At 32.5% G+C, this 55,660-nt stretch carries 44 protein-coding genes and 1 riboswitch; of the genes, 30 read left to right on the top strand and 14 right to left on the bottom strand.

Annotated features, from left to right (window positions below; genetic code table 11):
• A partial coding sequence (locus tag ACWOA3_RS07775) for a DUF1542 domain-containing protein (protein ID WP_456885151.1) occupies positions 1-2,315 on the top strand: 2,315 nt, incomplete at its 5' end.
• 307 nt (positions 2,316-2,622) lie between these two features.
• Positions 2,623-3,087 (top strand): IS200/IS605 family transposase, encoded by a 465-nt coding sequence (tnpA, locus tag ACWOA3_RS07770; protein WP_456885149.1) that lies wholly within the window; start codon positions 2,623-2,625, stop codon positions 3,085-3,087.
• Between the two features lie 145 nt (positions 3,088-3,232).
• On the opposite strand, the gene ACWOA3_RS07765 is transcribed toward tnpA, so the two are convergent.
• A complete protein-coding gene (locus tag ACWOA3_RS07765; protein WP_456885147.1) occupies positions 3,233-7,699 on the bottom strand; it encodes a YhgE/Pip family protein in 4,467 nt (1,488 codons plus the stop codon).
• 467 nt (positions 7,700-8,166) lie between these two features.
• Positions 8,167-8,721, bottom strand: coding sequence for a flavodoxin family protein (locus ACWOA3_RS07760; protein WP_003147478.1), 555 nt, complete (start codon positions 8,719-8,721; stop codon positions 8,167-8,169).
• Positions 8,722-8,994: 273 nt separating this feature from the next.
• Between ACWOA3_RS07760 and ACWOA3_RS07755 the strand changes: the two genes are divergently transcribed.
• The 5 genes from ACWOA3_RS07755 to yycI all read left to right on the top strand — a co-directional run bounded on the left by ACWOA3_RS07755 (position 8,995) and on the right by yycI (position 14,989).
• Positions 8,995-9,993, top strand: a complete 999-nt coding sequence (locus ACWOA3_RS07755) for a hypothetical protein (RefSeq protein ID WP_456885145.1) — start codon at positions 8,995-8,997, stop codon at positions 9,991-9,993.
• A 244-nt stretch (positions 9,994-10,237) separates the two neighbouring features.
• A complete protein-coding gene (gene yycF / locus ACWOA3_RS07750; protein WP_003147481.1) occupies positions 10,238-10,942 on the top strand; it encodes a response regulator YycF in 705 nt (234 codons plus the stop codon).
• A complete protein-coding gene (locus tag ACWOA3_RS07745; RefSeq protein WP_456885143.1) occupies positions 10,942-12,867 on the top strand; it encodes an ATP-binding protein in 1,926 nt (641 codons plus the stop codon). Before yycF ends, ACWOA3_RS07745 begins: the two co-directional genes overlap by 1 nt.
• An 11-nt stretch (positions 12,868-12,878) precedes the next feature.
• The gene (gene yycH, locus ACWOA3_RS07740) at positions 12,879-14,192 is read left to right on the top strand and encodes a two-component system activity regulator YycH (RefSeq protein ID WP_003147484.1); all 1,314 of its coding nucleotides are present in this window, start codon (positions 12,879-12,881) and stop codon (positions 14,190-14,192) included.
• Complete coding sequence (yycI, locus tag ACWOA3_RS07735) at positions 14,189-14,989, top strand: two-component system regulatory protein YycI (RefSeq protein ID WP_003147485.1); 801 nt, start codon at positions 14,189-14,191, stop codon at positions 14,987-14,989. Before yycH ends, yycI begins: the two co-directional genes overlap by 4 nt.
• Before the next feature lie 57 nt (positions 14,990-15,046).
• Here the strand turns inward: yycI and ACWOA3_RS07730 are convergent, their stop codons facing one another.
• Positions 15,047-15,481: a Dps family protein gene (locus ACWOA3_RS07730; protein WP_003147486.1), complete on the bottom strand. Its 435-nt coding sequence runs from the start codon at positions 15,479-15,481 to the stop codon at positions 15,047-15,049.
• A 249-nt stretch (positions 15,482-15,730) separates the two neighbouring features.
• Here ACWOA3_RS07730 and yidD point away from each other — a divergent pair, with 249 nt between their 5' ends.
• Positions 15,731-15,982, top strand: a complete 252-nt coding sequence (gene yidD / locus ACWOA3_RS07725) for a membrane protein insertion efficiency factor YidD (RefSeq protein ID WP_003147487.1) — start codon at positions 15,731-15,733, stop codon at positions 15,980-15,982.
• 244 nt (positions 15,983-16,226) lie between these two features.
• Here yidD and ACWOA3_RS07720 read toward each other — a convergent pair whose 3' ends face one another.
• Both ACWOA3_RS07720 and hemH read right to left on the bottom strand, forming a co-directional pair.
• On the bottom strand, positions 16,227-16,742 hold the full coding sequence (locus tag ACWOA3_RS07720) for a rhodanese-like domain-containing protein (RefSeq protein WP_003147488.1): 516 nt from the start codon (positions 16,740-16,742) through the stop codon (positions 16,227-16,229).
• A 303-nt stretch (positions 16,743-17,045) separates the two neighbouring features.
• Positions 17,046-18,206, bottom strand: a complete 1,161-nt coding sequence (gene hemH / locus ACWOA3_RS07715) for a ferrochelatase (protein ID WP_456885141.1) — start codon at positions 18,204-18,206, stop codon at positions 17,046-17,048.
• 324 nt (positions 18,207-18,530) lie between these two features.
• Here hemH and ACWOA3_RS07710 point away from each other — a divergent pair, with 324 nt between their 5' ends.
• A complete protein-coding gene (locus tag ACWOA3_RS07710) occupies positions 18,531-18,887 on the top strand; it encodes a DUF1310 family protein (RefSeq protein ID WP_456885140.1) in 357 nt (118 codons plus the stop codon).
• Positions 18,888-19,023: 136 nt separating this feature from the next.
• Here ACWOA3_RS07710 and ACWOA3_RS07705 read toward each other — a convergent pair whose 3' ends face one another.
• The 3 genes from ACWOA3_RS07705 to ACWOA3_RS07695 form a co-directional block, all read right to left on the bottom strand.
• Positions 19,024-19,584: an ECF transporter S component gene (locus tag ACWOA3_RS07705; RefSeq protein ID WP_456885138.1), complete on the bottom strand. Its 561-nt coding sequence runs from the start codon at positions 19,582-19,584 to the stop codon at positions 19,024-19,026.
• A 207-nt stretch (positions 19,585-19,791) separates the two neighbouring features.
• Positions 19,792-19,904, bottom strand: a riboswitch (FMN riboswitch).
• Positions 19,905-20,027: 123 nt separating this feature from the next.
• A complete protein-coding gene (gene glmS, locus ACWOA3_RS07700; RefSeq protein ID WP_456885136.1) occupies positions 20,028-21,830 on the bottom strand; it encodes a glutamine--fructose-6-phosphate transaminase (isomerizing) in 1,803 nt (600 codons plus the stop codon).
• Positions 21,831-22,697: 867 nt separating this feature from the next.
• Positions 22,698-23,498 (bottom strand): DUF6612 family protein, encoded by an 801-nt coding sequence (locus ACWOA3_RS07695; protein ID WP_003147495.1) that lies wholly within the window; start codon positions 23,496-23,498, stop codon positions 22,698-22,700.
• A gap of 306 nt (positions 23,499-23,804) precedes the next feature.
• Between ACWOA3_RS07695 and ACWOA3_RS07690 the strand changes: the two genes are divergently transcribed.
• The 7 genes from ACWOA3_RS07690 (at position 23,805) to ACWOA3_RS07660 (ending at position 29,182) form a co-directional block, all read left to right on the top strand.
• Positions 23,805-24,137, top strand: a complete 333-nt coding sequence (locus tag ACWOA3_RS07690) for a PadR family transcriptional regulator (RefSeq protein WP_003144244.1) — start codon at positions 23,805-23,807, stop codon at positions 24,135-24,137.
• Positions 24,130-24,645, top strand: a complete 516-nt coding sequence (locus ACWOA3_RS07685) for a DUF2812 domain-containing protein (protein ID WP_442566377.1) — start codon at positions 24,130-24,132, stop codon at positions 24,643-24,645. The genes ACWOA3_RS07690 and ACWOA3_RS07685 overlap by 8 nt, the downstream gene beginning before the upstream one ends.
• A gap of 4 nt (positions 24,646-24,649) precedes the next feature.
• Entirely contained in the window at positions 24,650-25,192 is a 543-nt protein-coding gene (locus ACWOA3_RS07680) for a DUF2812 domain-containing protein (protein ID WP_003147497.1), read from the top strand.
• 45 nt (positions 25,193-25,237) lie between these two features.
• A complete protein-coding gene (locus ACWOA3_RS07675; protein ID WP_003147498.1) occupies positions 25,238-26,140 on the top strand; it encodes an ABC transporter ATP-binding protein in 903 nt (300 codons plus the stop codon).
• Between the two features lie 2 nt (positions 26,141-26,142).
• Positions 26,143-27,342: an ABC transporter permease gene (locus ACWOA3_RS07670; RefSeq protein ID WP_442566378.1), complete on the top strand. Its 1,200-nt coding sequence runs from the start codon at positions 26,143-26,145 to the stop codon at positions 27,340-27,342.
• Positions 27,343-27,453: 111 nt separating this feature from the next.
• A complete protein-coding gene (locus ACWOA3_RS07665) occupies positions 27,454-28,767 on the top strand; it encodes an amino acid permease (protein WP_442566379.1) in 1,314 nt (437 codons plus the stop codon).
• A gap of 310 nt (positions 28,768-29,077) precedes the next feature.
• Complete coding sequence (locus ACWOA3_RS07660) at positions 29,078-29,182, top strand: putative holin-like toxin (protein WP_331271069.1); 105 nt, start codon at positions 29,078-29,080, stop codon at positions 29,180-29,182.
• A 232-nt stretch (positions 29,183-29,414) separates the two neighbouring features.
• On the opposite strand, the gene trpB is transcribed toward ACWOA3_RS07660, so the two are convergent.
• Entirely contained in the window at positions 29,415-30,623 is a 1,209-nt protein-coding gene (trpB, locus tag ACWOA3_RS07655) for a tryptophan synthase subunit beta (RefSeq protein ID WP_456885131.1), read from the bottom strand.
• 636 nt (positions 30,624-31,259) lie between these two features.
• On the opposite strand from trpB, the gene nox reads away from it, so the two are divergent.
• From nox to ACWOA3_RS07600, 11 genes are all read left to right on the top strand, one after another.
• The gene (nox, locus tag ACWOA3_RS07650; RefSeq protein WP_003147504.1) at positions 31,260-32,642 is read left to right on the top strand and encodes a H2O-forming NADH oxidase; all 1,383 of its coding nucleotides are present in this window, start codon (positions 31,260-31,262) and stop codon (positions 32,640-32,642) included.
• 367 nt (positions 32,643-33,009) lie between these two features.
• Positions 33,010-33,825, top strand: coding sequence for an MBL fold metallo-hydrolase (locus ACWOA3_RS07645; RefSeq protein ID WP_456885129.1), 816 nt, complete (start codon positions 33,010-33,012; stop codon positions 33,823-33,825).
• A 337-nt stretch (positions 33,826-34,162) separates the two neighbouring features.
• Complete coding sequence (locus tag ACWOA3_RS07640) at positions 34,163-35,167, top strand: oligopeptide/dipeptide ABC transporter ATP-binding protein (RefSeq protein ID WP_442566382.1); 1,005 nt, start codon at positions 34,163-34,165, stop codon at positions 35,165-35,167.
• Entirely contained in the window at positions 35,160-36,092 is a 933-nt protein-coding gene (locus ACWOA3_RS07635) for an ATP-binding cassette domain-containing protein (RefSeq protein WP_442566383.1), read from the top strand. Before ACWOA3_RS07640 ends, ACWOA3_RS07635 begins: the two co-directional genes overlap by 8 nt.
• On the top strand, positions 36,092-37,057 hold the full coding sequence (gene opp4B, locus ACWOA3_RS07630; RefSeq protein WP_442566384.1) for an oligopeptide ABC transporter permease: 966 nt from the start codon (positions 36,092-36,094) through the stop codon (positions 37,055-37,057). The genes ACWOA3_RS07635 and opp4B overlap by 1 nt, the downstream gene beginning before the upstream one ends.
• 14 nt (positions 37,058-37,071) lie before the next feature.
• Entirely contained in the window at positions 37,072-37,977 is a 906-nt protein-coding gene (locus ACWOA3_RS07625) for an ABC transporter permease (RefSeq protein ID WP_316452071.1), read from the top strand.
• A gap of 278 nt (positions 37,978-38,255) precedes the next feature.
• Positions 38,256-40,058, top strand: a complete 1,803-nt coding sequence (locus tag ACWOA3_RS07620) for an ABC transporter substrate-binding protein (RefSeq protein WP_456885126.1) — start codon at positions 38,256-38,258, stop codon at positions 40,056-40,058.
• Between the two features lie 394 nt (positions 40,059-40,452).
• Positions 40,453-42,255, top strand: coding sequence for an ABC transporter substrate-binding protein (locus ACWOA3_RS07615; RefSeq protein ID WP_456885125.1), 1,803 nt, complete (start codon positions 40,453-40,455; stop codon positions 42,253-42,255).
• Between the two features lie 403 nt (positions 42,256-42,658).
• Positions 42,659-44,464, top strand: a complete 1,806-nt coding sequence (locus ACWOA3_RS07610; RefSeq protein ID WP_456885123.1) for an ABC transporter substrate-binding protein — start codon at positions 42,659-42,661, stop codon at positions 44,462-44,464.
• Positions 44,465-44,700: 236 nt separating this feature from the next.
• Positions 44,701-45,597, top strand: coding sequence for a DMT family transporter (locus ACWOA3_RS07605; RefSeq protein ID WP_456885121.1), 897 nt, complete (start codon positions 44,701-44,703; stop codon positions 45,595-45,597).
• Positions 45,598-45,671: 74 nt separating this feature from the next.
• Entirely contained in the window at positions 45,672-46,736 is a 1,065-nt protein-coding gene (locus ACWOA3_RS07600; RefSeq protein WP_456885120.1) for an endonuclease, read from the top strand.
• Positions 46,737-47,127: 391 nt separating this feature from the next.
• Here ACWOA3_RS07600 and ACWOA3_RS07595 read toward each other — a convergent pair whose 3' ends face one another.
• Together ACWOA3_RS07595 and ACWOA3_RS07590 are read right to left on the bottom strand one after the other, a co-directional pair.
• Entirely contained in the window at positions 47,128-48,327 is a 1,200-nt protein-coding gene (locus tag ACWOA3_RS07595; RefSeq protein WP_003147530.1) for a dicarboxylate/amino acid:cation symporter, read from the bottom strand.
• A gap of 209 nt (positions 48,328-48,536) precedes the next feature.
• Entirely contained in the window at positions 48,537-49,862 is a 1,326-nt protein-coding gene (locus ACWOA3_RS07590; protein WP_456885118.1) for an FAD-containing oxidoreductase, read from the bottom strand.
• Between the two features lie 295 nt (positions 49,863-50,157).
• Here ACWOA3_RS07590 and ACWOA3_RS07585 point away from each other — a divergent pair, with 295 nt between their 5' ends.
• The gene (locus tag ACWOA3_RS07585) at positions 50,158-50,493 is read left to right on the top strand and encodes a zinc ribbon domain-containing protein YjdM (RefSeq protein ID WP_003147532.1); all 336 of its coding nucleotides are present in this window, start codon (positions 50,158-50,160) and stop codon (positions 50,491-50,493) included.
• Positions 50,494-50,951: 458 nt separating this feature from the next.
• Here the strand turns inward: ACWOA3_RS07585 and ACWOA3_RS07580 are convergent, their stop codons facing one another.
• Positions 50,952-52,166 carry a lipid II:glycine glycyltransferase FemX gene (locus ACWOA3_RS07580; RefSeq protein WP_456885116.1) on the bottom strand — a complete coding sequence of 405 codons (1,215 nt, stop codon included), beginning with the start codon at positions 52,164-52,166 and terminating at the stop codon, positions 50,952-50,954.
• Positions 52,167-52,383: 217 nt separating this feature from the next.
• Between ACWOA3_RS07580 and ACWOA3_RS07575 the strand changes: the two genes are divergently transcribed.
• Positions 52,384-52,656, top strand: a complete 273-nt coding sequence (locus ACWOA3_RS07575) for a hypothetical protein (RefSeq protein WP_003147534.1) — start codon at positions 52,384-52,386, stop codon at positions 52,654-52,656.
• 2 nt (positions 52,657-52,658) lie between these two features.
• A complete protein-coding gene (locus ACWOA3_RS07570) occupies positions 52,659-53,114 on the top strand; it encodes a hypothetical protein (protein ID WP_003147535.1) in 456 nt (151 codons plus the stop codon).
• 71 nt (positions 53,115-53,185) lie between these two features.
• Here the strand turns inward: ACWOA3_RS07570 and ACWOA3_RS07565 are convergent, their stop codons facing one another.
• Positions 53,186-54,283 carry a metallophosphoesterase gene (locus ACWOA3_RS07565; RefSeq protein WP_003147536.1) on the bottom strand — a complete coding sequence of 366 codons (1,098 nt, stop codon included), beginning with the start codon at positions 54,281-54,283 and terminating at the stop codon, positions 53,186-53,188.
• A 334-nt stretch (positions 54,284-54,617) separates the two neighbouring features.
• On the bottom strand, positions 54,618-55,244 hold the full coding sequence (locus tag ACWOA3_RS07560; protein WP_456885113.1) for a superoxide dismutase: 627 nt from the start codon (positions 55,242-55,244) through the stop codon (positions 54,618-54,620).
• Positions 55,245-55,660 lie beyond the last annotated feature (416 nt).

The following is a 55,660-nucleotide window of genomic DNA, read 5'->3' as shown; positions in this document are numbered from 1 at the left end:
CGCAAGCTAAGACAGATGGAACAACAGAAGTAAACAATGTAAATCCACAACCAGAAGCGAAGACAGCGGCTAAGAAAGCAGTAGAAGATGCATTAGCTGAGAAGATCAAAGCAATCGAAGCAAATAACGATCTAACTGATGAAGAAAAAGCTAAAGCTAAACAAGACGCACAAGCAAAAGCAACAGAAGCTAAGAATAACATCGATGCAGCAAGAACAAACGATGCAGTTACTCAAGCTAAGACAGATGGAACAACAGAAGTAAACAATGTAAATCCAGAAGCAGTAGCAAAAACAGAAGCTAAGAAAGTAATCGATGAAGCTCTGAAGGCTAAGAACGACGAGATAGATGCCCGTACAGACTTGACAGACGAAGAGAAAACAGCGGCGAAAGAAGAAGCTAAAGCTAAAGCCGATGCAGCAAAAGAAGCAATCGATAAAGCGACAACAAACGTAGAAGTAGGACAAGCTAAGACTAACGGAACAACGGAAGTAGCTTCAGTAGAGCCAAAAGCGTTAGTAAAATCTGCAGCTAAGAAGGCTATAGATGATAAGTTAGCAGAACAACTTAAAGCTATCGCAAATACTCCAGATGCCACTGATGAAGAGAAAAAAGCAGCAGCTGACCTAGCTAAACAATTAGCAGAAATAGCTAAGAAAGCTATTGATGAAGCTAGGGAAAATGCAGATGTGAAAAAATTACAAGATGACTCTAAAGTGGGAATTGAAGAAGCAGTGCCATTTGTAGAAGATAAACCTAATGCAAGAAAAGCGATAGATGAAGAAGCGAAAGTTAAGAAAGCAGCTATTGATGCCAGAACAGATATTTCTGATAAAGTGAAAGAACTTCTTAAGGCTGACGTTGATAAAATTGCAACACAAGCTAAAAAAGAAATCGATGCATCTTCAAGTGTTAATGAACTTAACAAGATAGAAGAAGCTAAGAAATCAGAAATCAAAGCTGTCGAAGAAGTTAGAGTTCCTGCTGAAAAAGTAATCGTAGTAGATCCGACTAACTTAAGGGATGAAGAAAAAGCTAAAGTATTAGCGGCTATTAAATCGGTAAATCCAGATGCGAAAGAAATAACACAAGATGCAAAAGGAAATGTTATAGTAATAACTGCAAATGGTCATAAACAAGTTATTTCAGCTGCACAAGTAACAAAAACAGAAGCAGATCTTGCTAAAGAAAATGCTGGAAATGCGGTTAATACACCTGTAGCTAAGACGGCTGTAACGGATCTAACTAAACTAATAGAAGCAGAGAAACAAGAGATTATAGCCAAAGTTAAGGCGGTAAATCCTGGAGCAACAGTAGCTATCGATGCAAAAGGTAATGTTATTGTAACTAATGGAGAAGGTTTAGTATTCGTACTTCCAGTTCTAGATTTAGTTATTCCGATGGATAAATTGACTGATATTACTGCGAATAGTAAGGTTAATACACCTGCAATAAGAACGTTAGTAGCGAATAAAGGAAGTTTAACGCCAGAAGAAATAGCTAAAATAAAAGCGGCTATTGAAGAAATTAATCCTGGAGCAATAGTTGTGGTAGATACAAAAGGAAATGCCACTGTTACTACAAAAGATGGCAAGTCTACGACGATTTCTTCAGATGTACTAGTGAAAGATGCTGCAGATGTAGCTGTTAAGAATAACGGTGAGAATATTAATCTTGACTTTGATAAAGAGGTAGTTGCGGATATTAACAATCTAACTGAATCTGATAAAGAAAAAGTTAAGTTCAAGGTGTTAGGCGCTATAAGAGAAGCGATAGAACTAGTCGTTGATGAAAAAGGAAATGTGACTGTAATTCTTAAAGATGGAAGAACATTTACTATTCTAGCTAAAGATATCTTTGAACAACGTAAAGAAGTAACTGTAAACTTACCGGAAAAAGTTAAGGTAAAAGATGCTTCAAACCTTACAGAGGTAGAAAAAGAAGCTGTTAAACAAGCTTTAATAACTGCAAATCCAAACTTAAAAGATGCTAAAATTACAATTTCAAACACAGGTGAAGCGACAATTGTTTACCCTGATGGTCAAGTGGTAGTAATTTCAGCTGAAAACTTAGTAGTTGCTGAGAAAGTAACAAGTGTTATCGTTGAGGATAATGTAGTAACTTATACAAAAGAAGATAAGAAACCTACGATAGATTATTCAAATGACAACAGACCTAAGTTCAATGCTAAGAAAGGTCAACGCCTAGTGAATACAGGAGAAGCTGAGACTAATACTGGATTAGCAGGACTAGGAATGGCGCTTTTAGGAGGATTACTTGCGGTAGCGAAACGTCGTAAGGAAAAAGAAGAATAAATATCTGAAAATCGATATCTAATAGTTTCGGTTATATACTAAATCCGGGGCATGGAAAAAATTCCAATCCCGGATTTTAATTTTATATACCAAAAGACAAAGAGCAAAAAAATTCTAAGTAACAAATATTGATGTTACTTAGAATTTTTTATTAATGGCTTTAGCCAGTTGAGGAGGCAAAGTCTCCGAAACAAAAAACCACCCGCTATGCGGGTGCGAGATAAAAGTTAAACAATTGAAAAATCATCCTTTCTTGATAAAATAAGAGTAGTTCAAGCTCTAAAATAAAGAAAGGATGATTTTAATTATGGCAAATAAACATAATAGTTTATCGCATACAAAGTGGTTATGTAAATACCATATTGTATTTACCCCTAAGTATAGACGAAAAATAGAATTTAATCAATACAAACGAGATATAGTAGATATAATAAAAAGGTTATGTAAGTATAAAGGAGTGGAAATAATAGAAGGACATATAATGCCAGATCATATACATTTGCAGTTATCAATACTACCGAAATATAGTGTATCAAGTTTTATGGGGTATTTGAAAGGAAAAAGTTCACTGATGATATTTGATATGCATGCAAACTTGAAATATAAGTATGGGAATAGAAAATTTTGGGCAGAAGGATACTATGTAAGTACTGTAGGTTTGAATGAAAGTACAATAAGAAAATATATCAGAGAACAAGAAACGCATGACATTACAATAGATAAATTGACAACAAAAGAATATACAAATCCATTTGGAAATAAGAAAAAGTAGATAAATCCGTTTAACGGGTAGCGGGCGTCAAAATACAATAGGGCTTGAACGAATGTGAAAGCCAGCGCCTTGAGGTGCGTGTTAGTAACAAAGGGTTATACCCGAAGAGAAAACCACCCCTTTTCAGGGGTGGTCATTATTTTTGTTATTTTGCTAAATTCACAACAGCTTTATTATTCTTGTTGTAAGAGATGTAAGTAAGAGTTAAGAATATTATTCCTAAAACAACTAAGATTAATATAGAATTGTTGTAAATTCCATCAGTTAAACCACCAAGAACAGCGTGGCGAACTGCCATGTCACCGTAGTAAACAGGTGTGAACGGAATTAATCCAGTGTATAGAGAAGGTAACATTTCTTTAGGGAATAGTGGTGTAGTTAGAACGAATTGTAAAGCTACAAATCCGATACTAATAGCATTACCAACTTTTCCGAACGTGTATGATAAGAAGTGTGTTATTATCATAAACACGATACCTGAAAGTATTAATCCGAAGAAATACATTCCGAAGTTTTGTATTCTAAAGTCGAATAATAATTTCATCGCTACAACTTCGATAAGTGTAGCTAATGCTGCAAATATAGACATTGACGCAAGTCTTGAAGTGAATAGACTATTTGTTGATTCCCCGTATTCTGCTTTACGAGCTGGGAATAGGATGTTAAATGCCGCAGCTGCGATTAGTAGTCCGAATACTAAGAAGAATGGAGCCATTGCGTTACCGTAGCTTGTTTCTTCTGAGATGTCGCTAATATTAGTTTTGATTGGGTTAGACATCATGTCTACGTTTTTGTCTCCAGTTTTAGCTGCTGATAGTTTATCAGCTCCGCTAGAAAGTTTATCTGCTAATAAACCAGACCCATCTTTAGCTTTATCTAATCCTGCGATTAACTCAGGAGCTTTAGCTTGCATGATTGTAAGAGCACTGTAAAGTTTATCAGATCCAGCTTTTGCAGTGTTAAGTCCGTTAAGTAGTTCCGGAGCTTTAGCCTGCATAGCAGTAAGTCCGCCGTGAAGTTTGTTAGCTCCATCTTTAGCGCTATTAACTCCATTAATTAATTCTGGGGCTTTGGCTTGCATAGCAGCAAGTCCGTTAGAAAGTTTTTCAGAACCGTCTTTAGCAGTGTTAACTCCGCCTATTAATTCCGGAGCTTTAGCTTGCATGATTGTAAGAGCGCCAGAAAGTTTTTCAGAACCAACTTTAGCGTTGATAAGTCCGTTAAGTAGTTCCGGAGCTTTAGCTTGCATAGCAGCTAAACCGTTAGAAAGTTTTTCAGAACCATCTTTAGCAGTGTTAACCCCGTTGATTAATTCTGGAGCTTTAGCTTGCATAGCAGCAAGTCCATTAGAAAGTTTTTCAGATCCTTCTTTCGCGGCGTTAACCCCGTTGATTAATTCCGGAGCTTTAGCTTGCATAGCAGCTAAACCATTAGAAAGTTTTTCAGAACCCGCTTTCGCAGCATTAACTCCATTGATTAATTCCGGAGCTTTAGCTTGCATAGCAGCTAAACCGTTAGAAAGTTTTTCAGACCCTTCTTTTGCAGCGTTAACTCCATTGATTAATTCCGGAGCTTTAGCTTGCATAGCAGCTAAACCATTAGAAAGTTTTTCAGACCCTTCTTTAGCACTGTTAAGTCCGTTAAGTAGTTCTGGAGCTTTAGCTTTCATATCTGTTAGTCCTTGATATAATTTTTTACCACCGTTATCAAGTTCTTTAATACCGATACTTAATTCTGGAAGTTTAGCTTGAAGTTTGTTAAGTCCTGCATTGATTCTTGCATTTCCGTTAACTAAAGCATCGATTCCACCAGCTAATTCTGGAAGTTTTTCATGCATTATGCTGATACCACCACCTAGTTTATCGAATCCGGCTTGTAGTTCAGATCCTTTAGCTGCAAGTGTTCCAACACCTTGTGCTAGCTCACCTGTAGTCATTGATGTAGTAAGAGCACTTACACCGTTAGTGTAATTTGTTACACCATCTTTAAGTTTTGGAGTAGCATTAGCAAGTTGGTTTAGACCGTTTGCTAAGTCCCCTGTTGTTAGAGAAGATACTGTAGCATCTACTCCACCTTTATATTGATTGAATCCTGCCATAAGGGTAGGAGTTTTTTCATTCATTATTGTTAGTCCAGCTTTTAATTGACCACTACCAGCAGAAAGTTTACCAACAGCGTCTTTGATGCTAGAAAAACCACTAATTGTTCCCTCAAGTTCAGAAGAAAGTGTATTTACATCGAATTTATCAAGTTGAGTTTGGATGTAGTTTAATCTTCCTACACGATATTTCATGCTTGAATATTTTGAGTTTGCGCTAGATACTGCTGAAGAAAGTTCAGCTTTAATCTGGCTATTGTTGTTACTGCTATTGTTTTGAACAGTAGTAGTTGGTTGAGCAGCAGGTGCTGGTGTAGCAGCAACATCGTTACGAGCGGCAGCAAGGATACTTGCTTTTTGCTCAGGTGTTAATTGCATTGATGATAATGTTTGCTCCAAGTTTGCAAAATTAGTGGCTGCAGGAGCTGGAGCAGGTGCTGCTGTAGTTGTAGTAGTCGTGGTAGATTGTGTTTCTATACGATCTACAAGAGCTTTTATAGATTCCAGTTGAGAACCTAATTCTGCAAAAGCACTGTTAAGTGGATTAAAATGTGTTCTATAAGTAAGTTTTAATCCTTTTAGTTTATCTAATGTAGAGTTTAGACTAGATTTCTTAGCTGCTAAATCACTATCACTAGGTAAGTTAGTGTTTAATGCGTTTAATCCTGTGTTTAGTTTGTCAGCTCCATCGACAAGTTTTGGAGTATTTTCAGAAAGTTTAGCTACTCCATCACCTAATGCAGCTCCACCTGCAGTAAGTCTATTAAGATCATCTTTTTTAGCTGCAAGTCCAGAATTGATTTGTGAAATACCGTCTGATAATCTATCAATTCCATTGTTTAATGTAGCACTTCCAGCATTCAGTTTTTCTAAATCTTCTTTTTTAGCTAGTAATTTTTCATTAAGTGTAAGAACACCGTTAGTATATTTTAAAAGTCCAGCTTGGAATTCTTTGCTTCCGTTATATAGAGAATTGAAACCAGAAGTAAGCATAATACTTTTAGCTTTAAATGTATCGAAACCGATAGTAAGTTTATTAGATCCTTCAGTAAGTTCATTTACACCGGAGATTAACGCGTCTTTTTTATCGTTTAATGAACTTAGTCCATCTGATAATCTTCCAGCTCCACTTTGTAATTGAGATACTCCATCACCAAGTTTAGCGCCACCTTCACTAAGACGAGAAAGTCCGTCAGTTAGGCGTTTAGAACCATTGGAAAGTTCGTTGACTCCATTGTTAAGTCTTTGCCCACCTTCACTAAGACGAGAAAGTCCGTCAGTTAGACGTTTAGAGCCATCAGAAAGTTCATTAACTCCATTGTTAAGTCTTTGTCCACCTTCACTAAGACGAGAAAGTCCGTCAGTTAGACGTTTAGAGCCATCAGAAAGTTCGTTAACTCCGTTGTTAAGTCTTTGTCCACCTTCACTAAGGCGAGAAAGTCCATCAGTTAGACGTTTAGAACCATTAGAAAGTTCATTAATTCCATTGCCAAGTTTAGCTCCTCCATCGCTAAGGCGAGAAAGTCCGTCGGTTAGACGTTTAGAACCATTAGAAAGCTCGTTAATCCCGTTACCAAGTTTAGCACCACCATCGTTAAGACGAGTTAGTCCGTTAGATAGACGTTTAGAACCGTCAGCAAGTTCATTAATTCCGTTACCAAGTTTTATTCCACCATCGCTAAGACGATAAAGTCCAGCAGTCAGTCTCCATGATCCTTCGGATAGTTGGTTAATACCGCTGCTAAGTCTTATTCCACCATCGCTAAGACGAGTTAGTCCATTAGAAAGTCGACCAGAACCGTCAGCAAGTTGGTTAATACCACTGCTAAGTCTTTGCCCACCATCGCTAAGGCGACCAAGTCCATTTGAAAGTCGACCAGAACCATCGGCAAGTTGGTTGATACCACTACCAAGTTTTTGGCCACCTTCACTAAGACGACCAAGTCCGTTGTTCAGTGTATTTGAAGCATCGGCTGCTTTGTGAAGAGACTCTCCAATCTCAGAAAACTTACTGTATAAAGTAGCTGTATAAGTTTTTACAACTTGATCCTTAACTGTGTTTGTTAAGTTACTTGCTACAGTTTCCATAATTTTTTCACCATTTTTACTTTTTGTAAAATTGGTAGTAAAGTCGATGTTCATTTTTTCTGGGTTATCGTTTGATAAAGATGTAGCATTTTTAGAAAAGTTCTCTGGAATTGTAACTACCATGTAGTAGTCTCCTTCACGAAGTTCTTTATCGGCTGTATCTTTATCGACGAATTGCCAATTTACTTTTTTGTTTTCTTTTAGTTTATCGACCATTGAATTCCCGACTTCTAGAGTTTTTCCATTAAAATCTACTTTTTGGTCTAGATTAACAACCCCGACTTTCATGTTTCCAGTGTTGTCATATGGATTCCAAACGGATTTTAGGAAGGTTCCTGAATATAAAACAGGAACTAGAAGAACGGTAGCCATGGTAGCTTTTAAACCTTTGCTTTTTAAAAGGCTACTAAATTCTTTTTTTATCATAATTCCTCCTAAGAAATTTCGTCGGCGAAATTCCATTATATTGAATTTGGATGATATGAGTTCATATCACTTAAAATATTTTACAACCTTATAAACTAAAAGTCAAAATATTTTAAAGCAATAGTGAATTAATAATAATTAATATTGAAGTATATTATGTATAATGGGGATAGAAATTATAACTATTAAACAGGTGTTTCATCTAATAAAACCTTTTATTGTTGAGTTTATAGTGAATAATTTAATTATTATGTAACCTTATGAAAAAATATATATTAATTAAAATAATTTTGTTAATACATATTGTAAAAATCCTAATTAATGAAAAAATAAATTCACTAATAAAGAGAAAAATATTGGAGGATATTAAATTTAAAATGTGAAATTTATAGAAAAAATAGCTATAAATATTAAAAAAACAGCTATCTCTATTTGGTGGATAACTGTCTTTAAATTTAAATTACTGTTTATACTGTTGCGTGAGCTAGTTTATGCTCTAATAGATTACTAAAACAAATTTGTGCATCTTTTAAGTCTTTTGGATCTGGATGTTTTTTAGATTCTTTAACCATATCTACAAGATCTGGTGTAACCTTGTGAATGAAGTTAGGATCATGCCAAGTAAGAATTTTGAAAACTATCATAACCTTTGGATCAACTTTACCTTGACAAACAAATGTTTCGTGGATTCTATTGTTTCTTTCTTTCATAAATGCGATGTAATTATTAATAGAATCATCAGCGTGATAATGTTCACGAGGGACACCGCAAGTTAAGAATAGAGCGACATCTTTTCCGTGTATCTCTTGTTGATCTACAAAACGTTGCATATTTTTATTAGCATTTGTTTTATCTGTCCATGCTCCTAAAATATAAAAGTCGTATTCTTTCTCTAGTTTTTTTCGTTGTTTTTTTATGTCGAGTAGATCAACTTCCCCTTGATCTTTTATCTGTTCATAGATAGCCTCGGCTACTTTTTTAGTGTTTTTTGTTTTGCTAGAATAAGCAAGTAAAATTTTCATAATTTAGCCTCCTACTTAGGATGTGGAAATTATTATCCTATAAGTTGATTCCGTATTTATTAAATCTATACAATTATTATATCAAAAATAATTATTGATTTAAATAGCTAATTGAAAATCATAATCAATTATGATTCTGTCTTTAAAAAAAATCAAAAAAAATTGAAAACTTAACTTGAGAAAGTACTGTTCATAACGAAAAAATAAGAAAAAATTAATTGTTTGTGATAAAATACTTATTAAGAAATATTACGAGGATGGATAGAAATAGTAATGGATAGATTGTTTGAAGTGACAAGTTACGCATCGTTTATAGTGTATCATATAGAAGCGATGGATAAAATCAAAGTTCCCAAAAGAGTGATACGTGAATATGTAAATCTTCAAAAAACAGTAAATAACTTTCCGCAAGAGTTAGATTATATATGTAGTTTTTACGATGAAAAAACAGGGAGTAGCGGAACTTTGTTTGAAAATGTTGTAGAAGGGAATTATATTTTATCTTACACAGGCACGAATTTTTACTTTGATAGACAAAAAGATATGTATGCTGATGTTGTAGGGGTTTGTTTAGGTCAAGGGGAACATTTAACTCCGTGTTATAGATTTTATACAAGAATGAAGAAAAAATATGGTGATGATATCATACTAACTGGGCATTCTTTAGGTGGAAGTATTGTGCAGCGAGTTGCTATTGAGTATGATGTGAAGGAAAGTGTAGTTTTCAATGCTGCTCCTGTATATTTAATAAGTGGTATAGATATTTTTATGGATAAAGAAGTTGATGAAGAGTTGTACACTACGCGTATGAAGAAATATCTTAGAAATATGAAAAAAATTGCTATTAAGAAAGCTTTTTTTACAGGTTCTGTTAAAAGGGTTGTTTCGGAGTATGATATATTTACGCGTATAGCTGAGTTGCTTTCTATTGGTTATTATGTTGGTGATGAAATTATAGTTAAAGAAGCCGGAATGCACGGGATTAAGAGTTTTTTAGATATATATAAGAAGTCATTCGGAAGTTCTTTTGAGGGTGGAGAAAGTCAAGATGAGTATTTATCTTCAGAATATAAAGATTTTGGTTTGGCAGAGATAGGGATATTAAGTAATTTTTCTGAGGAACGAATAGTAGAGTTAGAAAAGCAATTGAATATTCTTCTTACTAGCGATACTGTAATCTCTAATTTGAATAAGAATCCATACAATGTTAACTTTGAATTTTTTATAAAAGCTATATTAAGAAATATTGAGAAAGCTAAAGAAAAACAATAATAGATTCCTTGTCTGACGTTTTTGTCAGATGAGGAGTTTTTTTGTATGTGTATAATGGCAGGTTTATGTGTTTTATAGGTTGTTATAAAAACTTTGTGTTTTCTCGTAAGTGATAGAGTGTTAATCGCTTGCTTAAAGTTGTAACTTATTGGAGAAAAATGATATAATGTAGATAGCTATATGCATTCTTGTGAACAAGTAAGAATATATAAAAATACTTAGTATTAATCTAAGGAGGAAGATGATGGCAGAATATAAAATACTAGTAGTCGATGATGAAGAACCGATTGCTAACATACTAGATTTTAATTTAAAAAAAGAAGGTTATGATGTAATAGTTGCTAATGATGGAGAAAAAGCGGTGGAACTTGCTTTTAGTGAAAATCCTGATTTGATTCTATTAGATTTGATGTTGCCGAAAAAAGATGGAATGGAAGTATGTAGAGAAGTACGTGCTAAAAAGAATATTCCAATTATTATGCTAACAGCAAAAAATAGTGAGATAGACAAGGTTTTAGGATTAGAATTCGGTGCTGATGATTATGTGACTAAACCTTTCTCAACACGTGAGCTTATGGCTAGGGTTAAGGTAAACCTACGTCGTGTTACTAAGCAACAAGAAGAAGTTGTAGAAGAGAAGAGTGGTAGTGACCTTGTAATCAAGGATATTGTAATTTATCCAGAAGCTTATGTTATTAAGAAAAATGGTGAAGAAATTGATCTAACACGTAGAGAATTTGACTTGTTCTACTATCTTGCTCAACACCGTGGCCAAGTTTTAACACGTGAGAACTTACTGCAAACAGTATGGGGGTATGATTATTTCGGAGATGTTAGAACAGTTGACGTGACTGTAAGAAGATTACGTGAAAAAGTAGAAGATGATTCATCACAACCAGAATATATAATGACACGTCGTGGTGTTGGTTACTTTATAGGTGAAGAGTAATGAGTTTTTTCGGTAAGAAATTAAAGAAAAGATTCTTTTCATCAATCCGAACTAAGTTCGTAATAGTATATGTATTAGTTAACATAATATCGTTACAATTAATCGGATTGTTCTTTACAACACAATTAAGAAACAGTAATATAAATACATTTGAACAAAATATTATCGAACAAGAAAAAATATTAAATTACCACATTCGTGAGGAGCTTGATAAGGCTAGTACGAAGAGTGGAGAAGAGTCGACGGATGCGGAGAATAATCCTAGCCAAGATTCTACAAGCAATAATCGAGATTCGAAAAGTGGAATAGTAAAACTAGTTAGTGAATTTAATATCCAGAAATTATTACTTGTAAATGTTATTGATAATAACTCGAAAATTTTAGCAAGTTCATCAAAAAATGGAAATGATGATTATCTTGCTAAAAGATCTTTTGATCCGCTTGTTAGTCAAGTTATAAAAACGGGTGAGAGCACTAAACAAATTCAGAACAATGCTGATAGTAATAAGCGTGTCTGGATTTATGTAAGTCCTGTGAAAAAAGATAACGAAGTTGTTGGTGTAATATCACTTATGGCAGATATAGAAAGTGTCTATCAAGAGGTAAGTAGTATTTCAAGATTGTTTATTGTAGGAACTATACTATCAATATTAATAACTACTGTGATAGGATTTGTCGCTTCTAAAACCGTAACGAGTTCTATTGAAAAAATGAGTTCTCAGGTTAAGAAGATGGCTTTAGGAAATTATGGTACTGTAGTTGGTATAGATACAGATGACGAGATAGGTGATCTTGCTAAAGTATTTAATCAGATTTCTAAGAGAATCGAAGAAGAGCAGGCTGTAACGGAGACGGAACGTAGGAAGCTTGCAACTATTATCGAGAGTATGATGGATGGGATTATTACCACTGATAATAATGGAAAAATAATCTTAATTAATACTAGTGCTGAAGATATGCTAGGCGGACGTGATGATGAAATTTTCATTGGAAAAGACGTTCTAAAGATTCTTAATATTACAGAATATGAAAGTATTGAGGAAATACTAGAAGCGGAAGACAGTCTTCTTGTTAATGCATCTAATGATAGTGATGAATTACTTTTACGAGCAGAAATCTCTAAGATAGAAAAAGAGGACAAAGAAGATCTAACTCAGATGTCAACTGAGCTAGAAGGATACATTATCGTTCTTTATGACGTAACAGATCAAGAGCGCCAAGAAAAAGAACGTCGTGAATTCGTATCGACCGTATCTCACGAACTTCGTACACCTCTAACGACTATGAATAGCTATATCGAAGCATTAGAAGAAGGTGTATTAGAAGATAAGGAACTGGCTCCTCAGTTTATTGACACTATTCATAAAGAAACTACTCGTATGATAAGAATGGTAAATGAACTTATGCAACTTGGGAAAATGGATATTAAAGAAGAGCATTATGAAAAAGAGTTCATCGATATAAATAAAATGCTTGAGCAGATTACAGATAGATTTGCACTAACGCATCCAGAGAAGAACTTTATAAAACATATTTCTAAAACGCCGATATTTGTCGAAGGAGATCAAGATAAACTTACACAGGTGTTTGACAATATTGTTAATAATGCTATAAAATATTCTCCAAACGGTAAGAATATTACTATAAGAGTTAGACAGAATTACCATCATAATAGGGTTAGTATTTCTATAAAAGATGAAGGGGTAGGGATACCTTTAGTTCACATTGATAAAATTTTTAATAGATTTTATAGAGTTGATAAAAGTAGACAAAGAAGTATGGGTGGAACTGGTTTAGGGTTAGCTCTAGCTAAGACTATAGTAGAAGCTCATAAAGGGCGTATTTGGGCACAAAGTAGAGAAGGTTATGGAAGTATAATTTTTGTAACACTACCTTGTGAACAAATAGATGATGAATGGTTATAGAGGTGAGTAATATGAGAAATAGAAAAAAGGAAACTGTAAAATCAGTTATTTTAGGTATACTTGTTTTACTAAGTTTAACTTTATCTTATCTTATTATTACTTACCAACCAGATTACGAAATTTTTACGAAAAGATCTACTCAGAAAACAGTTGATTCAAATAAAAATGATCTTCTGAACTTCCTTATTCCAGATAGTGTGGTGAAAAACCAAGAAGGAACAAGGGAAGAAGCTATAATTCAAAATACAATAACAAAAGTAGCTAGCGTAGAAGGAGTCAAAGATAAAAAAGTATTAAAAGAGTTATTGTCTCTTCTTTCAGATAGTGAGAGTACGGAATCAAGGGTTAGAAACCGTAACATAGAAGATATTACGACTAATAACGTTGAAAAAATATTGATAAATTATCAGGTTACTTTGGACTCGGCACTACTTAAACCGTTATTCTTTTCTGAAGACAATTCAAACGTAAGTTTAGAATTTGATACTATAGTTTTATTGAAAGATAGACCTAATATGATTTATCTATATAAAAAAGATGATAAAAACTATCTTCAAATTACTTTAAAACAAAATATATATGAAAAGATAAATAGTAAATTTAATGAGAAAAAGCAAAATTATGCCAAATATAGTTTAAATAATAAATTTATATACCTAAAAGAAGGTGATGAAGATAATGTTATTGATGAATATAGTGCTGAAGACGTTAGTTTAAATAAATTGGCGAGAGATATTTTTGAGAAAAAAGATAATCTTAGAATCAGTAATGAAGATGAAGTGACTGATGGTTATGGAATATTAAGATCTATAAATAACAGATTAGTATATACAAATCCATCTAATGAAGGTGGACGTGAAGTAGGAGCTACTATTGCTATAAATAATACTATTAGTTTCTTAGAGTTAGGTTATGTAGGAGATACTAATTATCAACTAACAACAGCTTTAGACGGGATTAGCATTTTCCAAGAAGCGTATAAGGACTCTATAGCCTTTAGTAAAGATGGTTTTGCTGATATAATATCAGAAGATAACAGTAGTGGAATATATAAACTGACATCACCGAAGAAATTGACTAAGACTTACCTTTCATCGAAAGAAGCGGAGTTATATTCTGTAGAAAAAACAGAGTACGTAATAAACTATCTTTATGAGAGGGTTAATCTAAAAGAAATTGGTGATATAGTTTTAGGTTATGATAAAACTTATAATAAAGACAGAAACAGTTTTAGTTATACTCCTGCATGGTATGTGAAGTATAATGATAGATATATGAGTTTTAAAAAAATAAAAGAAAAGATAGACAAGGGAGAGAGACTATGAATTGGGGCAAGATGAAAACATTATTTATTTATCTATTTGTCGCTTTAAATGCAGTCTTATTAACTTTTTATGTCTATACAGTTCAAAAGAATAAAACTGAAATAGTTCAAGAAAAAGAAATAATAGAACGATCTATGAAAAATGACAATATAACTGTAGAAGAAAACGCCACAAAACGTGATAATTTAGGTTATGTTAATGTAACTATTTCAGATTTGAAAGATTATAAAAAAGAAGAAAATGGATTGAGGATTGAAGTTGAAAATGTAGACAAAACATCAACTCTAAAGGTTAGTTCAGAAAATGCTATAAGTAATGTTAATAAAGGTAGTTATAGAGCGGAATTAGACTCATTTTTACTTGAAAAATTGAAGTTGAGTGCAAATTATGTATTCTCTAGTTATAATTCTAATAAAAATGAGGTTATTTATGAACAACAGATTGATAGTTTCAGAGTATTTTCAAATAAAAATGCTAGAATAGTTTTTGAAGTTGAAAGTAATGGAGATATCAAGCGGTTTACTCTAACAGGAGTTTCTAACATAAGAAAAGATAAAAACGAAACCTTAGTTACATCTAATCAAGCTATAAACAGGCTGTATCATGAAGACTTGATTCCAAAAAATTGTAGAGTTCGTACAACTTTAGGATATTATACTTATATTTCACAAACAGAAAATCAAGTATTAATACCGACTTGGAATGTTGAGATAAGTGATAAGGATGGACAGGTGATCAACTATTATGTAGATGCTATAAACCTAAACATCTTAAATAGAAAAGGTCGCAGTTCATAAACAAATATAAAAAGCTATCTATCGCAATAAAGCGATGGATAGCTTTTACTATATGTATTAGTCTGCTAGGTAAGAACGTAACATCCATACATTTTTTTCTAATTGAGTTTTTAGTCCTAATGCTAGGTCAGAAGTACCTTGATCTCCTTCATCTTCAGCTACACCCATAAGGTGAGTTAGATCGTTGATTAGTAATTCGAAATCGTGGAATACAGCTGCAACCATTTCTTTAGTTGTTTCTTTTTCAGTTGCTTCTTTGATTGTTGCGATTTCTAAAGCGCCTTTAAGTGTAGAAACTGGGCGTCCTCCGATAGCTAATAATCTTTCAGCAACTTCATCTAAAGATTCAGTTGTGTAGTTGTAATAATTTTCAAATACTTCGTGTAGTGTGTAAAAGCTGCGTCCAGTTACATACCAGTGGAAGCTGTGTAATTTTGTGTATAATACTGTTAAATTTGCTACAAGTTTGTTTAATTCTGTTGTACGTGTCATTTTAAATTCTCTCCTTTATTTTGTAATTTATGCTTAAATTATAGCACCATGAATACGTGATGTAAAGTTTATAGTCTTATAATAGTTATTGAGAATTATTATCTAAAATAAAGGTTGATTTATCAATGTTTTCCAAGGTGAAAAAATATAAACGATAATCATTATCGGTATATGTTTTTAATCTCATAGAGCAATAAGTTGAAATTGGGGAGGTGAATTGTTAAAATTAAATAGAAAGGAGTGCTTTTAATGGCGAAGTTATGTATATTTTTAATAAAATTGTATAGAAGGTATATATCTCGTTATACAAGACCGACATGTAGATTTTCACCGACTTGTTCGAGTTATGCAATGGAAAGTTATAAGAGATTTGGCTTTTTTCTTGGAACATACCTAACTATAAAGAGACTTTTGAAATGTCACCCTTTCTATAAGGGGGAGTATTTTGATAATGTTCCTTTATTTAAAAGAGAAATATTTAAATTTAATAGAAAAAAATAAAATAAAGAGGTAGCTGAAACGAGCTGCCTCTTTATTGGGCGAAATTGTTAATTTTGGATAAAAATTTGGAATATTGATTGATCTGTTGAAAAATAAATAAGGGGTTGTTTCAACAATATAACAATTAAAATATTATTTAATTAAAGTATTCGTAGATAAATCCTCATAATTATCCACAAATATTAATTTATATTGCAAAAGTGAGGTAAATCCTCATAATTATCCACAGATGCAAGAGATAATGTTATTTATCAATGCTATTTCCAGCATCTAACCATGCGGCAATTCCGCCCGGGAATCTATAGACATTTTTATATCCTGCTTCTTTTGCTAATACTGCTCCGACGTGGCTTCTTTCACAAGCAACAAAACCACAATAGATAACAATTTTTTTATCTTTATCAGTACCTAAAGTTTTTAAGAATGCTTCTTTTTCTTCTGGTTTTAAATCTTTCATTTCTTTAGGTAAGCCAGCATTTACAGCACCTTTGATTTTTGTTTTTTCGAAGCGATCCGAAGGAATAGTGTTGATTAAAATCATATCTTCTTTGTTATCGATAGATTTTTTTAATTCATCAGCACTTATTAAGTTATAATCCCCAGTTTTTGTAGCTTTAACAAGTTTGATAGATGCTTTTTCCACTTCGTTTTCTTTTCCATCTTTTGCGGAACGGTTAAGACCATCGCCACTACTGCAACCTACTAAAGATACAGAAAGTAATATGCTCGATAAGGCTAAAGTTATTTTATTTCTTTTCATAAATTTAATCCTCCTTTAATTTTCACTTTTATTATAACATAAAAAATGTTTAGTATAAACAAATTATATAATAAAATTTAATTATATTAAGATAGATGATAACTGTTATTTCAGTGTTATTTATATGTAAACTAAAAAATATACAATAGAATATATAAAAATTAATAAAAAATTAATATGTTTATTAATTTGATTTATAGAAGATTTAGACGGTTTTATTTATATTTTTTGTGTAAAAAATAACTCTATTACTAGCTAGTAGTAACAGAGTTATATCTTTTTACAGTATTTATTTATAAAATATTATTTTTTACTAAATATACTTTTAATGAAATTGAAAATTTTAGCTTTACGACTTGTTTCTTTATTGGCTAGCATTTTTTTAACGAAGTCAGGTATTTCGGGTTTTTCGCCGTCTTTTTTATTAGCCAGCATTTTTTTTACGAAGTCGGGCATTTCGGGTTTTTCATCATCTTTTTTATTAGCTAGCATCTTTTTAACGAAATCAGGCATTTCGGCTTTTTCTTTATCCATTTCGTTAAATGTTGTTTGTTCTGGATTATGATAGATAAAAGGATTATCTTTATTACCATTAACTGCAGAAACTAGAGCTTCTATTAAACGAGAGTCGTAGTTTGGCATTGGTGGTCTATGATATGCTACGCCAAATTCTTCGCAAAGTTCACGACATTCAACATCATTGTCAAAAAGCACTTCAATGTGTTCACTTATAAAACTAAGAGGTACAAATATATAGTGATTTGGATGCTCTTTTTGATCTCTTAAATACTCTAGAACATCAGGTTTAATCCATGGCATACCGATATCACTCTCACTTTGCCATGTGTTTGTATAGTTATCTTTATCAAGTCCTATTTTCTCTGCAATTAGTTTGGTCATATCGAAGATTTGATCAACATAAGGGTCGTTATATTTCAAAGCAATCTCAGGTACACTGTGTGCAGAAAAGATAACTTTAAAGCTATCATTTTTTACTTCTGTATCAATAATTTTTTTGATTTCATCAGCCCAAAATTCAATTAATTTTTCTTCTTTATACCATGATTTTATTATATTAAATTTGATTTTATCACTCTTAATAAATCTTTCATATCCCATAATAGAATAGAATGAATAATGAGGTTCTAAAATTAAACAAATACATTCTTCAATGTTGTCTTCTTCCATTTTTGAAATTACATCAGGGATGTATGGAGAAGAGAACTTATTTGCGAAGTATACTTGATATTCATCTTGTACAGCGTCTTTTAACAAATTAACTTCTTTAAGTGTTATTTCTTGAAGGGGAGAACCTTCGATGCGAAGATAGTTTTTTAATAATAAGTTGATTTCATCATCGTTAGGACGAACTCCTCTTCTAATATTCGTGAAAAATTTAGCTACGCCTTCAAATGTATAATCCTCAGGTGTTCCATATGTCATAACTAAAATTGCTTTTTTCATTATTTAACCTCTCATAATTGTATAGTTATATACGATTATACCACTATTTGTACTAAAACACACGTATTTTTATATTGTTACAGAAATTATTATCAATTACAATATCATATCGATTAAACTTAAATTGTTTAGACTGTTATAATTATGAAGAAATTATGACGAGATTGATGATAAAAGGAAGCAATGTATAAAGTACAAGAAAAGATTAAAATACTATTGCAAAAAACTCGGAAAAGTTATAATATATAAGATAACTAAAAAGTACACTAATAAGGGAGTTTTAAAATCTCCGATTGGTAGTTGTAAAAAGGAGGAAGTGTTTAAGTGAGAAAGAAAATATTAGGAGCAATAACATTTATGGCTGCTGTAGGTGGAGTTATTTATATGAAAAATAATCCTAAGTATAAAGAAATAGTTAGAGTCGTAAAAACTGCAGATGCACGTGGTTTTTATGAGAAAATAATTTTAGAAAAAGATAAATTGGCATTTACGGCGAAGTCGAAAATAAAAGATTATAAGATTGATTATGAGAGTATAAGAAGTGTTGGAGAAAAAATTTATGCTAGATTAATAGTTAATAATGATGAAAAAATAAATATTGATACGGTACTCGATGAAAAAGATGTGAATGTAGAAGAAGTAGCACATTCGGAAAAATTAGATGAACTATTGAGTGAATAAGATAATTGTAGGGTGTAAAAATAATTTTTGGAATAAAATATTTCCTAAGAAATAATAAAAAAGGAATCCTCCATTACAGTAAGGTGAATGTAATGGAGGAATTTTTCATGGTTAAATTAATTGTTTAGTTTTATTTTTATGCAAAACGACTGCGAATACTTGTTGGTATTGATTTATAAACACTCTTAGTAACGAAGAATAAGAATGTTATTAAAGCACCTTTAAGTAGGTTGAATGGTATAATACCAGCCGTTACGATTGTTTTCACGTTAGTCACGATGTCTGCTAGATTCATAATATATCCATATGCTGGAAGTAACACGAAGTAGTTAAGTAATGACATGAATAATGTAATAGCTAAAGTACCTAAGATACCACCGATGATTGTTTTTGCAGTACCTTTTTTGTAGAAGAATACGATAATGCTAATGAAAGTAAATTCTACAACGATATTAGCAATTGATCCGATTGGCTCATGTGATAATAATGCGAAGTGTAGGAAGTTTTTTAAGAATGACACTAAAAGTGCATCTTTATAACCTAATAATAACAACGCCATGAACAGCGGGATAAATGTGAAATCAAATTTTAGAAATGGTGGCAAGAATGGCACAGCAAAACTAAAAAAAGATAGAAGTAGAGCAATAACTGCAAGCATTCCACTTAAAATAAGTGAATGAACATTTTTTTTATACATATTAAATCCTCTTTCCTATCTTCATAGGCAAAAAATAACCGCAATACAATTTTTAATACGGTGAATTTCAAATCTATATCAGATATAAAAAACACCACTTTAAAAATTTTAAAGCGGGACTGAAAGGTATGAAAAATAAGCATTGCACAATACATTGTATGACAAATATACATACGTAGTAAGGTTATATGTGCAAGTTTATTAATTCTATATCTTCTATCATCCAGACTGTACTGTCGGTTTTGGAATTTCACCAAATCAGCTTGCGCTCGCGGACTTTAACCGCCGGTCGGGAATTTCACCCTGCCCCGAAGATAATTTAATTATTTATTATAGGTTTATTATAAACCTAAGACTAAAGTTTGTAAAGAGAAAAGGCTTAACTTTTTTGAATAGATAAAAGTAGCCCAGAAATAAATCTTCCGAGCTACTTAAATTATTTATTATTCTACTGTTACTGATTTAGCAAGGTTACGTGGTTTATCCACATCTAAACCTTTAGTATAAGCTGCATAGTATGCGAATAATTGTGTAACAACGATACTTGCGATTGGAGCAAGATCTTCGTTTACGTTAGGAATCGCATAGTCACCTTCACGTGCTAATTTTTCTAATGTAATGATTAGAGTATTAGCTCCACGGCTAGCTACTTCACTTACGTTACTACGTGTATTTAAGTCAAGTTTTGCACTTGTGATAAGAGCTACAACTGGTGTTCTTTCTTCGATAAGAGCGATTGTACCGTGTTTTAATTCTCCTCCGGCAAAACCTTCTGTTTGAATGTAAGAAACTTCTTTAAGTTTTAAAGCTGCTTCACATGCACTATAGTAGTCGATTCCACGTCCAATATAGAATGCATTACGTTCAGTGAATAAGTTTTTAGCTAAGTCTTTGATAGTTTTTGTATCATCTAAGATTGATTCGATTGCTGAAGTAATTACTGATAATTCTTGCTCGATATCAAATTTAGGTTGTTTTGAAAGTTGTTTTGCTACTTCGTAAGCTAGTATGCTTAATGTTGCGATTTGAGCAGTGTATGCTTTAGTAGATGCAACCGCAATTTCAACACCTGCGTGAAGTAATAATGTGTAGTCACATTCACGAGATAGAGTTGACGCATCAACGTTAGTAAGTACTAAGAATTTATAATCTTCATTTATGCTGCGTAATTTTGTTAATACTGCACGAAGGTCAGCTGTTTCTCCTGATTGAGAAAGGAAGATGAACATTGGTTTTTTAGATAATAATGGTACGTTATAAGCAAATTCTGATGCTAGGTGTACCTCTGTTGGGATACCAGCCCATTTTTCGAAGTAGTTTCTTCCTACTAAACCAGCGTTATAACTTGTACCACATCCGATGATGTATAGTCTATCCGCATCTTTTACGTTGTTAATAATTTCACTGTCAATATTTACATCATGTCCATCAAAGTAGTGAGAGATGATATTACGCATAGCTCCTACTTGCTCATGAATCTCTTTAATCATGTAATGCTCGTGGATACCTTTATCAATTTCTCCAGCGTTTAAGTTAGTTGAGAAACTTTCACGTTCTACAACGTTACCTTCTTTATCTTCGATAGTTACGCTATCTTTTTTCACGATAACAATTTCACCATCGTTGATTTCTAAGAAGTTGTTAGTGTACTTAATCATTGCTAAAGCATCACTACCAACATAGTTTTTATTTTCTTCTCCTAGTCCAATAAGAAGTGGACTTTTGTTTTTTGCTACATATAAAGTGTCTTTATCTTCTGTGTCGATTAAACAAAGTGCATAAGATCCTTGTAATTTAGATACAGCTTTTTTGAAAGCTTCTTTAGTTTCAAGACCACGATCACTGTATATTTGAACTAATTGAACGATAACTTCAGTATCAGTTTCAGAAACAAGTTCTACATCTTTGAAAAATCTATCTTTAAGTTCTTGGAAGTTTTCGATAACTCCGTTGTGAACTAAGATGAAACGTTTGTTAAAGCTTTGGTGAGGGTGAGAGTTAGTTACGTTTACTCCACCGTGAGTAGCCCAACGTGTATGACCAATACCTAATTCTAGGTGAAGATCTCCAGGGATTAGGGCTTCTAAGTTTTTAATACGACCAACAGCCTTTGTTACATTAGCCTTACCATCCACAACTCCTGCAATACCAGCTGAGTCGTATCCGCGGTACTCAAGACTACTCAGTCCATCGATTAAAAATTTAACTCCATTTGCTTTTCCAACAAATCCTACAATTCCACACATATTAAAAATTCCTCGCTTTATTCTTTATTTAATTAATCTCTCATAGAAAGTACTATGAAATTTATATTCACTCAAAAATATTATACTCCTCTTAGTTTATGTTAACCTAAAAGAAAGTAATATGGGTCTAATAGAGAGAGGATAATGATTTTAAGGGTTCTTATATCTAATACTGCGTTTCTCAGCTGTTGCATAGGCTGTGGGAGCGACTCAAAAATCGTGATTTCGTAGAAATTGATTTTGTCGAGTCGCCCCCGCACAGTTTATTAGATTTCAAAAGAGCTTTTTAGCGATCTTTGAAATCAATAAACCACTGCGTCTAGGTATGACTTAACATACTTTATGAAATATTTTGTTAGTAGCCACTGTAATTATTTCATCGTCTCTTCGTTCCTAGAAATATTAAGATCTACCCCAGCAGTGGCAACTAAAGTTTTTTACGTCATTCTTCCTTAAAAACTAAGTTGCTGTTGCATACGCTGTACCTAAGTATCTTGTCGTCACTGTGTTCCTAAAGATACTAAGGTACACCCCATTGTACATTATCTAACGAAACTCTCTGGTTCCGAAAAAGCATCCGCCGAATTTTCGATAACTTTTTTCCTCGTCAACTAAGCTCAATTTAACCTTTAGAACTTAGTTCGGGCGCTATAATTATAAATTTAAATTACCTCCTAATATTTTTAATCGTATATACTATTATACTAGATGAAAAGGGCGTTGTAAACTGAAAGGATATATTTACATAAACTCAAATATTAAAATAAAGTGTCTGAAAATTTAACTCTAATTTTTAGAATGATAGAAAAATAAGGTTCACTAATAAAAAAACCTACTTACTTTTACAGTAAGTAGGTTTTAATGTTATTAACGTCGAGAATTAGTAGCTACTTCTTTAGCGTTTTTCACTTCATCAGGAAGTTTAATTTCTTTAACGTTATTTACGTTAGAATATTTGATGATTTGTTTGATTTTCATTGTAGTTGGGTTTGAAGTATCTTTAGTTGCAAGTTCCATTGTCACTTCGTTGTTAACAGGTACGAAATCTTTAGTAACTACAAGTTTAATTGAAACGTTTTTGAAATCAACATTGTTAAATGCACTAGCAGTCACTTCGCTTCCTGAAGAAGCGTTAGCAACAGCAACCATAAGGTCTTTGAATTGCTCTCCATTTCCTGTATATGTTAGAACATAGTTTCCATTTTCTTCAGTTTTCTTGAAATCTTTAGCGATTTTTTTGTAGAACTCTAAGATTTGATCTGAATTAGCAATCTTTTTAAGATTTTCAAATTGTGCAGTTATATTGTTGTTTGAACTTTTAACCCACTCGTTTTGTCCTGTTGATTTTGCATAAGCTGTTCCATCTTTAATGTACAATTCTAATGTTTGGCTTTGTCCTTGAGCTTTTACATCAGTAGTTGCTTTCATTGCAAGTGGGTCCATGATTAATGAACCAGATACAGTATTTTCAATTGTTTGGTTTTGTTCACCAACTAAAATTTCAGATTGGCTTGTAGCTTCGAAATCTGTACTCTTAATATTTTTAGATGATTCTACTGATTTATTGACGATTTGTTCTGCAGAAGTTCCCATGCCACAAGCAGCAAGAGTAACCGAAAGAATAACCGTTGCAATAAGCAATAGATATTTTTTTAGTGATTTTGTCATGTGTCTCTCCTTAACTTTAATTAAAATAGATTGTTGTACAAATCTAGTTTCATAAATTTATTTTTATAGCATTATTCTATCATATTATAGCCAATATTACTACATTAATAAGTTATATTTTTAAAATATCTGTAATAAATAATATAGGCAATAAATAAGGAGATTACTTTTATTTAATATTTTTTGTGAAAATAATAAAAAATCTATTGACTTATATCAATGATTGATATACAATTATATTGAAGATAGATATATCAATGATGGATATAAATACAGAATATCTCTAATTAATTTAGGAGGGATAAAATGGCAAAGTTAAGCCCTTATGAAACGGGTGAATTAACGGATAGTATATTTTTTACACTTCTAGTTTTGACAGAACCTATTCATGGTTATTTAATAATGCAAAAGGTGGCAGAAATTACCGATAATAATATTATTATCGGCCCTGCGACAATGTATACGACTTTAGGAAAAATGGTTTCTGTTGGCTGGATAGAAGATAAAGAGATTGATAATTCGAAAAAAGAATATCATATTACTCCAAAAGGTATGGAAGTTTTGGAGAAAAATTTAAAACTTCGACAGTTTTTACTGGATGTAGCTAAGAAGTTTATAGGTGGTGGAAGTGATGAGTAAATATAAGGTGATACATACATTCGCTTTAACAAATAAAAGACTCATGAGAAAGTTAGAAAGATATAGTGCTAGGGGCTGGCATTTTAAAAAGTTTCTAGTATTCTTCATTTTATTAGAAAAAGGAGAAAAAATTAACTATAAATATGAATTGGTATATGATAAAAAGTTCGATGCTGAACGAGAAGATTTTTATAAGTTTAACGGTTGGAAAGTAGTTAGAAATAGTTTTTTCTGGCAAATATTACGCGGAGAACCTACGGCAACTACACTATATACAGATAATTTGAGTGAAGAATACATGTGGCTATATAGAATAAGATTTAATGGGAAAATCATGTTAGGATGCTTTTTTCTAGCTTTGATTACACATTTAATAAATAAATTTTTAATGCCATCTGAAGTAATTGATTTTATTACAGGAATGTCTTTTGGCTTTGGTCTAGGACTAGGTGCTGTAAATATAGCGTTCTTTATAAAATATTTATTTTTGAAGAGAAGAAAGGATTGAATTTATGAAGTATAAATATGTTCCTGTATTTATAAGTTATGATAAAGTAGCGGATAAGATGAATCGCTTTGCTGCTAAGGGATATGAATACGATAAAGAGGTTATAGTGGCAATTAGAATGAAGAAAGTCTCAGAGACTAGCGACAAGCAATACAAATTTATCTTTGATAAACAGTTTACACCTGAGATAGAAGAGTATTATAAAGCAACTGGTTGGAAGCTTCATAAGTTTCAATTTTATGATTTGTTTAGGCTAGCTGAAGGGACTTCTAGTTCGTATCCAATATATACTGATACCGAGACGGAATTAGAGTTTGTTAAGTATAGATTGTTAAGATTTATAGTTTTGTTTGTTTTAACAAATATAATAGGGGTATTGTATTTTACTAATATTAAATGGGTAATTAATAGTGGAATACCTGATTTATTAGCCATGTTAATAGGTGGATTAATAGGTGGTATATTTGGTTACTGTATAGGAGGACTTGGAATGTTTGTGTCGAAATATTTCAAGTTGAAAAAAGAAATAAAAAATAATGATGAATAAAAAAGGGATATAACTTTTAAAAAGTTAGGAAATGAGGTAAGGGCTATGATTTTAGAATTTAAAAATGTAGAGAAAAGCTTTGGGAATAAGAAGGTTCTTAAAGGTGTTAGCTTCACAGCGAAAAGTGGGGTAGCTAACGGATATTTAGGACGAAATGGTAGTGGTAAAACTACAAGTTTTAGAATTTTGTTAGATATATTTAAACCTGACAAAGGGGAGATTTTACTAGATGGGAAACCTTTAGATCACAATAAGGTAAAAATTGGGTATCTACCAGAAGAACGCGGAATGTACGATGGAGTTGGATTAGTAGATCAGCTTACGTACTTCGGAATGCTAAAAGGTATGAAGAAGAAAGCAGCACAAACAGAAGCGAAAAAATGGTTAGAGTACTTCGAATTAGAAGATAACAAACAAGCATTAAAAACATTATCTAAAGGTAATGCACAAAAAATTCAAATTATTCAAAGTGTTATGAATGATCCGGATATTCTTGTTTTTGACGAACCATTCAGTGGACTTGATCCGGTGAACGTATCAAAGTTAAAAGAAATAATTACAGACTTTATCAAAAAAGATAAACTAGTTATTTTCTCATCTCACCAAATGCCAGTTGTAGAAACTTTTTGTGAAGACATTAATATACTAGAAAAAGGGGAAATTACTTTAAGTGGAAATCTAGATTATATTAAAAAACAACTTGGGCATGGAAAAATGATTTTGAGTGTTAGTAATTTAGAAAAAGAAGAATTGCTTGCTAATCTAAGATCTATACCATTAGGTATCGAATACTCATTAGTACCAGAGGGAGTGCTTCTTGATTTTAAAGAAGAGGGATCTAAAAAAGAACTATTAGCAAAACTTGCAGGAAGTAGCTTTAATATAGAAGAATTTAAACTTTATAAACCATCGTTAGAAGATATATTCAAAGAACAGGTAGGTAAGTAGTTATGAAGAATTTTAGTACAGTATTTAATTTCGAGTTAAAACAATTTTTCGCAAAGAAAGCGACAAAAGTTATTATGGCAATATACTTCGTTATCGCTATAGGTATAACATTTGTACCATCGATTGCGAACAGTAATCTTTTCAAAGGTGATAGCAATGATAATTTCAATCGTAGTGCTTATGTTGTAAAAGATGTAAGTATAAAATTAGACGATTTGAAAGAAGCTAAAAAATACTACAATAAAGAAGCTTTAGAAAAAGATATTAAAGATAATAAACTTGATGAAGGTATCGTCTTAACAAAAGATAGTTATGAGTATTTATCTAAACAATCTATCTTTAGTAAAGGTGGTAGTGAATTCAAAGAAGCTTTTGGAAAAAATGTAGAAAAATTAGTCTATAAACAAAACGGTTTAGATTATGATAAAGTAAACAATGTGAAATCACATCTTCCTCAACCTGTACCTGTAAATGTAAGTGGAGATTCTGATGCTCAAACTCAAGCGGTGAATGTAGTAGTAGTTTATGTTCTTACATTTATCGTCTATATGACAGTAATTCAATTCGGTAGTGTTGTTGCGACAAACGTTGTTAAAGAAAAAAGCAATAGAGCGATGGAACTGTTAGTAGTTACTGTAAGTCCAAGAACACTTATCGTAGGGAAAGTACTAGCTTTATCAGTTGCGGTACTTATTCAAATGGGGTTAATAATTGGTGGATTATTCGCAGGTCTAAAAATTAATGGTTCTAAATATAGTGATAATATTAAACATATTTTACAAAATGTAGACTTAAAAGTTCTTGGTGTGGGATTAGCGTTCGCCTTAACTGGATTTGTGATGTTTATGTTTATGTACGCTGCATTCGCTTCACTAGTTAGTAAGGTTGAAGATGTCAATGGAGCGATAACTGTGCCGATGTTACTGTTTATGGGAGCATTCTTCGTAAACTACTATATTATGGGTTCAACAGGAGATACTAAACTTGCAGAGATTTTATCATATGTTCCATTCACATCATACTTTGTAATGTTTACACGTTATGCGATAAGTCATGTTTCTATACATGATTTAGCAGTATCTTATGGTATTCTAGTCGCAAGTACATTAATAGTAGCCCTTCTTAGTGTTAGAGTATATAGACTAGCAACATTAAGATATGGTCAAAAATTAAACTTCTTCAAATTATTATTTGGTAAATAGGAGAATATACTGAAGAAAAGATTCAAATTTTGAGTCTTTTCTTTTTTCTTTTTACCTAATAAAAAGGTATAATATAAAAATAGAAAATTATAAAATAAGGAGGTTACTCTTATGAGTGAGTTGAAAAGAACGATAGGTTTTATGCCGGCCTTTATGACGGTTATAGGCTCGGTAATAGGAGCAGGTGTGTTTTTTAAAGCAGCTGTTATTTATAAGACTACAGGGACGATGAGTCTAGGGTTACTAGCGTGGATCCTTGCTGGTATTATTACGATTTGTGCAGGTCTTACAGTTGCGGAACTTGCAGCGTCTATTCCTGAAGTTGGAGGGATGGTCGTTTGGATAGAAAGAACTTATGGGAAAACTGCTGCGTTCTTATTAGGATGGGCGCAGTCGGTAATTTATTTCCCTGCGATGATTGCAGCACTTGCGGTTATTTTCTCTACACAAGTTTTAAACTTATTAAATTTAGATAAAGCATGGCATTTACCTATAGCTTTTGCAGCAGCTGCATCATTAATGTTTTTAAACTTTTTAGGTGGGAAAATTGGAGGGGTAATTCAGACAGTAGCTACTATTTGTAAATTAATACCGTTAATAGTAATTATTGCATTTGGATTATTCCAAAGCGATTCACAGCCGCTACAATTATTCCCTATAGAAGCGGGGAAAGATATTTCATTCGCTAGTGGATTAGGTGGAGCTTTACTTGCTGCGATGTTCGCATATGAAGGATGGACTAACGTAGGAAGTATGGCAGGAGAGATGAAAAATCCTAAAAAAGATTTACCAAGAGCAATCTTCTTAGGTTTAGCTGTTGTTATGGCGGTCTATGTACTAATAAATGTAGCTTATCTTATGACTTTACCTTTAGATCATGTTGCAGGTAATCAAACTGTGGCTAGTGAAGTAGCTGCGAAGTTATTTGGTGGTATTGGTGGTAAGATTATCACTATTGGAATATTAATCAGTGTATATGGAGCGATTAACGGATTCTCAATGGCTGGGATTCGAGTACCTTATGCAATGGCGAAAAGTGAACAGATTCCATTTAAAAATGTATGGACGAAGTTAAACAAAGGTGCTGTGCCGGTGAATGCAGGATTATTACTTTTAGTAATAGCATTCTTAATGATGTTAACTGGTAGTTTTGATATGTTAACAGACTTATTAGTGTTTGTAATGTGGTTCTTCTACACGGCGACATTCCTTGCGGTAATTATACTACGTAAAAAAGAACCAAAATTAGAAAGACCATATAGAGTACCTTTATACCCAATAGTTCCTATAATAGCTATTCTTGGTGGGGTGTATACTTTAGTAAGTACTTTAATCTCACAAACATCATTAGCTATGGGAGGAATAGCCCTAACATTAATAGGATTATTATTCTATACAGAATTACATAAGAAATTCAAAAAATAATAAAAAAAACATCGCATATTAGAGAACCTAGTATGCGATGTTTTGGAGTTATTTGTTTCTATTTTATGAATTTATTTTTTCAGAATATGTTTAATTTACGAATGAAATTTACTATTATTAACAAGTTGAAAACATTGATATAGCAACTCTCATAAATAGTTGATTATATATATTTAATTTGATATAATCAAAATCGGAGAGAGAAGTTAGGGAGCATTATAGTTTCCGATGAAGATGGTGGCTACTTCAATTTGAAAGGGGATGGTGCTATGTCCGCATACACTAAAATCTTGAAGAAAGGAGTAGCAAGTTGTCACCTTACGAAATAGTACAAACTATTATTGGTATAAATCTATTGATTGCAACAATAGTTGGAGTGTGCTTAACAGCGTTCAAAAATGACAATAAAAAATAACCATCTTTAACTTTAGCTGGTTAGATGGTTATTATTATAACTAACTAATTGAGCCACCGTCTTTAAAACGGCTCTCTCTTTTATGATTTTATTCTAACATAAATATCTAATAAGTTCAATGAATAAATAAGGTCATAGTTAAATTTATTGAAATTTGCTGAAATTAGTAATACTACTAAAGTAAATAATATAACATCGCATATTAGAGAACCTAGTATGCGATGTTTTGTTGTTATTTATTTCTATTTTCTAAGTAGTCTGCAATTGCGGCTACGTCTTTGTCTCCACGTCCAGATACGTTAACGATAATTATTTTATCTTTATCTAGTTTTGGAGCACGTTTGATTACTTCTGCAAGTGCGTGTGAACTTTCGATCGCTGGGATAATTCCTTCTGTTCTAGTTAATAGAAGTAAGGCATCGACAGCTTCATCGTCAGTTGCACTTACGTATTCAGCACGTTTTGCATCTTTTAGGAATGAGTGTTCAGGTCCGATACCTGGGTAGTCTAATCCTGGAGAGATTGAGTAAACAGGTTTTACTGAACCATCTTCGTTGAATAGTGCGTAAGTTTTCATACCATCAACAACTCCAACAGTTCCTAAAGTAAGTGTTGCTGCATGACGATCTGTATCAAGACCACGACCAGCAGCTTCAACTCCTAGTAATGCTACTTCTTCGTGAGGGATGAACTCAGCAAAAGCTCCGATTGCGTTAGATCCACCACCTACACAAGCTACTACTAAGTCAGGTAGACGTCCTTCTTTTTCTAGGATTTGATGTTTTGCTTCTTTACTGATAACTTTTTGGAAGTCTTTTACGATAGTTGGGTATGGGTGAGGTCCAACTGCTGATCCTAGTACGTAGAAAGTATCGTCGATATTTTCAATCCATGCTTTGAATGCAGCGTCAACAGCTTCTTTAAGAGTTTTTTCTCCTTCTTGAGCTGCGTGAACTTTTGCCCCTAGCATTTCCATTCTAAATACGTTTAGTCTTTGTCTTTCTACATCAAGAGCTCCCATGTAGATTTCACATTCCATACCGAATTTCGCAGCGGCAGCGGCAGTAGCTACACCGTGTTGACCTGCTCCTGTTTCAGCGATAACTTTCTTTTTACCCATACGTTTTGCAAGTAAAATTTGTCCGATAACGTTGTTAAGTTTGTGTGCCCCAAGGTGGTTTAAATCTTCACGTTTAAGGTAAATTTTTGCTCCACCAAGGTGGTTTGTTAAACTCTCAGCGTAGTATAGTGGAGTTTCACGTCCTGAGTAATCTTTTAAGTAGTGAGCGTATTCTGCTAAAAACTCTTCATCATCTTTATATTTGTCATAAGCTGCTTCTAGTTCATCTAGAGCTTTTTGTACAACTTCAGGTACGAAGCTTCCTCCAAATTCTCCAAAGTATCCTTTTAAGTTGTTTAAGTTATTTTCTAAGTTTGTCATAATTGTTTATTTCCTTTCGAATTGCCTATAAGATTTATTTAAATTTTTTATTTTACCCCAAAAAGAAAAGACCGTATAGAATTCTATACGGCCCTTTTGCGAAATTTAAAACGATTTTTCTACAGCCGACATAGACACTTTTTAGAGTACACTAAAGTTGTGTCTACGTCATAAAAACATACACACAACATTATCTACGCCAGTTTTGCCAAGATTTTAAAGTTGTTGTTTGTTTCATTTGTAGTTCCTCCTTTTCGTTTTTGTTGTTTTTATTATACACATGATTATCAGGAAAATCAATAATTATTTTAAAAATTTTCTGAAAATTATTAGAAAATCTTCTTGGGATAATGATAATTCTATAATAGGGTGTAGTATCTTGAATGAAATCTATATTATTGTAACAGATGTTTCAGTAAGTGTAATACAATATATATTTCAAAAAGATTTGTCTAAGAAATAGCGTTTTTATTATTTTTTTTATTAAAACAGCGATATTGTAATTTTTAAAACAGATTAAATAAGTTAAATTTATTACTATTTTAATGGTATATTTATTGATATTTCTTATTATTTATTATAAAATATCGATAGTGATAATTATTATCACAAAATAAAGAAAAGAGGTATGAATAAATGAGTAAAATTGTAGTAGTCGGAGCAAACCATGCAGGGACAGCATGTGTTAATAAAATTTTAGCAACATATGGTGATAAAAATGAAGTGGTAGTTTTTGACCAAAACTCAAATATTTCATTTTTAGGATGTGGAATGGCTTTATGGATTGGAAAGCAAATTTCAGGTCCAGAAGGATTGTTTTATGCTAGTAAAGAGTCTTTAGAAGAAGCAGGAGCCAAAGTATATATGAATTCTCCTGTTGAGTCTGTTGACTATGATAAAAAAGAAGTACACGTACTATTAGATGGAAAAACAAAACACGTTGAAGGTTATGATAAACTAATATTTGCGACTGGATCGACACCTATCTTACCTCCAATTAAAGGAGCAGAAATTGTGCCAGGGAACAGAGAGTTTAAAGCTACATTAGAGAATTTACAATTTGTTAAGTTATACCAAAACTCTGAAGAGGTAATTAATAAACTTAATGCTAATCCAGATATTAAACGTGTAGCAGTGGTAGGTGCAGGATATATTGGTGTAGAACTTGCAGAAGCATTTGAACGTTTAGGAAAAGAAGTAACTGTAGTAGATATAGTAGATACATGTCTTGCTGGATATTATGACCCTGAATTTTCTAATTTAATGAAGAAAAATCTAGAAGATCATGGTATTAAATTAGCGTTTGGACAAAAAGTAGAAGCTATTGAAGGTGATGGAAAAGTTGAAAGATTAATTACTGATAAGGAAACATTTGATGTAGATATGGTTGTATTAGCTGTAGGTTTCCGTCCAAATACTGCATTAGGTGATGGCAAAATTGAATTATTCCGTAATGGAGCATTCTTAGTTAATAAAAAACAAGAAACAAGCATAAAAGACGTATATGCTATTGGAGATTGTGCAACTGTATATGACAATGCAGTTGGTGATACAAACTACATTGCCTTAGCATCTAACGCAGTTCGTACTGGATTAGTTGCAGCTCTAAATGCTGGAGGTGATGGAGATGTAGTCGAATCAGCAGGTGTTCAAGGTTCGAATGGTATTTGTATCTATGACCTGAAAATGGTATCTACTGGTTTAACATTAGAAAAAGCAAAACGATTTGGTTATAATGCAGCTGTGACAGAATATACAGACTTACAAAAACCAGAATTTATAGAACATGATAACCATGAAGTAAAAATCAAAATAGTATATGATAAAGATAGTCGTGTAATTTTAGGGGCCCAAATTGCATCTAAAGAAGATATTTCAATGGGAATTCATTTATTCTCATTAGCCATCCAGGAGAAAGTAACTATTGAAAAACTTGCTCTTACAGATATTTTCTTCTTACCGCATTTTAACAAGCCGTATAACTATATAACTATGGCTGCTTTATCAGCAAAAGAATAGTAGATAAAAATTTTTAAAAAATAGTACCGTCTTAGAATTCTAAATTATAAAAAATTTATATAGGAATTCATAGATGTTGTGGTTTGTTGATATTTAAATTCGTTTTATAAAAACTGTATAGATATTTAATAAACTTTGAAGGGAGTAACTCGATAAAATCGATTTCTTTGAAATCGTAATTTTCGAGTTACTCCCATTTTTTTGATAGTAGGGATGATTTTCTCCATGAACTAGAGTCTTTATAGAAAAAAATATATATAGTAATTATAGAAAGTAAACTTTATATATGCTAAAGTATTTTTATCTTAAAAATTTTTTAAAAAAGTGATATAATGTAGCAGTACATAGTTAGATATGGAGGTGCAACTTGAAATTATCGGTATTAGCCAGCAGTAGTAGTGGAAATAGTATCTATATAGAGCATAATAATTTTAAATGTTTAGTAGATGCAGGACTGACTGGGAAAAAAGTAGTAGAGAACTTGGCGCAAATAGAGCGTGATATTAAAGATATCAATGCAATTTTTGTAACACATGAACATATTGACCATATAAAAGGAGTAGGAGTACTCGCAAGGAAGTATAATATTCCAGTTTATGCTAATAAACTTACTTGGCAAAACATGACTAAATGTGGTGAAATCAGCTCAGATCTTAAGTTTCATTTTGAAAAAGAAGAAAGCAAGATCTTTGATGATGTAGTTGTTAATAGTTTTGGAGTTAGTCATGATGCGATTAATCCACAGTTTTATACATTTGAATGTGAAGGAAAAAGGGTGAGTATTCTTACAGATACGGGTTATGTCTCTGATAAGATGATAGATTATGTGAAAGATTCACATACTATTGTCTATGAGAGCAATCATGAAGAGAATGTTCTGCTTAGTGGGCCTTATCCATGGACGACTAAACAGCGTATATTATCGGACATGGGTCACTTATCAAATACAGATTCTGCTAATTATTTAACAAAAATAGTAGGAGATAGCACAAAAAATGTCTTTTTAGCCCACTTAAGTGAGCAAAATAATACGAAAGAACTTGCTCGTATGGCAGCTGACATGACTCTTAAAAATAAAGATATAGAGTGTGTTTTGGAAGCTGATAAAACTATTGATTGTAATAATAAAATAATTATTATGGATACTGATCCAGTAGTTCCAACAAAGATAGTAGAAATATAAAAATTAATAAAAGAGCGACTTGATAAAATATTTTTTAGGAAATAAGATTTTGAGTCGTTTTTTTTTTAATATATTCAGAGGAAATTTTAGTAGTTTTATAGAGTGTTTTAATAAATATTCAGAAAATTCTAGATTTTTCTCTCTAAATTTTTTCTTTTTTATTGCTTTTTTTCTAAAAATTTTATAATATAGTATTATGCTGTTTTTATTCAAGGTTATGATTTATAAATAAATTTGATTAGAAATAAAACAATATTAATTGAAAATGCAAAAAGAAATAAAGTTTAAGTTTGTATTTATTATTGAAGTAAGTTATTTTTTGGAAGGAGATAGGTAAATGGAAAAACTATTAGAGATTAAAAATCTAGAGACAGCATTTAGAATCAAAGACGATTACTTTAACGCTGTTGATAAAGTTAGTTTAGACCTATATAAAAACGAAGTATTAGCCATCGTTGGAGAGAGTGGTTGTGGTAAGTCGACATTAGCGACTACTATTATGCGTCTTCATAATGAAAATCTTACTAAGTCAACTGGAGAAATTATTTTTAATGGAAAAAATATTCTAGACTTAACAGAAGATGAGATGAATAAAATTAGAACAAAAGATATTGGAATGATTTTCCAAGATCCACTTTCTTCGTTAAACCCATTACATAGAATTGGAAAACAAATTGAAGAAGCCTTAATTTATCACACAGAATTAAGTGCTGAAGAAAGACAAAAACGTGTTATTGAATTATTAACTCAGGTTGGTATTCCAAACCCTGAACGTTGTGCAAAACAATATCCACACGAATTATCAGGTGGTATGCGTCAACGTGTTATGATAGCTATGGCGATGAGCTGTAAACCAAGTGTTCTTATTGCAGACGAACCAACGACAGCTCTAGACGTTACAATTCAAGCTCAAATCTTAGACCTTATTAAAGGACTTCAAGCAGAGATGCATGCAGGAATTATCCTAATTACTCATGACCTTGGAGTAGTTGCTGAGATGGCTGATAGAGTAGCCGTGCTATATGCTGGAGAAGTGGTAGAAATTGGAACTGCAGAACAAATCTTCAAAAATCCAAAACACCCTTACACTCGTAGTTTATTACGTAGTATTCCTCAAATTGATGATGAAGAAGCAGGTGATGAACTTTATGTTATTCAAGGAATGGTGCCTTCTCTAAAAACATTAGATAGACAAGGATGTCGTTTTGCAAACCGTATTCCTTGGGTGAAACATGAAGAACATGAACACAACCCGACTCTACACGAGGTAGAAGAAGGTCATCATGTTCGTTGTACATGTTATAAAAACTTTGAATTTGAGGGGGAGGAGAACAATGCTTAAAGTAGAAAATCTAAAAGTACATTATCCCATCCGTGGTGGATTTTTCAATACAATTAAAGATCATGTCTACGCAGTAGATGGTGTTGATATTGAAATCGAAGCTGGGAAAACTTATGGACTAATCGGAGAAAGTGGTAGTGGAAAAACTACTGTAGGTAAAGTAGTCTTAGGTTTAGAAAAAGCAACTGATGGACACATTATTTATAAAGATGAAGATGTTACTAAAAAAGCAGCTCGTCAAAAAATTAAATATAATCATGACGTTCAAATGATTTTCCAAGATGCAATGTCTAGTTTAAATCCAAAAAAACGTATTATAGACATAATTTCAGAACCTATTAACAATTTTGAAAACTTATCTGAAGAAGATACTAGAAAACGTGTATTAGAACTTCTTAACATCGTAGGTATGGGTGAAGAAGCTATGTACAAATACCCATTTGAATTTTCAGGTGGACAACGTCAACGTATCGGAGTTGCGCGTGCTATTGCATGTAATCCTCGTTTAATCGTAGCCGATGAGCCAGTATCTGCCCTTGACCTTTCAGTTCAAGCACAGGTATTAAACTTCATGAAAAAAATCCAAAAGGATTTTAATATAAGTTATTTATTTATCTCTCATGACCTTGGTGTTGTTAAACATATGTGTGATTACATTTATATCATGTATCGTGGTCGTATCGTAGAACGCGGAACACGTGAAGATATCTATAATAATCCACAACATATTTATACAAAACGTCTAATCGCAGCGATACCAAGTACTAACTTAGATAAAGCAAAAGAAGTAAAAGAAATTAGACAAGCTGTTGAAGAAGAATATCAAAAACATTATAATGATTATTTCGATAAAGATGGAAGAGTATATCCACTTAAAAAATTAACAGATACACACTATGTAGCTATGAAAGGAGGAGAAGTATAATGTGGAAAGTAGTTTTAAAACGTGTTTTAGTAATGATACCACAGCTATTCATCCTTAGTGTACTAGTGTTTGGTCTAGCTAAACTTATGCCTGGGGATCCATTTAGTGGTTTAGCAGAAAATCCAAAAATATCTCAAGAACAAATTGAGGCGATTCGTCAAGCGAGTGGGTTCTATGAACCTTGGTACCAACAATACCTAACTTGGTTGAAAAATTTCATGCATGGTGATTTCGGACTAAGTTATACTACTGGTAAATCAGTAGGAACACTTTTAGGAGAAAGAATTTTCAATACATTCAACCTGTCATTATTTACAGCGGTAATTATGTATGCAATCGCAATTCCTATGGGGATGTATGCAGGTCGTTATAACGGATCTAAATTCGATAAATTCGTTAACTTCTATAACTTCTTCTTCCTAGCGATTCCATCATTTGTATTATACTTATTCATGATTGCATTATTTGGTTTCGGTTTAGGATGGTTCCCAACAAGTGGATCTGTAGATGTTAACCTTGATCCAGGAACATTCTCATACTATATTAACAAACTGCAACACTTAGTTTTACCTGGTATCTGTTTAGCGTTATTATCAACAGTATCAACTGTTCAATATTTACGTAATGAAGTTATCGATGCAAAACAAAGTGATTATGTTAAAACAGCGCGTTCTAAAGGTGTACCAGTTAAAAAAGTTTACTCAGGACACATTTTCAGAAACTCTATCTTACCAATCGCAGCATTCTTTGGATTCTCTATTACTGGATTATTCAGTGGTGGTATCTTCGTAGAAACAATCTTTGGTTACCCTGGAATGGGACAATTATTCTACCAAAGTATTCAAGATAGAGACTACAGTGTCGTTACAACATTAATGTTATTCTCAGGATTCTTAACATTGCTTGGTAGTACATTAAGTGATATTATCATGGCAATTGTTGACCCACGTATTAAATTAGACTAGGAGGAAGTTGAACAATGACAAAAGCAAAAGAAGAAAAAGTTATAACTAAAACTCCTTCTGGGTTTTCAGTTGTGGCTCGTGAATTTAAAAAGGATAAAGGTGCTTTTGCAGCTTTAATCACATTAAGTGCAATTTTAATTTTTGTAGTACTTTTCAATATTTACATTCGTGTGAGTGGAGTATATAGTACTTACTTTGATGTAGATTTATTAAATATTTTCTTAAAACCTGGTGAAGATGGATTCTTATTAGGTACAGATGTAGGAGGTCACTCAGTTTTTGGATGGCTAATGATGGGGATGCTTAACTCAATTCTTATCGCAGTTGCGGTAACAGCTTTAACAATTGGGTTTGGTACTGCAGTAGGGTTAGTTATTGCATACTACGGTGGACGTGTTGACAACATTGTGATGCGTTTTGTAGACTTTATGGTAATTATCCCAACGCTTATGGTAATCATCGTATTCGTAAGTATTAAACGTGATTACGGACTTGTACTATTCATTCTGATTTTATCAGCATTCGCATGGATGGGATCGACTCGTTTAGTACGTAGTAAAGCATTATCAGAATCACGTCGTGATTATGTCCTTGCTTCAAAAACTATGGGAACACCTGATTGGAAAATCATGTTACAAGGAATTTTACCAAATATCAGTTCTATCATCATAGTAGAAGCTACATTATCATTAGCTGCTAATATGGGGATTGAGGTAGGTTTAACATATCTTGGATTCGGTCTTCCAGCGGGAACACCAAGTATAGGTACAATGTTATCTTATGCAAAAGATGCAGACGTTCTTATTAACAAAATGTATATTTGGTTACCAGCAGCCCTTGCAATCTTAGTTATCGTACTATGTATCAATTCTATTGGTGGAGCATTAAGACGTAGCTTAGATGCTAGACAAAGATTATAATTTAGAAAGTCATGTAGAAAGATTTCTACATGGCTTTTTTATGTTTTCTTAAAGAAATCTAGATTGGTATTTAGTTTGAAATAGATTATATAAATTGAATGGTATTCGTAATGAGTGTTATCGATAGATAATTAATATTTATATCCATTTCAGCGAAAATTAAAAAAATAATGTAAAATTTTCTGACAATTACTTGACTAGAGTAAATTTCTTTGATATAATTGCTAAATACAATATTAAAGAAAGGCTGTATACAATACAGCATGGAGGATAAGATAATGGAAAAGAAAAAAATGTTAAAGGTAGTTAGTTCAGCTATGGCTCTCACAATGTTACTTGCAGGATGTTCAAGCGCAAGTAACAATTCTAAGGGAACAAAGGCAGCTGTAGAGTTTAAGACAGCCGTGGACAATGGTGGAAATGCGCTTAGTGGTCAACAATTAAAAGTTGGTATTACTTCAGCAGATCCACTAACAGGGATGTTTAATCCTGTATTCTTCTTACAATCAACAGATAATGATGTAATGAAGTATACAATGAATGGTGCTTTCCCACTTGACGATGCAAACCGTCTAAAACAAGATGACAAAGATGCACCAGTTATGTTCCACGTTGATCGCGATAAAAAAGAAGTTACATTAACTATTCATAAAGATCTTAAATGGAGTAACGGAGAAGACGTAAAAGCGGATGATATCGTTGCGACTTATGAACTTATGGGTAATCCTAAGTACACTGAAAACGTTCGTTACAGTGATGAGTACGAAGTAATCGAAGGTATGAAGGACTATCACGAAGGGAAAGCAAAAAATATCTCTGGAGTAGTTAAAAAAGATGATAAAACTGTAGTGCTTAAGTATACAGAGATTAAACCAGCATTATTATGGGGTAATGGATTCATCGGAGAATTCTTAAACAAAGCTCAAGTAGAAGCTGCATCAAAAGACTTCACTAAATTTGTTGAAGCAGACTTAAACAAAAAACCATTATCTTACGGACCATATTACTTAGATAAAGTAGTAAACGGGGAAAGTGTATTAGCGAAAGCTAACCCTTACTTCTACAAAAAATCTGATGTGAAAATTCCGGAAATCCAATTTAAAGTTGTATCACCAGCTCAAGCAAGTGCTGTTCTTAAAAACGGTGATGTAGACTTAATGGACAGTTTAACTACAGGTATCTGGGATGGTACTAAAGACGCTAAAAATGGAACAATCTTAGGAGAATCTGACTACTATGTATCATATGTAGGATTCAAACTAGGTAAGTTCAATAAAGAAAAAGGTGAAGTTGAAGTAGATCCAAATGCTAAAGCTGCTGACAAACGTGTACGTCAAGCATTCGGTTATGCAGTAGACTGGGATCAAATCAATGAAAAAGTTTATAAAGGATTACGTTTCACACCAACAGGATCTGGATTCTATCCGCCAATCGTTAAAATGTTCTACAACAAAGACGGTGAAAAATATACTAAGAACGTAGAAAAAGCGAAAAAACTTCTTGATGAAGCAGGACTTAAAGATACAGATGGAGACGGATTAAGAGAAGATAAAAATGGTAAGAAATTATCATTCAACTTCGCTATCCGTAACACAGGTCAAGACTTCGACCAAACATTAGCGGATACATTCGTTAAATCTTGGAAAGAAGTAGGGTTAGATGTTAAATTAGTAGATGGAAAACTTATGGCACCTAAAGATTGGTCACAACGTACTCAAGCAGATGATCCAGGAATCGACATCTTCCAAGGAGCTTGGGGATTAGGAAGTGATCCTAACGTAGCTTCATTAGTTGGAAAAACTTCACCACTTAACTTACAACGTTATACAACTGAAGAATTACAAAAATCATTAGATGCAATGGGAAGTAGCGACATGTTTGATGATGCTAAACTTAAAGATGCATATCAAAAATTTGATAAACAATTCAGAGAAGAAGCTGCTTGGTTACCATTCAGCTGGCAACAATCTATGACATGGGTTAACAAACGTGTTAAATCATTCGACTTAGCGAAACTAAAAACTGGTGAACAAAAAGTTTACGGTTTAGAGTTAACTGCTGATGCACCAGCAAAAAATTAATTTAGTTTAGGATTGAGATTTGGCTAAGGTCACTTAGTTGAATTTCCCCCTAATAAACTTATATTTCATTTTATTTTCAATTAATTTTTGAGAGGGATGAAAAATTAGAATTTCAATAGAGGTTTCTAATTTAAGCCCTCTCGCCTTTGAAAATATGAATATACGAAATATTAATAAAAAAATAGATATAACTTTTAAATGAAAAATTAATTAACAAGGGTTGACTCGAAATCACGATTTTTGAGTTATTCCTATATTCTTAATAAAAATATGTAGAGCTACAAATTTACATAGATTCAAGGCGAAGTATCGCGCTTTAATGTAGCAAAGATACCTCGTCTTAAATTTTGTCTTTATTAATTATTAATAAACTAAAGTTATATTGGAGGAAAAAATGAAGAAAAATAAATTTTTAAAAGTATTCAGTTCAGCAATGGCACTATCAATTATTTTAGCAGGATGTTCAACGTCGTCAAAATCATCAAAAGACGGAAAACCATCGGTAGAATTTAAAACATCAGTTGATAACGGTGGAAGTGCGGTAAGTGATTCTATACTGAAAGTTGGTATCCTTAGTGCTGATCCATTAACAGGTATGTTTAACCCAGTATTTCACCTGCAAGCAACAGATAATGCAGTAATGGAAGACACTATGGCACACACATTTGCTTTTGATCATTCATATAAATTAAAAGAAGATGATGAAGATGCGCCTGTTAAGTTCCATTTAGATAAGGATAAAAAACAAGTAACACTTACTATCCGTAAAGATTTAAAATGGAGTAACAATCAAGATGTAGTAGCGGATGATATTATCGCAACGTACGAACTTATGGGTAACTCTAAGTATAAAGATAATATCCGTTATAAGAGTGAATTTGAAACAATAGAAGGTATGAAAGCTTACCACGAAGGTAAAGCTGAAAAAATCTCAGGTCTTACTAAAAAAGATGATAAAACAGTAGTAATTCAATATAAAGATGTAAAACCAGCTCTTCTTTGGGGAAGTGGATTCATAACAACATTCCTTAATAAAGATCAAGTAGCTGCTGCATCAAAAGATTTCAGTAAATTTGTAGAAGCGGAATTAAATACAAAACCATTATCTTATGGTCCATATTACTTAGATAAAGTAGTAAATGGAGAAAGTGTGCTTGCTAAACAAAATCCTTACTACTATAAAAAAGACGATGTAAAAGTAAAAGAAATCCAATATAAAGTAGTTGCACCAGCTCAGGCAAGCTCTATAATTAAAAATGGTGAAATTGACTACATGTCACAAGTAACTCCAAATGTATGGAGCGCGGTAAAAGACTATTCAAATGGAACATTACTAGGACAACCAGATTTCTATATTTCATATGTAGGGTTTAAACTAGGTACATGGGATAAAGAGAAAAATGAAGTGAAAGTAAATCCGAACGCAAAAGCAGCGGATAAACGAGTACGTCAAGCATTCGGTTATGCTGTAGATTGGGATCAATTAAATGAAAAAATCTACAAAGGACTACGATTCACACCTACAAATTCAGGTATTTACCCAACACGTTCAGAAGATTACTACGATAAAGATGGATTCAAATACAAAAAAGATGTAGAAAAAGCGAAAAAACTTCTTGATGAAGCAGGACTTAAAGATGTTGATGGAGACGGATTAAGAGAAGATAAAGATGGTAAGAAATTAACATTTAACTTTGCAATCCGTAACACAGGTCAAGACTACGATCAAACTCTTGCTGATGCATTTATTAAATCATGGAAAGAAGTAGGATTAGATGTAAAACTAGCTGATGGAAAATTAATGTCATCAAAAGATTGGACACAACGTGTAACAAGTGACGATCCATCTATCGACTTATTCCAAGGAGCATGGAGCTTAGGTACTAACCCTAACCCAGCACGTCTATTAAGCGATAAAGCTAAAGTTAACTATCAAAGATATATGAGTGATGTTCTTAAAAAAGATTTAGAAACAATCAACTCTAAAGAAATGCTAGATGATGCAAAACGGAAAGAAGCATATAAAAAGTTCGATAAAGACTTTGCAGAAGAAGCTGCTTGGTTACCATTTAGCTGGAGTACAGATATTACTTGGATAAACAAACGTATCAAAAACTTCGATGTTAAGAAATATGCTTATGGTGAACAAAAACTGTATGCATTAGAGCTTACTTCTAATGACAGTGCAAAAGGATAATTTAAAAATTTTATATTAAGTTTTAAAGAGGATTGAGAGTGACTTAAAAATCGTGATTTCTTAAGAAACAAGATTTTGTCAAGTCACCCTCAGTCTTTTTTTGTGTAAAAATAAATATATTAATTTAACGAAACTGAAATGAAAAGAATAGTAGATTTTGATACGAGATATCCCTATTATGTGAGTAAAATAAGAAAAATATATATTTGTAAAACAATAGAATACAATTTAGTTAACTAATATTAAATTTATAGTTTTAAAATATCGAACAGAAATTTAAAAAGAGAATTTTGTTATTTTTATATTATTTTCTGAAAATTTACTTGACTTATCGTTAAAATGATGTTAAAATTATTTCATAAATAATTGAAAATAAGTTTTTATATATTATGGAGGAAATAAAATGAAAAAGAATAAGTTTCTAAAAGTATTTAGTTCAGCGATGGCTCTTTCAGTAATTTTAGCTGGATGTTCAACATCAAGTAATTCTGGAAGCAAAAACGCTCCTAAAGCAAAAGTAGAATTTAAAACAAGCTTTGATAACGGTGGTTCAGCTGTAGATGGTGCTACATTAAAATATGGTATCTTATCAGCACAACCATTAACAGGTCTTTGGAACCCTGTATTCTCAGATAAAGCTGAAGATCAATACGTAAACCAAGCTGTTATGGGTGGAACATTCCCTGTTGATGAAGAAGGACGTGTTGTACAAGATGATGCTAATGCAGCAGTTAAATTCCACTTAGATCGTGATAAGAAAGAAGTTACATTAACTATCCATGACGGTGCTAAATGGAGCAACGGTGAAGCATTCACTTCTAAAGATATCGTAGCTACATACGAACTTATGGGTAACCCTAAATTCACTACAAACACTCGTTACAATGAGGCATACGAGTTTATCGAAGGTATGAAAGAATACCACGCTGGAAAAGCGAAAAACATCTCAGGGCTTCAAGTTAAAGATGATAAAACTGTAGTAATTAAATACACTGAAGTACGTCCATCATTACTATGGGGTGAAGGTTTAGTTACTGACTTCTTAAATGCTAAACAAGTAGAAGAAGCTTCTAAAGACTTCGCTAAATTTGCTGAAGCAGACTTAAACAAAAAACCATTATCATATGGTCCTTATTACATTACTAAAGTAGTAAACGGAGAAAGTGTTCTTGCAGAACAAAACCCTTACTACTACAACAAAGACAAGATGAAACTTAAAAAAATCGAGTTCAAAACAGTAGCTCCAGCTCAAGCTAGCCAAGTAATCAAAAATGGAGAAGTTGACTATATCGATAGCGTTACTCCAAGTGTTTACGAAGGAGCAAAAGACATCAAAAACGGAACATTCTTAGGTGATACTTCTCGTTACATGTCATATGTAGGATTCAAACTAGGTAAATTCGACAAAGAAAAAGGTGAAAACGTAGTTGATCCTAACTCTAAATTAGCAGACAAAAACTTACGTCAAGCATTCCTATATGCAGTTGACCGTGACCAAATCAATGAAAAAATCTTCAAAGGATTACGTTTCACTCCAACTGGATCTGGTATGTACCCAGCAGCTGTAGGTAAATTAGTAAACGAAAATGCTACTGCAGCTAAAAAAGATGTAGAAAAAGCTAAAAAATTATTAGATGACGCAGGATACAAAGATAAAGATGGAGACGGACTACGTGAAGACAAAAACGGAAACAAACTTTCATTCAACTTCGCAATCCGTAACACAGGTGCTGAATATGACCAAGCATTAGCTGACGTATTCGTTAAATCATGGAAAGAAGTAGGATTAGATGTTAAATTAGTAGACGGAAAACTTATGTCTCCAAAAGACTTCTCTCAACGTGTACAAGCAGATGATCCATCAATCGACATCTTCCAAGCAGCTTGGCAATATGGAACAAACCCTAACCGTCAAGAGTTACTAGGTAAAAAAGCTCCATTAAACTTATATCGTTACACTACTGAAGCATTCGAAAACAGCTTCAAAGCTCAAGGATCAGCAGATATGTTTGACGATGCTAAATTAAAAGCGGCTTACAACAAATTTGATGGTGAAGTTGCTGAAGAATTACCATTCTTCCCATTAAGCTGGGATACAAGTATCACATTCTTCAACAAACGTGTTAAATCATACGATTTAGCTAAAGCTAAGAAAAACCAATTCAAACTTTATGAACTTGAGTTAACAGCTAACGAAGGTGCTAAATAATAAAAATTAAAATACGACATAGATAACTTCGGTTGTCTATGTCGTTTTTTGTGAATTAGTATTTCCTAGGAAATATTTAAAATAATTTGGAATGGATAGATAGCGTACGCGGTAGCTAACAGTTGAATTTTTTGGAAATAACGTATAAAATTATAAAAGTATAATGTATTTATTGCTATGATAGTGAATACTTTTAAAATTTTAAATTCATAAAAAATTATAGGAAAGGTGTATTAATGAGAAAATTTATTTCGGAGTTATTATTAATAATTGTTACAATTATTTGGGGTCTGGCTTTTATTTGGCAAAATATAGCAAGTAAAGTTCTAGGACCGTTAACAGTTGTAGGTATAAGATCGATAATTGCAGTAGTCTTTCTTATTGTTGTTGCATTGCTAGTGCCGAGTTTGTATAAGAGTCAAGATCCAAAAGTGTTAGCTGAGCCTATAACAAAAAATAAAAGTTGGGTGCTTGGTGGTATTTGTGGAATTGTACTATTTTTCGCGATGTATATTTCGCAAATTGGTATTGGTATGACAACTGCAGGTAAAGCTGGATTTATTACAGTTTTGTATATTTGTATAGTACCATTTATAGGTGTCTTTTTAGGAAATAAACTTAATAAATTCTTTATTATAGGATTGATTTTATCTGTAATTGGTTTTTATTTCTTATCTGTAAAAGAAGAATTTTCTTTAGAGATGGGAGATATTATCGTTTTAATCAGTGCGGTTCTATTCGGGATTCATATTATTGTTATTGATTATTCGGCTGCTAGAGTTAATTCAATGTTCTTATCTATCGTTCAATTAGTCGTAGTATCTGTATTGAGCTTAGTATTAGCTGTTTTCAAGGAAACAATCGTCTTTGCGGATATAATGAGTGTTATTTGGCCGTTACTAGCGATAGGTGTACTTTCAAGTGGAGTAGGTTATACTTTACAGATTGTAGGTCAAAAAGATGTTCCGCCACATACAGCATCTCTAATATTAAGTTTAGAGTCTGTTGTAGCTGCAATAGGTGGAGTGCTTATCCTTGGTGAACACATTGGGATAAGAGAAGGAATCGGTATGCTTATCGTTTTCGTGGGAATTATCGTTTCACAATTACCGGATAAGAAGAAAGATAAATAGTTTATAATGAAGAGCAATAGGGAGTGACTCGAAAATTGTGATTTTATCGAGTCCCCTTTTTTATGAGGTTAATGATGAAAAAAATATTAAAAATAGTTATTAGTTTAGTGTTAGTAGCAGCTTTAGGTTTTGCGGGCTTAGTTGGCTATTTATGGGCGACAGAATACAGTCCTAATGGTGTAGAGAGCCTGCCGGTCACTAAACAAGGTAATTCAGAAATAGCAAAAGTAGGAACAGAATATAGTGCGCTTAATTGGAATATAGGTTATGCTGGGCTTGATAAAGATGAAGATTTCTTTATGGATGGTGGAAAGATGGTGTTACCTCTTGATAAAGCTCATGTAGAAGAAAATCTAAAGAATATTACAGAAATAGTTAAAAATGAGAAAGCTAATGTTAATTTTATTCAAGAAATTGATGAAGATTCAAAACGTAGTTATAATATGAATCAAGTTAGAGCATTTGATGAAACGCTTGGTTTAAATAGTATTTTAGCCTATAATTTCAAGGTTAGATATATTCCATATCCATTACCACCACTAGGAAAGGTGAAAAGTGGTATATATACTGCGACTGATTTTAAAATAGAAAATGCAAGAAGATTCCAAATGGCAATTCCATTTACTTTCCCTGAAAGACTGGCTAATTTAAAACGTGGATTTTCTGTTATTTATACAAAAGTAGAAAATAGTGATAAACACCTTTTATTAATCAATGCACATCTTGATGCTTATGACAAAGGTAATTCTGGTAAAAAAGCTCAGATGAAGCAACTGCTTGAGTTTATCGATTATGAGTATAAGAAAGGTAATTATGTATTGGTTGGGGCAGACTTTAATCAGTCGTTAAAAACTTTAACACAAGATGAGATTAACGTTGTTCCAAAAGAATTATGGCGTGCTGAGAATTTAGATAAGAGTTTATTACCAGTAGGATTTAAGTTAGTTTATGATGAAAGTAAAAATTCTGCCAGACTTAACAATAAACCTTATGTGAAAGATAGTGAAGGTACTTATGGCTTTATTATCGATGGGTATATAGCAAGTGATAATATTGAAGTACTTGGAGTAGAGACGCTAAATCAAGAGTATAGATATAGTGATCATAATCCGGTAAAATTAAGATATAAATTAAAATAGAATAAAAGAAGCGGCTCGGAGATTAGGTCAAGGAGCTGCTTTTTTGTTAAGTATTATTCGATAACCTACTGTTTTAATGTAGCTTTAGGAGCCTACAATTCTTTTGCTGTGCAAAAGGACTTTCCGGCTAAAATCAAAGCCTGTGGTCTTTGATTTTCTAAGTAAAACTATAAGTTTTACTGCAGCACTATAAACAGTAGGTGAATTTAATTATATTATATAGTTAAAAGGATCTTTGGAATTATAAAGAACAGATGAATATATAGTTATTTCTTTTTAACAAAGTAAATTCTATCGACACTTGTTCTTTTGATTGTGGTGCGAGACGTCTATAACCAATATTTTTTTAACAATGAAAAATCCCACAAACTTATGTTTGTGGGATAATTTTTTATGCTTTTTGTTCTTCGTCCTTTTTGAAGAATATTCTATTTAATCTATCAACAATTGCTGATAAAGCTCCATCTCCAGAGATGTTACATGCAGTTCCGAAGCTATCTTGAGTAATGTATAATGCGATCATTAGAGATAACATGATTTCGTTGAATCCAAGAACTGATTGTAATAATCCAAGAGCCGCCATAACTCCACCACCTGGGACCCCAGGAGCAGCTACCATTGTTACACCTAGTAATAGGATGAATTTAATCATTACTGCAGCTGATGGGAATGTAGCACCGTGTTGTAACCAGAATACTGCAGACGCACATGTAGTTAATGTAATTGTACTTCCTGATAAGTGGATAGTAGCGAATAATGGAATTGTGAAGTTTGCAATGTTTTTATCAACACCCATTTTTTTAGTACTTCTTAGTGTTACTGGGATAGTAGCAGCTGAAGATTGAGTACCAATCGCTGTCATGTATGCAGGTAAGATGTTAACAAGCATCTTGAATGGGTTTCTAGCGTTAAGTGTTCCAGCAACAAAGTATTGGATAATAATGATTACTACGTGCATAATAATAATTAATACGAATACCATTGCGAAGATTTTTAAGATTTTGAATACTTCACCAGAAGCTGTGATGTTCATGAATACACCTAGGATGTAGAATGGAAGAAGTGGAATAATTACTGAAGCAAGTAATTTTTCAATAATTTCTCCGAAGTCTGCGAATCCTTGTTTAAGTCCTTCTGATTGAGTTGCTGAAATTCCGATTCCTAAGATGAATGAGATAATAAGAGCAGTAGTAACATCAAAAATTGGAGTCATTTTAAACTCGATGAAAGGTTTTAATAATAAATCCTCTGGGTTTTTGAATGATTGTAATGTAGCGTTAGCTAAGATGTTTGGTAATACTGCTTCAGCTGTTAAGAATGCAAATGTTCCTGCAATAATTGTAGAAATATATGCAACTCCTGTTGAAAGTCCAAGTAATTTACCAGCGTTGTTTGAAACTTGGCTAATACCTGGTACGATAAATCCAACGATAATAAGTGGGATTGTGAATCCTAAGAATGAGCTGAAAATTGATGAGAAAGTAACGAAAACTCTAATAATAGACGTCGATAGAGTACTTCCTAAAACTATCCCTAATGTTACAGCGATAATAAGTTTTACTATTAATGGAATTCTTTTATATAAACTCATTGTTCGATCTCCTTTTTTTATTTTATTGTATTTTTTAAAAAGACATGTGTACATTATACAAGAAAACTGTTGCTTTGTAAAGGTATTGAGTTATATTTTTTCAATTATTTGAAAATTTTATATATTTATATAGAAGAAGTTCTAATAAAATAAATAAAAAAAGCTTAAAACCTCAAATGATTATTGAGATTTTAAGCTTTATGCAGTTATTAGATTAATTTGAATACATCATTTAAGTTTTCAGCCATTGTTGGGTGAGTGAAGATTTGATCTCTGATGTAAGTGTAAGGAATTTTGTTATCAATTGCCATTTTAATTAGGTTGATAATTTCTTCTGAGTTTTTACCGAATAGAGTAGCTCCAAGAATTAAGTTAGTGTCTTTGTCTACAGTTACACGGAATAATCCACGTGGGTCTTGGTTAACAGCTCCTCTAGGCATGTTAGCAACAGGTAATGATGCTACTGCAACGTTAGGGTAAGCTGCCTCAGCTTCTTCTTTGTGTAATCCAACGTGAGATAATGCTGGAGAGATGAATGTTGAGTAAGGTACGTTTTTACGGTCAGCAGTTGTGTATTCTTTGTTACCGTGTAAGTATCCGTTAACTACTCTGAAGTCGTCTAATGATACGTAAGTGAATTGCAATCCACCGTTAACATCACCGACTGCGAATACATTTTCTACAGATGTTTGACAGAATTCGTCTACTACGATTGTTCCGTTTGGACGTAATTCGATGTCAGTGTTTTCTAATCCTAATCCTTCAGTGTTAGCACGGCGTCCAGTTGCGTGTAATACTGCTTCGAATTCTAGTGGACCATATTTTTCTGTATCAACTACAACAAGTTCTCCGTTGTTGCGGATTTCTTTTGTTGCAGTTCCTAATTTGAACTCGATTCCTGCTTCTTCTAAGTATCCTTGAGCAAGTTCAGCGATATCTTTGTCTTCTCTTCCTAAGATTCCAGGAGCGAAGTCGATTACTGTAACTTTAACTCCAAGACGAGCGTAAAGGTTAGCGAATTCTAATCCGATGTTACCTCCACCAATAATTCCTAGAGTTTTAGGAGCTTTTTCTAATTTTTGGAATTCAGTGCTGTCGTAAACATTTTTAGATGTTGTTAATCCTGGAATTGGTAATACATTGTTTTTAGCTCCAGTGTTAATTACTACGATTTCACCTTCAAGTTGTTTAGTTTCTCCGTTAGCAGAAATTTCTACTACTTTGTTAGAAACGAATTTAGCGTGAGCTGTATAAACATCAATGTTTGGACTATTGTCTAACATAGCGAAGTTTTTAGCGTTAAGTTTAGATACAACTGCGTCTCTTGTAGCTTTAGCTTCTGCGAAGTCTTTTTTGTTATCTGCAGCTACAATTAAAGTTTTAGTTGGAATACATCCGATGTTAATACAAGTACCACCGTACATTGCACTGCTTTCTTCAACTACTGCTACTTTTTTTCCTTCTTTAGCGAATGTTGCTGCTAAAGTTTTTCCGGCTTTACCGAATCCTACTACTAATAAATCATATTTAACCATAATTTAATTCCTCTTTTGTTTTAAATTTATATTGTTTATATTTTATATTTTTTAAATAAATATAAGATGAAAACTCTTTAGTTCATATTTTACTCCTACTTTTTCAAAATTTCAAGCACTTTGCCTACAAAAGTAGACGATTTTTTTAAAAAAATTTTAGGATGGAATATATTACGGTTAAAATCGTTATAATACCAACGTTTTCAAGAAAATAATTTTTGATATTGTTTTGATATTGCTTCTCATTATGGTATAATATCCTTTGTACAAATATGAAATTTTATGGAGGAAACAAATGACATTACCTAATTGTCCAGAATGTAAAAGTGAATATACTTATGAAGATGGAAACATGCTAGTATGTCCTATGTGTGCTCACGAGTGGTCACCAGAAGATACTAGTGGAGCAGAAGAGGAAAAAGTTTACCGCGATGCTAATGGAAATGTACTTCAAGATGGAGATACAGTTTCTGTAATTAAAGATTTAAAAGTTAAAGGTAGTTCTTCTACATTAAAACAAGGAACTCGCGTTAAAAATATCAGATTAGTTGACGGAGACCACAATATCGATTGTAAAATTGATGGTTTCGGAGCTATGAAACTAAAATCTGAATTCGTTAAAAAAATATAATACAAAAAGAGCTGACTCAATAGTATGATTTTGATGAAATCATTAAGAGTATAGCTCTTTTAATTTTTATATATATTTTTCATTTGTTCTTTATAGTGGTGGGAATAAAATGCTGTTGAATTTTATCGAGGAAAGGGAGTGATTCAAAAATCGTGATTTCGGAGAAATCGATTTTATCGAATCACCCCCGCACAGGTTATTAGATATCTAAAAAGCTTTTATAAAGCGAATTTAGATATCAATAAACCATTGCGTCTATGAGTTTTTATATAAACTATTTTTAAGAAATTTAAGACTTTTAGGTAAACCTTTTTAGTCGAAAAACAATCTTTTCTTTGAAAAGTTGGTTGAAGACGTCTCGCACCACAATCAAAAGAACAAATGTTTAAAAAATATACAGTGAGTAGATTAGAATAAATAAACAGTCTGTAAACCATAGTGATTTACAGACTTGTTTTTTATCTTCTTATTAATTTCAATATTTTTCTTCTTAATGGTAATCCGTAGTTGTACATTAAATTGAATACATGAGAGACTACTAAATCGAACTCTCCGTAGTATTCTACGATATTTGGAGCGAATTTTGATTTAAATCCAAGTAGACTATCGTTTAGATCTCCTTCGATTCCACCCATAGACACTTCTTTAACACCCATTTCTTGAGCTTTTTTCATCGTATCAGAAAATACCTTATATTGTGCAGGAAGTTTCGCGAAGGCTTCATTCATACCAGCGTAAATAATTTCTGCATGGTTACCATAAGCGATAGTAATCGCAGCGCTTATTACCTGATCCTTGCTCTTATCTTCGATCTCTAAGCTATCAAATAGAACGATTAGCTTTTCAATTCCAGCTACTTGTTCAAGAAGAGTACGTTTTTTCTTCGGAGATTTTTCTCCAAGAGCTTCAATTTCATTCTCAAGAGCTTCTTTTCTAGAATGGCATTCTTTTACAGCTTTTTCTACGTTTATATATGAAATGTATAATAAAGCATTGTCTCCAAAAGTATCTAGTAAGTTTTCAAAATACTCACGTCCACGAAGAGAGATGTTTTTTCTTTTTTCAGTACAAGCTAGGGCAAAAAGGAAGTCATCAAGATTTTCTTTACCACAATGTCTAACTTCAACGAATTTCTTCTCTGCATCACGAATTAAGCGACGTGTATCTTTCGGGAAAAGATCAGGAACTTCTTGTTCAAGTTTTGTAACTGTGTTAAAACGTGGTTGAATAGTACTGCTCATATCAAGGCTGAAACCTTTGTGCTTATAACCATTATCCTTGAATACTTTAATAAGAGTGTTGTTCTCTCTATTTACCTCAACATCCTTAAACACTGCAAGTTTTTCATCTTTTATCGCAGTTGGAATGTCTAGTTTAACCATTTTAGCACCTTTTTCTTTGGCGAATTTTTTAAGGTTAGTTAAAAAGAAGTTTAGTAGATTGGCATCAGTATAATCAAGAATTGGACCACGAGGAGCGTACCACAATCCTTGGCGAGTTAGTATTTGAACAGCAGCTATAATATTGTCATTGTCGTCTGCGACAGCTACTCTTACAGCCCCCCAAGTGTTTTTAATGTGAGACCACTCGATAGCTTGCATCATATTACCATGTTTGTGATTTTTTATAAATTCAGTATATTTTTCATCGTTAATATTTGTTAAAAATTTCATTATTCAATAATCCTTTAACTAAAGTACACTTAATAATAACAAATTATAGTAAAAAAATCAATTTTCAGAGGAGATGAGCGATAAATAAGTTAATTACACTTTAATTTTTTTCTGGAACTTACTTTGGGAATTTATCAATAACTTAATTAAAATGTTTACAACTGCATACAAAACTTATATAATTAATGTATAAAATAATTTAAAGGAAGTAATTGCGATGAACATGAATACATTGTACATCATGCTTGGATTTATATTTGTCTATGCGATGATTGCTAACGTGAGAGATAAAATAAAAAAACGTGATGAAAAGAGTAAAGAAGCATTTGAAAGACTTCAAAGTGCGTCTTATAAAAAAGAATTAGAAAAGGTTATAAACTTAAGCCAAGACGATGCATTTAATATTGCAGCATTAAGAAAAGCATACTTTTTAAATGGAAAAGATGCAAAAAAACTAATAGAAATTGTAAAAAAGAGTAAAGGAATTTAATTATGAAGATAGCATTAATTATTATTTTAGCAATAGCGATTTTTATGTTTTTTTCAACTAGGAACAGTAAGTCAAAAGAAGAATGGGCAGAAAAACAAAAAGTTAGTAAAGAAAAATTTAATGAACTTGTGAAAGATAGCAATAGAGAGGAAGTACTTTCAGTAGTCGATGCTTCTAAAGGAGATATTCATAATGTTAAGATGATAAGAGATAGATATACAGATCTAGTACTGTATGATGCAAAAGCATTATGGGAAGCTGTAAAAGAAGATGCTTTAAACAGACGCACATTACAAGTTAAAGAGCTAATTGCTAGTGATTATACTGATATAAAAGAAGTTGTTAATCCAGATGTTGGTGATATTGCAAATATTAAAATTATTAGAGAGCACTATGGTTTAGATTTAGTGCAAGCAAAAGAACTATGGGATAGCATCAGAGATGAGGTTAAACAATAATATTTCAAGATATGAATAAAAGTTAACCCCAAGAGTTAGAATACACTAACTTTTGGGGTATTTTATATTCTTTATTTTCCTTCGATTGTAATCATCCATACTTCACTACGAGCTGTAGTTTTGAAAGGTGGTCCCCAGAAACCATAACCTGCAGAAGTGAAGAAATGTTTACCATTAATCTTTGCGTAGCCATGATCTAGGGTATAAACTACATCTGTGATGAAGTTTAACGGCCATAGTTGTCCGCGGTGAGTATGTCCAGAAAGTTGAACATCTATAGGTAAGGTAGCGTGATAATCAACAGCATCAGGTTGATGATCGATAAGAACGATAGTCTTGTTTAAATCAACGCTCTTAAGCAGGTCATCTGTATCTAGTCTATCACGACTGACACTCTTATCTTTACGCCCTACTAATGTAATATCGTTATTAAGTGTAATACTTTCATCAAACAGTGGGATTATCCCTGTCTTTTTAACCTCGTTTACTATTTCTAGTGCGTCACGGTCGTGATTTCCCATTGTAGTGTAAACGCCTAGAGGAGCTTTTAGCTTGCTTAGGCTTTCTTGCATATTACGTTTCTTGTACATAACCATATCATCATCCATAAGGTCTCCTGCGATAACTACAGTATCTGGCTTCTCTTCGTCAACAATCTTATTCAGTTTTTCAAGTTGAGGATTTGAGAAAAATGTCCCAAGATGAAGATCGGATACCATGGCAATTTTAATAGGTTTTTCAATGTGTTTATCTACCTTAATAGTCTTATTAATCACAGTAGGTGAGTATGCCCAAAATAATCCTAGAGCAGTCATACCTAATAAATATAGAGTAGTTATACTTAAACTAATTCCTTGATTAAGGTTTAATTTGAAGATTTTCAGTAATAACTTAGCGATTAATAAGATAACACCTATGACTGTGCCATTCAAGAAGTAGAAGTACCAGATGTTCCCATAATTTACCCACGGTGCACCTAATCTTAGCATATAAGCTATAATAGAAAAGTTAGCAATGATAAATAGTGTGATAGCAATAGCTAATTTAACCTTAGCTGGAACGAAAGGTGAGATCATCCATTTTAAACCTAGACACATCAGAAATACTAGTATTTCATATACTGCGAATACCCCAATGAAGCCGGCTATAAGTTTCCAATTATTCAACATCAATTCTCCTTTAATCTATTTAATAACAAATGTAAGGGAGTGACTCAAAAATCATGATTTCGGAGAAACAAGATTTTGTTGAGTCACCCCTGCACAGTTTATTAGATGTCTAAAAAACTTTTACAAAGCGAATTTAGATATCAATAAACCACTGTGTCTATGAATTATCATATACACTTTTTTAAAATTTAGGACTTTTGAGTTAGCCCTAACAGAGTGCTTTTCATTATACATTATCTAGCTTAAATTGTCATTAAATTAGGTTGGGAAGGAGATGAGATAAACTAAAAAAACAAAAAGCCATCATACGACAGCTTTTTGTTTATCTATGTAATTATTTACCTAATTTTTCTAAGTGTTTAGCTAGGCGTTCGTTAACGAAATCCCAGTTTACAACACGGAAGAATTCTTTAATGTAGTCTGGACGACGGTTTTGGTAGTTTAGGTAGTATGCGTGTTCCCAAACGTCTAATCCAAGGATTGGAGTAAGACCTGTTAAGTATGGAGAGTCTTGGTTAGCTGTAGAAGTAACTACTAATTTACCTTCTTTATCTAAAGCTAGCCATGCCCAACCACTACCAAATCTTGTAGCAGCTGCAGCTGAGAAGCTCTTAACGAACTCTTCGTATCCACCAAGTTCAGCTTCAACTTTTTCTTTTACTAATCCAGCGAATTCAGAAGAATCTGCTTTAGTTAGAGATTTCCAGAATAGGCTGTGGTTGTGATGTCCACCACCGTTGTTGATAACAGCTTGACGGATGTCAGAAGGTACGTTATCAATGTTTTTTAGTAAACCGCAGATGCAGTTAGCTTCGAATTCTGGGTGTTTTTCTAAAGCTGCGTTTAAGTTGTTAACGTAAGCAACGTGGTGTTTGTCGTGGTGAATTTCCATAGTTTTAGCGTCGATAACTGGTTCTAAGAAATCGAATCCATAAGGTAATTCAGGTAATTTAAATGTCATAGTAATAATCCTCCTAGGGTTTTTATAAATATATAATAATTATAAGAAAAATATTAAAAATAAACAACAAAAATGCTTACAAAAAATTTTTTTTCCGATAAAAAACTATTTTAATCGTTGTAATAACAACTAATTAAAACTAAATAAAAGTTAATAAAGTTTGAAATGGAAATAAGGTTGACCCAAAAGTCCAAAAATTTAACAAGGTTCATATGAGAACTCATGGACGCAGTGGTTTATTGATATCTAAATTCGCTTTAAAAAAGCTTTTTAGATATCTAATAAACTGTGCGGGGGTGACTCGACAAAATCGATTTTGATATGTACCCCTTTTACTGGACAAACCAGTGAAAGGGGTATTTTTATGCGTTATAGTTTTGAATTTAAAGTAAAATGTGTTGAGATGTATGAAAGAG

Source organism: Gemella taiwanensis (assembly GCF_054054385.1).
This window is presented reverse-complemented; position numbering and strand designations above follow the sequence as displayed.

Bases quoted from the DNA above. Each gene is read 5' to 3' on its own strand.
- tnpA (WP_456885149.1), top strand. From the start codon at position 2,623: ATGGCAAATAAACATAATAGTTTATCGCATACAAAGTGGTTATGTAAA.
- ACWOA3_RS07765 (WP_456885147.1), bottom strand. From the start codon at position 7,699: ATGATAAAAAAAGAATTTAGTAGCCTTTTAAAAAGCAAAGGTTTAAAA.
- ACWOA3_RS07760 (WP_003147478.1), bottom strand. From the start codon at position 8,721: ATGAAAATTTTACTTGCTTATTCTAGCAAAACAAAAAACACTAAAAAA.
- ACWOA3_RS07755 (WP_456885145.1), top strand. From the start codon at position 8,995: ATGGATAGATTGTTTGAAGTGACAAGTTACGCATCGTTTATAGTGTAT.
- yycF (WP_003147481.1), top strand. From the start codon at position 10,238: ATGGCAGAATATAAAATACTAGTAGTCGATGATGAAGAACCGATTGCT.
- ACWOA3_RS07745 (WP_456885143.1), top strand. From the start codon at position 10,942: ATGAGTTTTTTCGGTAAGAAATTAAAGAAAAGATTCTTTTCATCAATC.
- yycH (WP_003147484.1), top strand. From the start codon at position 12,879: ATGAGAAATAGAAAAAAGGAAACTGTAAAATCAGTTATTTTAGGTATA.
- yycI (WP_003147485.1), top strand. From the start codon at position 14,189: ATGAATTGGGGCAAGATGAAAACATTATTTATTTATCTATTTGTCGCT.
- ACWOA3_RS07730 (WP_003147486.1), bottom strand. From the start codon at position 15,481: ATGACACGTACAACAGAATTAAACAAACTTGTAGCAAATTTAACAGTA.
- yidD (WP_003147487.1), top strand. From the start codon at position 15,731: ATGGCGAAGTTATGTATATTTTTAATAAAATTGTATAGAAGGTATATA.
- ACWOA3_RS07720 (WP_003147488.1), bottom strand. From the start codon at position 16,742: ATGAAAAGAAATAAAATAACTTTAGCCTTATCGAGCATATTACTTTCT.
- hemH (WP_456885141.1), bottom strand. From the start codon at position 18,206: ATGAAAAAAGCAATTTTAGTTATGACATATGGAACACCTGAGGATTAT.
- ACWOA3_RS07705 (WP_456885138.1), bottom strand. From the start codon at position 19,584: ATGTATAAAAAAAATGTTCATTCACTTATTTTAAGTGGAATGCTTGCA.
- glmS (WP_456885136.1), bottom strand. From the start codon at position 21,830: ATGTGTGGAATTGTAGGATTTGTTGGAAAAGCAAATGGAGTTAAATTT.
- ACWOA3_RS07695 (WP_003147495.1), bottom strand. From the start codon at position 23,498: ATGACAAAATCACTAAAAAAATATCTATTGCTTATTGCAACGGTTATT.
- ACWOA3_RS07690 (WP_003144244.1), top strand. From the start codon at position 23,805: ATGGCAAAGTTAAGCCCTTATGAAACGGGTGAATTAACGGATAGTATA.
- ACWOA3_RS07685 (WP_442566377.1), top strand. From the start codon at position 24,130: ATGAGTAAATATAAGGTGATACATACATTCGCTTTAACAAATAAAAGA.
- ACWOA3_RS07680 (WP_003147497.1), top strand. From the start codon at position 24,650: ATGAAGTATAAATATGTTCCTGTATTTATAAGTTATGATAAAGTAGCG.
- ACWOA3_RS07675 (WP_003147498.1), top strand. From the start codon at position 25,238: ATGATTTTAGAATTTAAAAATGTAGAGAAAAGCTTTGGGAATAAGAAG.
- ACWOA3_RS07670 (WP_442566378.1), top strand. From the start codon at position 26,143: ATGAAGAATTTTAGTACAGTATTTAATTTCGAGTTAAAACAATTTTTC.
- ACWOA3_RS07665 (WP_442566379.1), top strand. From the start codon at position 27,454: ATGAGTGAGTTGAAAAGAACGATAGGTTTTATGCCGGCCTTTATGACG.
- trpB (WP_456885131.1), bottom strand. From the start codon at position 30,623: ATGACAAACTTAGAAAATAACTTAAACAACTTAAAAGGATACTTTGGA.
- nox (WP_003147504.1), top strand. From the start codon at position 31,260: ATGAGTAAAATTGTAGTAGTCGGAGCAAACCATGCAGGGACAGCATGT.
- ACWOA3_RS07640 (WP_442566382.1), top strand. From the start codon at position 34,163: ATGGAAAAACTATTAGAGATTAAAAATCTAGAGACAGCATTTAGAATC.
- ACWOA3_RS07635 (WP_442566383.1), top strand. From the start codon at position 35,160: ATGCTTAAAGTAGAAAATCTAAAAGTACATTATCCCATCCGTGGTGGA.
- opp4B (WP_442566384.1), top strand. From the start codon at position 36,092: ATGTGGAAAGTAGTTTTAAAACGTGTTTTAGTAATGATACCACAGCTA.
- ACWOA3_RS07625 (WP_316452071.1), top strand. From the start codon at position 37,072: ATGACAAAAGCAAAAGAAGAAAAAGTTATAACTAAAACTCCTTCTGGG.
- ACWOA3_RS07620 (WP_456885126.1), top strand. From the start codon at position 38,256: ATGGAAAAGAAAAAAATGTTAAAGGTAGTTAGTTCAGCTATGGCTCTC.
- ACWOA3_RS07615 (WP_456885125.1), top strand. From the start codon at position 40,453: ATGAAGAAAAATAAATTTTTAAAAGTATTCAGTTCAGCAATGGCACTA.
- ACWOA3_RS07610 (WP_456885123.1), top strand. From the start codon at position 42,659: ATGAAAAAGAATAAGTTTCTAAAAGTATTTAGTTCAGCGATGGCTCTT.
- ACWOA3_RS07605 (WP_456885121.1), top strand. From the start codon at position 44,701: ATGAGAAAATTTATTTCGGAGTTATTATTAATAATTGTTACAATTATT.
- ACWOA3_RS07600 (WP_456885120.1), top strand. From the start codon at position 45,672: ATGAAAAAAATATTAAAAATAGTTATTAGTTTAGTGTTAGTAGCAGCT.
- ACWOA3_RS07595 (WP_003147530.1), bottom strand. From the start codon at position 48,327: ATGAGTTTATATAAAAGAATTCCATTAATAGTAAAACTTATTATCGCT.
- ACWOA3_RS07590 (WP_456885118.1), bottom strand. From the start codon at position 49,862: ATGGTTAAATATGATTTATTAGTAGTAGGATTCGGTAAAGCCGGAAAA.
- ACWOA3_RS07585 (WP_003147532.1), top strand. From the start codon at position 50,158: ATGACATTACCTAATTGTCCAGAATGTAAAAGTGAATATACTTATGAA.
- ACWOA3_RS07580 (WP_456885116.1), bottom strand. From the start codon at position 52,166: ATGAAATTTTTAACAAATATTAACGATGAAAAATATACTGAATTTATA.
- ACWOA3_RS07575 (WP_003147534.1), top strand. From the start codon at position 52,384: ATGAACATGAATACATTGTACATCATGCTTGGATTTATATTTGTCTAT.
- ACWOA3_RS07570 (WP_003147535.1), top strand. From the start codon at position 52,659: ATGAAGATAGCATTAATTATTATTTTAGCAATAGCGATTTTTATGTTT.
- ACWOA3_RS07565 (WP_003147536.1), bottom strand. From the start codon at position 54,283: ATGTTGAATAATTGGAAACTTATAGCCGGCTTCATTGGGGTATTCGCA.
- ACWOA3_RS07560 (WP_456885113.1), bottom strand. From the start codon at position 55,244: ATGACATTTAAATTACCTGAATTACCTTATGGATTCGATTTCTTAGAA.